Origin of the sequence: Streptomyces sp. NPDC006487, from assembly GCF_042870555.1 — a bacterium.
In the GTDB taxonomy this organism is placed as follows: Bacteria; Actinomycetota; Actinomycetes; order Streptomycetales; family Streptomycetaceae; genus Streptomyces.
In genome coordinates this window covers 2,537-60,207 of the sequence record NZ_JBIAHN010000028.1, presented here as the reverse complement: position 1 = coordinate 60,207, position 57,671 = coordinate 2,537, and the positions used below count along the sequence as shown (strand labels likewise).

Here is a 57,671-nt window from a genome sequence, read left to right as displayed (position 1 = left end):
TGCCTGCGAGGGCTCCTGGGCGGCCGCGATCGACGCCTCGAACCAGCTGGTGGACGATCTGGCCCGGCCGGTGTCCGAGGTCGGCCGGGTGCTGTCGGCGGTCGCCGAGGGTGATCTCGACCAGCGCATGGACCTGCGCACCCAGGCCGCGGAGGGTGCCGGGCACCCGCTGCGCGGGGAGTTCCTGAAGGTCGGGCGGACGGTCAACAACCTGGTCGACCAGCTCTCCGCGTTCACCGACGAGGTGACGCGGGTGGCGCTGGAGGTGGGCACCGAGGGCAAGCTCGGCGGCCAGGCGCAAGTGCGCGGAATGTCCGGATCCTGGAAGGATCTGACCGACTCCGTCAACACGATGGCGTACCGGCTCACCGCCCAGGTGCGTGACATTGCTCTCGTGACGACGGCGGTGGCCAAGGGCGATCTGTCGCGCAAGGTCACGGTGCACGTGGCCGGCGAGATGCTGCAGCTGAAGAACACCGTGAACACGATGGTGGACCAGCTCTCCTCGTTCTCCTCCGAGGTGACCCGCGTGGCCCGCGAGGTGGGTACGGAGGGTGAGCTCGGCGGCCAGGCGAAGGTGCCCGGGGTCGCGGGCGTGTGGAAGGACCTGACCGACTCCGTCAACACGATGGCGGGCAACCTGACGGCACAGGTGCGCGGTATCGCGCAGGTGACCACGGCCGTGGCCAACGGCGACCTGTCGCAGAAGGTCCGGGTCAGCGCGCGCGGCGAGGTCGCGCAGCTGGCCGAAACGATCAACCAGATGACCGAGACGCTACGGACCTTCGCGGACGAGGTCACGCGCGTGGCCAGCGAGGTCGGGGCCAAGGGCCTGCTCGGCGGTCAGGCGCAGGTGCCGGGCGCGGCCGGGACGTGGAAGGACCTCACCGACTCGGTGAACACGGTCTTCCGCAACCTCACCACGCAGGTGCGCGACATCGCCCAGGTGACGACGGCGGTGGCCAACGGCGACCTGTCGCAGAAGGTCACCGTGAACGTGGCCGGCGAGATGCTGGAGCTGAAGAACACCGTCAACACGATGGTGGACCAGCTCCAGTCCTTCGGTGCCGAAGTGACGCGGGTGGCCCGTGAGGTCGGCGTCGAAGGCGAACTGGGCGGGCAGGCGCAGGTGCCGGGCGCGGCCGGGACGTGGAAGGACCTCACCGACTCGGTGAACACCGCCTTCCGCAACCTCACCGGACAGGTCCGCAACATCGCCCAGGTGACGACGGCGGTGGCCAACGGCGACCTGTCGCAGAAGGTCACGGTCGACGTCTCCGGCGAGATGCTCCAGCTGAAGAACACCGTGAACACGATGGTGGACCAGCTGTCCTCCTTCGCCGACCAGGTCACGCGGATGGCGCGGGACGTGGGCACCGAGGGCCGGCTCGGCGGCCAGGCACGGGTCGAGGGGGTGTCCGGCACCTGGAAGGAGCTCACCGACTCCGTCAACTTCATGGCCGGGAACCTGACCTCCCAGGTGCGCCAGATCGCCCAGGTGACCACGGCCGTGGCCCGCGGCGACCTCTCCCAGAAGATCGATGTGGACGCGCGCGGCGAGATCCTGGAACTCAAGAACACCATCAACACCATGGTCGACCAGCTCTCGGCCTTCGCCGAGCAGGTGACCCGGGTGGCCCGGGACGTGGGTACGGAGGGCCGGCTCGGCGGTCAGGCGCAGGTGCCCGGCGTGGCCGGCGTCTGGCGCGATCTGACGGACTCGGTGAACGGCATGGCCGGGAACCTGACCTCGCAGGTGCGCAACATCGCGCAGGTCGCCACCGCGGTGGCGCGCGGTGACCTGTCGCAGAAGATCGAGGTCGATGCCCGGGGCGAGATCCTGGAGCTGAAGAACACCCTCAACACGATGGTGGACCAGCTCTCGAACTTCGCCGAGCAGGTGACGCGGGTGGCCCGCGAGGTGGGTACCGAGGGGATCCTGGGCGGCCAGGCCGAGGTGAAGGGCGTCTCCGGCACCTGGAAGGACCTCACCCAGTCCGTCAACTTCATGGCGAACAACCTGACCTCGCAGGTCCGCAACATCGCCGAGGTGACCACGGCGGTGGCCATGGGCGACCTCTCCAAGAAGATCACGGTCGACGCGAAGGGCGAGATCCTCGAGCTGGTCACCACCGTGAACACGATGGTGGACCAGCTGTCGTCCTTCGCCGAGCAGGTGACGCGGGTGGCCCGCGAGGTGGGTACCGAGGGCATCCTCGGCGGGCAGGCCCGGGTGCGCGGGGTCACCGGCATCTGGAAGGACCTCAGCGACAACGTCAACACCATGGCCGGCAATCTGACCGCCCAGGTGCGCGGAATCGCGCAGGTCTCGACCGCGGTGGCCAACGGCGACCTGACCAAGACGGTCACCGTCGAGGCGCGCGGCGAGGTCGCGCAGCTCGCCGACACCGTCAACACCATGGTCAAGACCCTGTCCTCATTCGCCGACGAGGTCACGCGCGTGGCCCGCGAGGTGGGTACGGAGGGCCGTCTGGGCGGCCAGGCGCACGTGCCCGGGGTCTCCGGGACGTGGAAGGACCTCACCGACTCGGTGAACTTCATGGCCTCCAACCTCACCGGCCAGGTGCGGCAGATCGCCATGGTCACGACCGCCATCGCCAAGGGCGACATGACCAAGAAGATCGACATCGACGCGCGCGGTGAGATCCTGGAGCTCAAGACCACGATCAACACGATGGTCGACCAGCTCTCCTCCTTCGCCGACCAGGTGACCCGCGTCGCCCGCGAGGTGGGCACCGAGGGCATCCTCGGCGGCCAGGCCCGGGTCCGGGACGTGGACGGCACCTGGCGGGATCTGACCGAGTCCGTGAACGAGATGGCCGGGAACCTCACCCGGCAGGTGCGCGCCATCGCGGCCGTGGCCACCGCGGTGACGCGGGGCGATCTCAACCTGAAGATCGACGTGGACGCCGCCGGCGAGATCCAGGTCCTCCAGGACAACATCAACACGATGATCGCCAACCTGCGCGACACCACCTTGGCCAACAAGGAGCAGGACTGGCTCAAGGGCAACCTCGCCCGCATCTCCGCCCTGATGCAGGGCCGCCGCGAGCTGGACGACGTGGCCTCGCTGATCATGAGCGAGCTGACCCCGGTGGTCTCCGCGCAGCACGGGGCGTTCTTCCTGGCGCTGCCGACCGGGGGCACCACCGAGATCGGGACCGACGGGGGCGCGGACGGCTCGTACGAGCTGCGGATGCGCGGGAGTTACGCGTACGCCGGCGGGCAGATGCCCATCGCCTTCCGGCCGGGGGAGGGACTGATCGGGATGGTCGCCGAGGAGAAGCGGATGGTGCTCATCGAGAACACCCCGCCCGGCTACCTGAAGATCTCCTCCGGGCTCGGCGAGGCCCCGCCGGCGCACGTGATCGTGCTGCCGGTGCTCTTCGAGGGGAAGGTGCTCGGCGTCATCGAGCTGGCCTCCTTCCAGCCCTTCACGCAGATCCAGAAGGACTTCCTCAGCCAGATCGCCGAGATGATCGGTACGAGCGTCAACACCATCTCCGTCAACTCCAAGACGGAGATGCTGCTCAAGCAGTCGCAGGAGATGACCGAGCAGCTGCGCGAGCGTTCCGACGAGCTGGAGAACCGGCAGAAGGCCCTCCAGGCCGCCAACGCCGAGCTGGAGGAGAAGGCCGAGCTGCTGGCCCAGCAGAACCGGGACATCGAGGTGAAGAACACCGAGATCGAGGAGGCCCGGCAGGTCCTGGAGGAGCGTGCCGAGCAGCTCGCGGTCTCGATGCGCTACAAGAGCGAGTTCCTGGCGAACATGTCGCACGAGCTGCGGACCCCGCTCAACTCCCTGCTGATCCTCGCCAAGCTGCTCGCCGACAACGCGGACGGGAACCTCTCGCCGAAGCAGGTGGAGTTCGCCGAGACCATCCACGGCGCCGGCTCCGACCTGCTCCAGCTGATCAACGACATCCTCGACCTGTCGAAGGTCGAGGCCGGGAAGATGGACGTTTCCCCGACCCGGATCGCGCTGGTCCAGCTCGTCGACTACGTGGAGGCCACCTTCCGGCCGCTGACCGCCGAGAAGGGACTCGACTTCTCGGTACGGGTCTCCCCGGAGCTCCCGGCGACCCTGCACACCGACGAGCAGCGGCTGCTCCAGGTGCTGCGCAACCTGCTGTCGAACGCGGTGAAGTTCACCGACACCGGGGCGGTGGAGCTGGTGATCCGGCCCGCCGGGGCCGATGTGCCGATCGCGATCCGCGAACAGCTCCTGGAGGCCGGTTCGCTGCGGGAGGCCGACGCCGACCTGATCGCCTTCTCGGTGACCGACACCGGGATCGGGATCGCCGCGAGCAAGATGCTGGTGATCTTCGAGGCGTTCAAGCAGGCCGACGGGACCACCAGCCGCAAGTACGGCGGCACCGGCCTCGGACTGTCCATCAGCCGGGAGATCGCCCGGCTGCTGGGCGGGGAGATCCACGCGGCGAGCGAGCCCGGCCGCGGGTCGACCTTCACGCTGTACCTGCCGCTGCACCCGAGCGAGCTGCCCCCGCAGGGGTACGCGCCGCCGACGCCCGGCGGGGCGCGCGGGGAGCTGTACCGCCGCCCGTCCGCCGAGGAGGTGCGGCCCGAGCTGCCGGCGGCGCCGGTCGCGCAGGGCCCCGTACCCCCCGTCGGGCCGATGGCGCTGCCGCGGGCCGGGGAACCGGTCGGGCAGGGGTCGTCGGCGCTGTTCCGGCGGCGCCGCAAGGCGATGGCCGAGCCGCCGCTGCGGGCGGAAGTGCCCGGCCAGGGCGACGCGGACGCGTGGGCCGTCGAGGATCCGCTGCCCCAGGCGCCGCGGAGCTACGACTTCCACGGCGAGCGGGTGCTGATCGTGGACGACGACGTGCGCAACGTCTTCGCGCTGACCAGTGTGCTGGAACAGCACGGGCTGGCGGTGCTGTACGCGGAGAACGGCCGGGAGGGCATCGAGGTCCTGGAGCAGCACGACGACGTGGCGCTCGTGCTGATGGACATCATGATGCCGGAGATGGACGGGTACGCGACGACCTCGGCGATCCGGCGGATGCCCCAGTTCGAGGGGCTGCCGATCATCGCGCTGACGGCGAAGGCCATGAAGGGGGACCGGGAGAAGGCGATCGAGTCCGGTGCGTCGGACTACGTGACCAAGCCCGTCGAGCCCGACTACCTACTGTCGGTCATGGAAGGGCACATGCGCGGGGCCGGGGCGTGACCGGGCGGGCGGAGGACGACTCCCGTGGGAACCTTCTGCCCTTCCACCACGTTTCCGCTTCGTGCGCTGTGACATCTTGGTGACAGGGTGTGGCGATCTCGGGACTGGGGCTACGATGACCGGCACAAGGACGGACGGCGCAAGGATGCCGTCCTCTGGGGCGGGGCCCGGCGCACAGGCCGGAGCCAGGAGCCGGGGAGGCCCCATGCCGGGGCGAGGAGGACAGGGCATGGTGCAGAAGGCCAAGATCCTCCTGGTCGACGACCGGCCGGAGAATCTGCTGGCGCTGGAGGCCATCCTCTCCGCGCTCGATCAGACACTGGTCCGGGCGTCGTCGGGGGAGGAAGCGCTCAAGGCGCTGCTGACGGACGACTTCGCGGTCATCCTGCTCGACGTGCAGATGCCGGGCATGGACGGGTTCGAGACGGCCGCGCACATCAAGCGGCGGGAGCGGACCCGGGACATCCCGATCATCTTCCTCACGGCGATCAACCACGGTCCGCACCACACCTTCCGCGGGTACGCGGCGGGCGCGGTGGACTACATCTCCAAGCCCTTCGACCCGTGGGTGCTGCGGGCCAAGGTCTCGGTGTTCGTCGAGCTGTATACGAAGAACTGCCAACTGCGCGAGCAGGCGGCGCTGCTGAGGCTCCAGCTGGAGGGCGGCAGCTCCAACGGTGCGGTGGACGGCTCGAAGGAGACGGCCGGCCTGCTGGCCGAGCTCTCCGCGCGGCTCGCCGCCGTGGAGGAGCAGGCGGAGGCGCTGACCAAGCAGCTCGGCGAAGAGGCGGCCGACCCCTCGGTGGTGGCCACCGCGGCGCATCTGGAGCGCAAGCTCACCGGGCTGCGGCGGGCGCTCGACGCGCTGGAGCCGGGAACCGGCGGCGGGGCTCCCGTCCTGCCCGCCCAGGGCTGAGCTCCGCGCGGGCCCTCGTGGCCCGGCTTGGCCGGTCGTGCGGCCCCGCCTGGCGGTCCGTCAGGTCTGGCGGGGCGTCATGGGAGGCCGCCGGTACGGGCCGAGGGCGCGGGCGTCTCCCGTCCGGGACCCGGAACGACACGAACGGGTGAAGGGGTGGGCACGCGTGTCCACCGGCGCGCGCACCGGTAACCTCGGGCGCATGGCCTCAAGTACGTCCGGTAAGGGTTCCCAGAGCACGGCGGGCACCGCGAAGGGCCGCACCGGCCGTACGACGGCGCCGGCGAAGAAGGCTGCCCCAGCCCGCAAACCGCCTTCCAAGAAGGCGGCGCCCGCCGCCAAGCGCGCCCCCGTCAGGAAGGTCGCGGCCAAGCCCGCGCCGTCCCCCACGGGGGGAGTGCTGCGGCTGCTGCGCGCCTTCTGGCTCGGCATCGCGCACGCGGTCGGCGCGATCTTCCGCGGCATCGGGCAGGGCGCGAAGAACCTCGACCCGGCCCACCGCAAGGACGGCCTCGCCCTGCTGCTCCTCGCGCTCGCGCTGATCGTCGCCGCCGGAACCTGGTCGAACCTGAGCGGGCCCGTCGGGGACCTGGTGACGATGCTGGTCACCGGCGCCTTCGGGCGGCTCGACCTGCTCGTGCCGGTCCTGCTCGGTGTCATGGCGGTACGTTTCATCCGCCATCCCGAACAGGCCGACGCCAACGGCCGCATCGGCATCGGGCTCTCCGCGCTGGTCATCGGAGTCCTGGGTCTCGTGCACATCGCCTGCGGAGCCCCCGGGCGCGACGAGGGCACCACCGCCATGCAGAACGCCGGCGGGCTGATCGGGTGGGGCGCCTCGAAGCCGCTGATCTTCACGATGGGCGCGCCGCTGGCCGTGCCGATGCTGGTGCTGCTGACCGTCTTCGGGCTGCTGGTGGTGACCGCCACCCCCGTCAACGCGATCCCGCAGCGGCTGCGCAGCGCGGGGATCCGCCTCGGGGTCATCGCCCCGAACGAACACGACGCCGAGTACGCCGACTACGCCGGGCACGGGGACTCCGCGAGCGCGGCCTCGGCCGCCGCGGACCGGCACGATGCAGAGCAGTGGCGGGCCCGCTCCGGCGCTGCCGGGCCCGGGGACCCGGTGGAGGCCGCCGAGGAGGAGGCGCTCGCCCGGCGGCGGCGCCCCCGGCGGTCCGCGGGCCGGTCCATGGACCGCGGGATGGACGCCGTCGACGTGGCCGCGGCGGCAGCGGCCGCGCTGGACGGGGTGGTGTACGGCGGGATGCCGCCGTCCCCGCTGGTCGCCGACCTCACGCAGGGCATCTCGGTGGAGCGCGAAGGTCGCGAAGGTCGCGAAGGTTCAGAGATCACCGCACCGGTCCCGGCGGCGCGGGAGGAGGGGCCCGCCCGCGAGGAGCAGTCGGCCCGCGAGGAGAAGCCCGTTCACGAGGAGAAGCCGGCCGCCGCGGCCCCGCCGCACGACACCACCGCGGCGGCCTCCGGGACGCTGTCCGTTCCCGACCTGACCAAGGCCCCGCCCGAGACCCAGGCCCTGCCGCCCCGCGCCGAGCAGCTCCAGCTGCGCGGGGACATCACGTACTCCCTGCCCTCGCTGGACCTGTTGGAGAAGGGCGGACCGGGCAAGACCCGCAGCGCCGCGAACGACGCGGTCGTGGCCTCGCTGACGAACGTGTTCATGGAGTTCAAGGTCGACGCGAAGGTCACCGGTTTCACCCGGGGGCCGACGGTGACCCGCTACGAGGTGGAGCTGGGTCCGGCCGTGAAGGTCGAGCGGATCACGGCGCTGGCGAAGAACATCGCCTACGCCGTGGCCTCGCCCGACGTGCGCATCATCAGCCCGATCCCGGGCAAGTCGGCGGTCGGCATCGAGATCCCGAACACCGATCGCGAGATGGTCAATCTGGGGGACGTGCTCCGGCTGGCGGACGCCGCCGAGGACGACCACCCGATGCTGGTGGCGCTCGGCAAGGACGTCGAGGGCGGCTACGTCATGGCCAACCTGGCGAAGATGCCGCACGTACTGGTCGCCGGAGCCACCGGTTCCGGAAAGTCCTCCTGCATCAACTGCCTGATCACCTCGGTGATGGTGCGGGCCACCCCGGAGGACGTCCGGATGGTGCTCGTGGACCCCAAGCGGGTGGAGCTGACGGCGTACGAGGGCATCCCGCACCTGATCACGCCGATCATCACCAACCCCAAGCGGGCCGCCGAGGCCCTCCAGTGGGTCGTGCGCGAGATGGACCTGCGCTACGACGACCTGGCGGCCTTCGGGTACCGGCACATCGACGACTTCAACAAGGCGATCCGCGACGGCAAGATCAAGCTGCCGCCGGGCAGCGAGCGGGAGCTCAGCCCGTACCCGTACCTCCTGGTGATCGTCGACGAGCTCGCCGACCTGATGATGGTGGCCCCGCGCGACGTGGAGGACTCGATCGTCCGCATCACCCAGCTGGCCCGTGCGGCCGGCATCCACCTGGTGCTCGCGACGCAGCGGCCCTCGGTGGACGTGGTGACCGGTCTGATCAAGGCGAACGTGCCCTCCCGCCTGGCCTTCGCGACCTCCTCGCTCGCCGACAGCCGCGTCATCCTCGACCAGCCGGGTGCGGAGAAGCTCATCGGCAAGGGCGACGGGCTGTTCCTGCCGATGGGCGCGAACAAGCCCGTGCGGCTCCAGGGCGCCTTCGTCACCGAGGACGAGATCGCCGGGATCGTGCAGCACTGCAAGGACCAGATGGCGCCGGTCTTCCGCAACGACGTCACCGTCGGGCAGAAGCAGAAGAAGGAGATCGACGAGGAGATCGGCGACGACCTGGACCTGCTGTGCCAGGCGGCCGAGCTGGTCGTCTCGACGCAGTTCGGGTCCACCTCGATGCTCCAGCGCAAGCTGCGGGTCGGCTTCGCGAAGGCCGGGCGGCTGATGGACCTGATGGAGTCGCGGGGGATCGTCGGTCCGAGCGAGGGGTCCAAGGCGCGCGACGTGCTGCTGAAGGCCGACGAGCTGGACGGCGTGCTCGCGGTGATCCGGGGGGAGACTCCCGAGTAACGCGCAAAGGATCGGGGGCAACCGTTTCCCCGGGTCGCGTGTCTAGTTGAGGGAGGTGGCGGCCTGTTCCGGGTCGCCGCACCGGGCGGGAGCTCTTTGGCCATTCGTATGGCGTAGGGATGCCCCCCTCCGGTTGCCTCACCCTTTCGTCACCCCCCTAGACTGGACTTCCAGCAGGTGGCTACACGCTCGAAAGGCGCCCTCGTGTCCATCGGCAACGCCAACTCCCCCGAAGATGAGCGGCCTTCGACCGACGACCGGTCCGAGGACCGCCTCGTCGAACGTTCCGTCGAAGAGCCGTCCATCGGGACGGCCCTCAAGAAGGCCCGGATCGCCGCCGGGCTGACTGTCGACGAGGTCAGTTCCACCACCCGCGTGCGCATTCCGATCGTGCACGCGATCGAATCCGACGATTTCACGCGCTGCGGCGGCGATGTCTATGCCCGCGGCCACATCCGTACGCTCGCCCGTGCCGTACGACTCGATCCGGAACCCCTGATCGACAGCTACGACGCGGCCCACGGCGGCCGGCCGGCACCCACCCCCGCCGCGCCGATGTTCGAAGCCGAGCGGATCCGCCCCGAACGGCAGCGGCCCAACTGGACCGCCGCCATGGTTGCCGCCATCGTCGCCGTGATCGGCTTCGTCGGCTTCACGGCCTTCGGCGGCGCCGACGAGAAGGCCAAGCGGCCGGTGGCGGAGGGTTCCGCCGCGCCGAAGCCCGCACCCACCCCCAACGCCTCCAAGCCCTCGGTCCAGGCGCCGCCGGCGCCCACGGCCCCCAAGCCGGAGCCGTCCGACAGCGCCATCGCCGCCGCACCCAAGGACCTCGTCACGGTCGTCCTGACGGCCAACGACGGCGAGAGCTGGATCTCGGCCAAGGACCACAGTGGCCGGCTCCTCTTCGACGGCACCCTCGAACAGGGTCAGTCGAAGACGTTCACGGACAAGGAGTCCATCGACCTGGTGCTCGGCGATGCCGGGGTCGTGAAGCTCTTCGTGAACGGCAAGGAGATCAAGGACGCGTTCCAGCCCGGACAGGTGGAACGTCTCACATACACCAAGGACGACCCCCGTGAGGGCCAGGCCCAGGCGGGCTGACCAGCAGGGAATAAAACGTTCCGGATCCCCGGGGTGCCGCGCCGCACCCCGGGGATCTTGTCGTCGGGGACGGGAGGCGGGGGCCGGTGCCGGGACGAAGTAGTCTTGAGTCCATGCCCGAACGCCGTACCGTCGCCCTTGTCACTCTTGGCTGCGCCCGTAACGAGGTGGACTCGGAGGAGCTCGCAGGCCGCTTGGCGGCGGATGGCTGGGAGCTCGTCGAGGACGCCGCCGATGCGGACGTAGCCGTCGTCAACACCTGCGGCTTCGTCGAAGCCGCCAAAAAGGACTCCGTAGACGCCCTGCTGGAGGCCAATGATCTCAAGGATCACGGCCGCACGCAGGCCGTCGTAGCCGTCGGCTGTATGGCCGAGCGCTACGGCAAGGAACTTGCCGAAGCGCTCCCCGAGGCCGACGGCGTACTCGGCTTCGACGACTACGCCGACATCTCCGACCGCCTCCAGACCATCCTCAACGGCGGCGTCCACGCCTCCCACACCCCGCGCGACCGGCGCAAGCTGCTGCCGATCAGTCCGGCCGAGCGCCAGGACACCGACGTGGCCCTGCCGGGCCACGCGCAGTCGACGCCCGTCGAGGAGCCGGCAGCCGCCCCCGCGGACCTCCCGGAGGGCGTCGCCCCCGCCTCCGGTCCGCGCGCGCCGCTGCGCCGCCGACTGGACAAGAGCCCCGTCGCCTCGGTCAAGCTCGCCTCCGGCTGCGACCGGCGCTGCTCCTTCTGCGCCATCCCGTCCTTCCGCGGCTCCTTCATCTCCCGCCGCCCCAGCGACGTGCTGGGCGAGACGCGCTGGCTCGCGGAGCAGGGCGTCAAGGAGATCATGCTGGTCTCCGAGAACAACACCTCGTACGGCAAGGACCTGGGCGACATCCGCCTGCTGGAGACCCTGCTGCCCGAGCTGGCCGGGGTGGACGGCATCGAGCGCGTCCGCGTCAGCTACCTCCAGCCCGCCGAGATGCGGCCCGGCCTGATCGACGTACTCACCTCGACCCCCAAGGTCGTCCCGTACTTCGACCTCTCCTTCCAGCACTCGGCCCCCGACGTGCTGCGCGCCATGCGCCGCTTCGGTGACACCGACCGGTTCCTGGAACTGCTCGACACCATCCGCACCAAGGCCCCGACGGCCGGCGTCCGGTCCAACTTCATCGTCGGCTTCCCCGGCGAGAAGGAGTCGGACTTCGCCGAGCTGGAGCGTTTCCTCACCAGTGCGCGCCTCGACGCCATCGGCGTCTTCGGCTACTCCGACGAGGACGGCACCGAGGCCGTCACGTACGAGAACAAGCTGGACGCCGACACCATCGCCGAGCGCCTCGCCCACATGCAGCGCCTCGCCGAGGAGCTCACCTCGCAGCGCGCGGAGGAGCGGATCGGAGAGACGCTGGAGGTGCTCGTCGAAACGGTCGTCCCGATCGACGAGGCGGAGGACGGCGAGGGAGCCTACGGGCGCGCCGCACACCAGGCCCCCGAGACCGACGGCCAGGTCGTCTTCACGGACGGCGCGGGCCTGGTCCCGGGGCGTATCGTCACGGCGAAGGTGGTCGGCACCCTGGGTGTGGACCTGGTGGCGGAGCCCCTGGGCTTGGATCTTGAGGAGGCGGCCGGATGACCGGAGCCCCGGCATCTGCGGCGGGCGGGACCGGCCGCCGGCCCGCGCCCGGCGCGAAGCTGGGCGCCGCGGCGGTCAATCAGGCCAGCCTGTGGAACATCGCCAACATCCTGACGATGATCCGGCTGGTCCTGGTGCCGGGATTCGTGATGCTGCTGCTCGCCGACGGGGGCTATGACCCCGTCTGGCGGGCTCTGGCGTGGGCGGCGTTCGCCGTCGCCATGATCACCGACATCTTCGACGGGCACCTGGCCCGTACGTACAACCTGGTCACGGACTTCGGGAAGATCGCCGACCCCATCGCCGACAAGGCGATCATGGGGTCGGCATTGGTGTGTCTGTCGTGGCTCGGCGACCTTCCCTGGTGGGTCACCGGGGTGATCCTCGGCCGGGAACTCGGGATCACGCTCATGCGTTTCTGGGTCATCAGATACGGAGTGATTCCGGCGAGCCGGGGCGGGAAGCTCAAGACCCTGACCCAGGGCGTGGCGGTGGGCATGTACGTGCTCGCGCTGACCGGGCCGCTGGCGACGCTGCGGTTCTGGGTGATGGCGGCCGCCGTCGTCCTGACCGTCGTCACCGGTTTGGACTACGTCAGGCAGGCCGTCGTGCTCCGGCGCAAGGGCCTCGCCGCGGAGCGTGCCGCGCGGTGAACCTGCCGGGGGACGACGCGGTGGTGCAAGAGACGGGTGGATCTTCGGTGGCTGCCGAAGCGCTGCGGAATGCCGCAGGGGCTGCCGGGGACAGCGGGGCGGTCGCGGCCGATGTGCTGAGGCTCCTCGCGGAGAGTGACGGTACGGTCGCTGTGGCGGAGTCGCTGACCGGCGGGATGGTGGCCGCGGAGCTGACGGCCGTCCCGGGTGCCTCCAAGTCCTTCCGCGGGTCCGTCACGGCGTACGCGACGGAGCTCAAGCACCGGGTGCTGGGCGTGGACGCCGGGCTGCTCGAGGCCGAAGGCGCGGTGAACCCGCAGGTCGCCGAGGAGATGGCGGCCGGAGTGCGGCGCGTGCTCGGCGCTTCCTGGGGCATCGCGACCACAGGAGTGGCCGGCCCCGACCCGCAGAACGGGCAGCCCGTGGGCACCGTTTTCATCGCCGTGGCGGGTCCCGGGGTCAGGAAAACGGCCCGGCTGCGGTTGAAAGGCTCCCGCGCGGAAATCCGTAGGGAGAGTGCACGGACAGTGCTCGAGCTGCTCGCGAGCGAACTCCGCGAGAATCTGCGGGGGCAGGATACGGAACAGGACGGGGGGATTTGATGTTTGCAGCCCTGAGTGAACACGACATCGCTCCCCGCACGGCCGCCGCGCGAGGCGGTACGGTGGGGCGTGAAGGTTACGGCTACACGGTCAGAGGAGGGAGCCACCGATGATTCTGCTCCGTCGCCTGCTGGGTGACGTGCTGCGTCGGCAGCGCCAGCGCCAGGGCCGTACTCTGCGCGAAGTCTCCTCGTCCGCCCGAGTTTCGCTCGGCTATCTCTCCGAGGTGGAGCGGGGGCAGAAGGAGGCATCTTCCGAGCTGCTCTCCGCGATCTGCGACGCGCTTGACGTACGGATGTCAGAGCTGATGCGGGAAGTCAGCGACGAGCTTTCGCTCGCCGAGCTGGCCCAGTCCGCCGCGGCGAGCGAACCGGTGTCCGCACCGGTCCGTCCGATGCTCAATTCGGTATCCGTGGCCTCGGTCACGGGTGGCCCGGAACGGGTGACCATCAAGGCGCCCGTGGAAGCGGTGAATGTCGTAGCCGCGTGATGCGTGCGTGAGCGTCTGCCTGTGCGCGTGAGTGTGTGGCGTGCGTGCTGAGCGTATGAGTGTGGCCGGAGCCCCGGCCGGTGCCCCTTGGGTACCGGCCGGGGCTCCTTGCCGTTCCGGGGGCGGGGGTGGCGGTGCGGTTGTCGGTCCGGTGCGGCGTGCACGCGGAGCGGGCGGGGTGCGGGTACCGGCCGGGTGCGGGAGGATGGGCCCGTTCGGGTCTCCGGCCCCTGGAGGTGGCCGTGCGGCGGTTGCTGGGTATACCCGTGGGCCTTCTGGCCCTCGCGCTGTCGGTGGGCGTCCTGTGGTGGTGGGCCGTGCTGCGGCTCGTGCTGGCGCCGGAGGAGGCCGGGCCGGTGGAGGGCGCCGTCGCGGTCGGGGGCTGGGGGCTGGGGCTGCTGCCCGTGCACTGCGTGCCGGGTCCTGTGGGTCGCCGCCGCCGTGGGGCGGCGGGTGAGCGGGGTAACGGGGGCGGGGTCGGGGGTGGCGGCGGAGGCGTCGCGGGCACCGGTGGCGTCCCGGGGAGCGGTGCGGAGCGTGCTGCCGCCGCCCGGCCGGTGGCGGTCGGGGAGCCGGGGGCGGTGACGCCGGGGGCGTAGGGGAGCCGGGTGCCGGGTGATCGGTGCCGGTGATCGTGGCGGGGTGGGTGGTTACCAGGGCATGGCGACTCCACCGTTCGGGCGAAGGATCTGGCCCGTCATGAACGACGAAGCGTCCGAGGCCAGGTAGAGCACTGCCTGGGCTATGTCCTCGGGCTCGCCCACGCGGCGCAGCGGGGACATCCGCGTCATCATCGCCTCGGTCTGCTCCTGGACCTCGGGGCTGTGCCGACCGGTCATCGGGGTGCGGATCCAGCCGGGCGCGACGGCGTTGACGCGGATGCCGTGCGGGCCCGCCTCGGTGGCGAGGGTCTTGGTCAGCTGGACGACGGCGGCCTTGGCGGCGCTGTAGCAGAGCAGGCCGGGCTGGGCGGCGTCCACGGCGCCGGAGGCCATCGTGATGATCGAGCCGGGCCGGCCGGCCGCGATCATGGCTCGGGCCGCCTCCTGGCAGGTGCGCAGCACTCCCTTGAAGTTGATGTCCAGGACCCGGTCGAGGTCCTCGTCGGACGTCTCCAGGACGCTGCTGCTGTGCATGATCCCGGCGATCGCGGCGGTGATGTCGAGCGGACCGGCCTGGGCGATCGCCGCCTTGATCGCGGCGCGGTCGGTCACGTCGAGGGGGTGGGCGGTGGCCCGGCCGCCGCCCTTGGTGATCAGTTCGACCGTCTCCTGGAGGCCTTGGGCGTCGCGGTCCGCGCAGTGCACGGCGGCTCCGGCTTCGGCGAGGAGTGCGGCGGTGGCCCGGCCGATGCCGCTGGCGGCGCCGGTGATCAGGGCGGTCCGGCCGGTGAGTTCGTACGCGCTGGGTGTGGGCATGCGGGGACGGTACGACCGGATCTGACGAGGCGTCAACTAAGGCGTCGGGCCGGATTGACACCGGGGGCACCAGTAGGTGGGGCGGTCGTCCTGGGGGGCCTGGCGGACGGGGGTGCCACAGCGCAGGCAGGGGCGGTGGGCGCGGCCGTAGACGAACAGGTCCTGGCCGGGGCGGCGGCTGCCGGTCGTGTTGCGGCGGCGGGCCTTGTTCGCGTCGAGGAGCCGGTGCGCGGCCGCGGCGAGGCGGGGCAGGGTGCCGGCGGGCAGATCGCCCACCGGGGTCCAGGGGGTGACCTGGGCGAGGAAGCAGAGCTCGGCCTTGTAGATGTTGCCGATGCCGGCCAGGTTGCGCTGGTCGAGGAGGGCCTCGCCGAGGGGGCGGGCGGGGGTGGCGAGGAGGTTCGCGGCGGCGGTGGCCTCGTCCCAGTCGGGGCCGAGGAGATCGGGGCCGAGGTGGCCGACGGCGCGGTGCTCGTCCGCGGTGCGGAGCAGTTCCACGACGGGGAGGCGGTAGCCGACGGCGGTGTGGGTGGTGGTGCCGAGGATGACGCGGATCTCGTGGGCGGGGCCGGGTGGGCGGGGTCGGGCGGGGGCGGCTGTGGGGGGTCCGGTCGGGGCGCCGGTGGGAGCACCGGTCGTGGCGGGGAGGATGCGCCAGGCGCCGTCCATGCGGAGGTGGGTGTGGAGGGTGAGGAGGGGGTGCGGGGCGGTGCCCGGTCCGGTGCCGGACCCGGTGTTGGTGCCGGACCCGGTGTCGGGCGCCGTCGGGGGACCGAAGCGCATGAGGAGGTGCTTGCCCCGGGTGACCACCTCGAGGGTGGTGAAGCCGGTGAGGTCCGCGGTGGCGAAGCGGGGGACGCGGAGGTCGGAGCGGATGAGTTCCTTGCCCGCGAGGGCTTCGCGCAGCCGGGCCGCGGTGCGGTAGACGGTGTCTCCTTCGGGCATGCGCTCATTCTCCTGCGGGTCGGGATCGTGGGGGGTGAGGCCGGGGAGCCGCCGCGCGGTGCCGGCTCCCCGCCCCGCGCTTCCATCGTTCAGCGGGGCTGAGCCCCGGAAACCCGGTTCCGGGCCGCGCCTCGGTCCGGTGGCCTCGTTCACCTTCACGCGGCAGTGTTTTGCCCATCGGGCCGGGCGTCCGTTCTGACCGGTCGCGGCAGCGATGAGTTTGCCCGGCGCGGAGAGTCTCATCACTGTTGTCGCCATCACAGGAGGAATACATGGCTCAGTTGCTGAGGGTGCAGAACTTCGGCGTTTCGAGTGACGGCATCGGTGCCGGTGAGGACCAGACCCTGGAGAGGCCGTTCGGTCATGTGGAGCCCGAGAGGCTGTTCGCCTGGGCCGGTGCCACGGCGAGCTGGCCCATGCGCACCGACCCCGGGGGCAGCCGGGGCCTCGACGACTACTTCACGCGGGACTACGCGCGCAACATCGGGGCCGAGATCATGGGCCGCAACAAGTTCGGGCCCCAGCGCGGGCCCTGGCAGGACTACGAGTGGCAGGGCTGGTGGGGTGATGAGCCCCCGTTCCGCACCCCGGTGTTCGTCATGACCCACCACGAACGTCCTTCGCTCACGCTCTCCGACACCACCTTCCACTTCGTCGGCGGCGACCCCGCCACGGTCCTCGCCCAGGCCCGGGAGGCTGCGCGGGGCAAGGACGTCCGGCTCGGCGGCGGGGCCACCACCATCAGGCAGTTCCTCGACGCCGACCTCGTCGACACCCTGCACGTGGTGGTCTCCCCGGTGAAGCTCGGGTCCGGGGTACGGCTCTGGGAGTCCCCCGACGAGCTGCTCGACCGGTTCCACCTGGAGGTCGTGCCCAGCCCGAGCGGGGTGACGCACCACCTGTTCTGGCGGAAGTGACCGGTCTCCGGGCAGCGACCGGCTTCCAGGCGGCCCCGGTCTCCATGCAGCCCCGGGTCTCCAGGCAGCCCCGTACGCCCGCTCCCGGGTCCGGTCTCCGGGTCTGGGGCGGGTCCGGTCAGTGGCGCAGGCGGAGGCCTTGGGGGGTGGCGTGGAAGCCGGCGGCTTCCACGGGCGGGGCGTAGGGCGAGGTGAGGGCGGGGGCGGCGTTGATGCGCTCCAGCGTGAGGGTGGGGAGGGTGCCCTTGCGGGAGGCCGTGGTGAGGGCCGTCAGGGCGGCTGTGAGGTGTGGGGCGTCCGGGGCGGGCCAGGCCAGGAGGGTTTTGCCGCCGCGCTCCAGGTAAAGGGTGAGCTCGCCGTCGACCAGGACCACCAGGGAGCCGGCCTTGCGGCCCGGTTTGTGGGTGGCGCCGGACGGGGGCTCCGGCCAGGGCAGGGCAGCGCCGTAGGCGTTCGCCGGGTCGGCGGCTGCCAGGACCACGGCGGCCAGCGGGGGCGGGGTCCGCTCGGCGGCGCGGAGGCGGTCGACCGCGCCGTCCATGGCGAACTGGGCCGCGCCCAGACCCTCGACCACGTAGCCCCTGCGGGCCTGGCCGCTGTCCTCGAAGGCGGACAGGACCCGGTAGACCGCGCTGAAACCGCCCTCCACGCCTTCCGCGGCCACCGCGCCCCGGGTCACCACCCCGTGGCGGTCGAGCAGGGTGCGGGCCAGGGCGTGCGCGCGGTGGGTCGGGTCCGCGGCGTGGACCGGGAGCAGGGACCAGCGGCCCGACACCGTGGGCGGGCCCGTACGGGAGGCAGGGGTGGTGAGGGTGCCGTAGCGGCCGCGGGGGATCGTACGGCGGGCGCGGTGGGCGGTGGCGCCCGCCGTGCGGCCCGAGCCGAGGAGGGAGCGCAGGGGGGCCAGGGTGTCGTTCGTCAGGCGGCCCGACCACGCCAGGTCCCAGACGGCGGAGGAGAGGTCCGCGTCGGAGGCGTCCGGGTGCAGCGCGCGGACCCGGTCGGTGAGCTGGCGGAAGAACAGGCCGTAGCCGCCGGAGAGGGCGGAGAGGACCGCTTCGTGGAGCGGGGAGAGCTCCAGGGGATGGGGCTGGGGGAGGAGGAGGGGGGCCGCCTCCGCGAGGTAGAGGGAGATCCAGCCGTCCTTGCCCGGCAGGGCCCCCGCGCCGGCCCAGACCACTTCGCCGGTGGTGGTGAGCTCGTCCAGGAGGGTCGGGGAATAGTCCGCCACGCGGGAGGGGAGGATCAGGCGCTCGAGGGCGGAGGCGGGCACCGCCGCGCCCTGGAGCTGCTCGATCGCGCGGGCCAGGCCGTCGACGCCGCGCAGGGCTCCGCCCAGGTGCTGCCACTGGGGGAGGAAGGTGGCGAGGGAGGCGGGAGGGACCGGCTCCAGTTCCTGGCGCAGGGCTGCCAGTGAGCGGCGGCGCAGCCGTCGCAGCACCGTCGCGTCGCACCATTCCTGGCCGATGCCCGCCGGGTGGAACTCGCCCTGGACCACCCGCCCGGCCGCCGCGAGCCGGTGCAGCGCGCCGTCCGTCACGGCCGTGCCGAGCCCGAAGCGGGCGGCGGCGGTGACCGTGGTGAAGGGGCCGTGGGTGCGGGCGTACCGGGCCAGGAGGTCGCCGAGCGGGTCCTTCACCGGCTCGGTGAACGCCTCCGGGACGCCCACCGGGAGCGCCGTGCCCAGCGCGTCGCGCAGCCGGCCCGCGTCCTCGATGGCCGCCCAGTGGTCCGCGCCGCCGATCCGGACCCGGATCGCCCGGCGGGAGGCAGCGAGGGACTGCGCCCACTCCGGTTCCGCGCCGCGGGCGGCCAGGTCCGCCGGGGTGAGCGGGCCCAGCAGGCGCAGCAGGTCGGCCACCGACTCGGCGTCCTTGGCCCGGCGGTCCTCCGTCAGCCACTGGAGCTCCCGCTCCAGCTCCGTCAGCACCTCCGGGTCGAGCAGCTCGCGGAGCTCCGCCTGGCCGAGCAGCTCGGCCAGCAGCCGGGAGTCCAGCGACAGCGCGGCCGCCCTGCGCTCGGCGAGCGGCGAGTCGCCCTCGTAGAGGAACTGGGCGACGTACCCGAAGAGGAGGGAGCGGGCGAAGGGGGAGGGCTCGGGCGTCGTGACCTCGACGAGGCGGACCCGGCGCGCCTCGATGTCCCCCATCAGCTCGGTCAGGCCGGGCACGTCGAAGACGTCCTGCAGGCATTCCCGTACGGCCTCCAGCACGATCGGGAACGAACCGAACTCGGATGCCACCTGGAGCAGTTGCGAGGCGCGCTGGCGCTGCTGCCACAGAGGGGTGCGCTTGCCGGGATTGCGGCGCGGCAGCAGCAGGGCGCGCGCCGCGCACTCACGGAACCGGGAGGCGAACAGCGCGGAGCCGCCCACCTGGTCGGTGACGATCTGCTGGACGTCCCCGTGGTCGAAGGCCACGTCCGCGGCGCCCAGCGGGGGCTTGTCGTCGTCGAAGTCGAAGGAACCGGCGGAGGCCGAAGAGCTGGAGGACGGCCCCCGCGCCGGGTCGTGGTCCAGTAGGTCCAGGTCCATGTTCAGCAGGTCCGCGTCCGGGAGGCGGAGCACGATGCCGTCGTCGGCGTGCATGACCTGCGCGTCCATCCCGTACCGCTCGGAGAGGCGGGCACCGAGCGCCAGCGCCCAGGGGGCGTGCACCTGGGCGCCGAACGGGGAGTGGACGACGACCCGCCAGTCGCCGAGCTCGTCGCGGAACCGCTCGACGACGATGGTCCGGTCGTCCGGTACGTGGCCGCAGGCCTCGCGCTGTTCGGAGAGGTAGGACAGGACGTTCTCGGCGGCCCAGGCGTCCAGGCCCGCCGCCAGCAGCCGCAGCCGGGCGTCCTCGGCGGTGAGGCCGCCGAGCTCGCGCAGGAACGCGCCGACCGCGCGGCCCAGTTCCAGCGGGCGGCCCAGCTGGTCGCCCTTCCAGAACGGGAGACGGCCCGGGACCCCGGGGGCGGGGGTGACCAGGACGCGGTCGCGGGTGATGTCCACGATCCGCCAGGAGGTGGTGCCGAGGGTGAAGACGTCGCCGACGCGGGATTCGTAGACCATCTCCTCGTCGAGCTCCCCGACCCGGCCGCCACCCTTCTTCGGGTCGGCCCCGGCCAGGAAGACGCCGAAGAGGCCGCGGTCCGGGATGGTCCCGCCGGAGGTGACCGCGAGCCGCTGGGCGCCGGGCCGGCCGGTGATCGTCCCGGCGACGCGGTCCCACACCACCCGGGGGCGGAGCTCGGCGAAGGCGTCCGAGGGGTAGCGGCCGGCCAGCATGTCCAGCACCGCCGTGAACGCAGAGTCGGGCAGCGCGGCGAAGGGGGCCGCCCGTCGAACCAGGGCGAGCAGGTCGTCCATCTGCCAGGTGTCCATCGCGGTCATCGCGACGAGCTGCTGGGCGAGGACGTCCAGCGGGTTGGAGGGGATCCGCAGGGATTCGATCGAGCCGGTGCGCATCCGCTCGGTGACCACGGCGGCCTGGACGAGGTCGCCCCGGTACTTGGGGAAGACGACGCCGGTGGAGACCGCGCCCACCTGGTGCCCGGCCCGGCCCACCCGTTGCAGCCCGGAGGCCACCGACGGCGGGGACTCCACCTGGATGACGAGGTCCACCGCGCCCATGTCGATGCCGAGCTCCAGGCTGGAGGTGGCGACCACGGCGGGCAGCCGGCCCGCCTTCAAGTCCTCCTCCACCAGCGCCCGCTGCTCCTTGGAGACCGAACCGTGGTGGGCGCGTGCCAGCAGCGGGGGAGCGCCCTGGGCGGCGCCCGACTGGGCCATGATCTCGGCCGGGGGCGGGCCCTCGGGCAGCGGGCCGCCGGTGGCCCGCTCGTACGCGATCTCGTTGAGCCGGTTGCACAGGCGCTCGGCGAGGCGGCGGGAGTTGGCGAAGACGATGGTGGACCGGTGGGACTGGACCAGATCGGCGATCCGTTCCTCCACGTGCGGCCAGATGGAGGGTTTGTCCCCGCCCTCCTTGCCCTCGGTGGCGGGGGAGCCGCCCAACTCGCCCATGTCCTCGACCGGGACGACCACCGACAGGTCGAACTCCTTGGTGGAGGGCGGCTGGACGATCTCCACCTTGCCGCGCGGGGCGAGGTAACGGGCCACCTCCTCCACCGGGCGAACCGTCGCGGACAGGCCGATCCGGCGCGCGGGGCGGGGCAGCAGCTCGTCCAACCGCTCCAGGGACAGCGCGAGATGGGCGCCGCGCTTGGTCCCGGCGACCGCGTGCACCTCGTCCAGGATCACCGTCTCGATCCCGGCCAGGGCCTCGCGGGCGGCCGAGGTCAGCATCAGGAACAGCGACTCGGGCGTGGTGATCAGGATGTCCGGCGGCCGGGTCACCAGCGCGCGCCGCTCGGCCGGCGGGGTGTCGCCGGAGCGGATCCCGACCCGGATCTCCGGCTCGGGCAGGCCCAGCCGCACCGATTCCTGCCGGATACCGGTCAGCGGGCTGCGGAGATTGCGCTCCACGTCCACCGCCAGGGCCTTCAGCGGCGAGATGTACAGCACCCGGCAGCGCTTCTTCGGCTCGGCGGGGGGCGGGGTCGAGGCGAGCTGGTCGAGGGCGGCGAGGAAGGCGGCCAGGGTCTTGCCGGAGCCGGTGGGGGCCACCACCAGCACGTCCGAGCCCGCCCCGATGGCCCGCCAGGCGCCCTCCTGGGCGGGGGTGGGCGAGACGAAGGCCCCCGTGAACCAGGAACGGGTCGCGGGGGAGAACGAGTCGAGCGCGGTACCGGACATGCCCCCATCGTGCACCCGCCCACTGACAACCGGCCGGACCTGTGGAAACACCCCGGCCGGTCCGGGCGCAGAATGGGAGGATGGGGACCGGGACCGGAGCGGACGAGGGCAGCCGGGAGTGGGCGCGGCACTGGCGGTACGCGGAACTGCCCGGGCTGGACCTGCTGCGTGCCCACTACGTACGCCACACCTTCCCGCGCCACGCCCACGACGGGTACGTCATCGCGGCCGTCACCGGCGGCGTCGAGGAGATCGGCCTGCCGGGAGACACCCTGCGCGCCGGGCCCGGCAGCGTGGTCCTGATCAACCCCGAGGTCCCGCACACCGCCCGCGCCGGAGTCCCCGAGGGCTGGGCCTACGCCACCCTCTACCCGTCCCGGGCGCTGATCGCCGAGGTCGCCACCGAGATCGGGACCCTGCGCGGGACCCCCGGCTTCACCGCCGACATGGTCGCCGACCCGCAGGCCTCGCGGGCCATCACCGAGGTCCACCGGGCCGCCGAGGCCGGCAACGCACTGGCCGCCGACACCCTGCTGCGCGGGGTGGTGGCGCGGATGCTGACCCGGCACGCCGGGCCGCTGCCGGCCCGTACGGCGGGCCGCGCGGGCGCCGCCGACGCGGAGCGGGCCCGGGCCGTACTGGAGGAGCGGATGGGGGAGCCCCCGTCGCTGGAGCAGCTCGCGGCGGAGCTGGGGACCAGCCCCTTCGCCCTGCTGCGGGCCTTCCGGGACCGCTACGGCATGCCCCCGCACACCTGGCTGACCGACGCCCGGGTCCGGCGTGCCCGCCGGCTCCTCGACGCGGGGGTCCCGCCGGCGGAGGCGGCCGTCACCGTCGGCTTCACCGACCAGCCGCACCTGAACCGGCACTTCACCCGCATCGTGGGGGTGCCGCCGGGGGCGTACCGGCGGGGGCGGGGCGGCTCGGTGGGCGGCGCGGTGGATTCCGGGCCCGCTGCCCGCCGGGACGGCCCGGGCTAAACCAGCCCCGCGCGGGTCTCCTCGATCAGGGTGCGGGCCTCGGTCACCGTTGCCGTCAGCGACTCGGGGGTGGTGCCCTGGGCGCCCAGCAGGGCCCGTACGCGCTTGCCGAAGGCGGGTGGCGCGGAGGGCAGGAGCTCGGCCGCGGACAGGGCGCCCTTCTCGTTCAGGCACCAGCGGCGGTCGGCCGCGTACAGGGACTGGACGAGGACGCCGAAGGCCCTGGACAGACAGAGGGAGACGTAGAGGGCGTCCGCGCGGGCCGCGCCCTTCGCGGCGCCGGCGGCGAGGAACTCCGCCTCCCACGCTCCGGCGATCAGGGACTTCCGCAGGGGCTCCGGGTAGGGCGAGACCGTGGTGCGCAGGGCGGTGAGTTCGCCCGCCGGGTCCGCCAGGACCCGGCCCAGGGCCACCTCGCCGGGGTAGCAGGGGGACCAGAAGCCGAGGGGGTGGCCCGGCTGCACGCCCACCTCGTAGCGGCCCTCGCGGCAGTCCTGCCACACCCGCTCCACCCGGTCCAGGTCGCGCAGGATCCAGTCCACCGCCACGCCGTCGACGCGCAGCCAGGCTCCGCCGTTGACCCAGGGCCCCCAGCCGCCCGGGCCGGCCACCTCCACGTCCGGTCCGGCCAGTGCGCCCAGCGCGGCGAGGTCGAGGGTGCCGCGGTAGTAGACGCCGAGGTCCCAGTCCGATTCGGGGTGGTGGTCGCCGCGTGCCCGGCTGCCGCCGAGCATGACTCCGCGGACGCCGGGCACCTCGGCCAGCCGGTCCGCCATTTCCTTGATCATTTCGTGCATGGTGCAAGAACGTACAAGACCGGGACGCCGGGGCCCGCGTAATTTCGGGGCGTGGGAGAACATCGGATGGCCATACAAGACGAACCCGACCAAGTGCCCGGCCGGGAGGTGCCCGGCCGGGAGGTGCCCGGCCGGGAGGTGCCCGGCCGGGAGGTTTCCGGCGGGGCGCTCGTGGTGGACAAGCCGCGCGCCGCCGTGGTCCGGGACGCGCTCGGCGTCGGCGTGGCGGTCGGGCTGTCCGGGTTCGCCTTCGGGGTGACCGCCGCCGGGGCCGGGATCAGCACCCTCCAGGCCTGCGTGCTGAGCCTGCTGGTGTTCACCGGGGCCTCGCAGTTCGCGCTGGTCGGGGCACTGGCCGCCGGCGGGAATCCGTTCACGGCCGCGGCCGGGGCCTTCTTCCTCGGGACCCGCAACGCCTTCTACGGGCTGCGGCTGTCCCAACTGCTCGCGCTGCCCAAGAGCGTGCGCCCGTTCGCCGCGCACTGGGTGATCGACGAGACCACCGCCGTGGCCCTGGCCCAGCCCGACCGCAGGTCCGCGCGGCTCGGGTTCACCGTGACGGGGCTGAGCCTCTACGTCCTGTGGAACCTCACCACCCTGCTCGGCGCGCTCGGCGCCGAGGCCATCGGGGACACCAGGGCGTGGGGGCTGGACGCCGCCGGGCCCGCCGTGTTCCTCGCGCTGCTCGCGCCGATGCTGAAGACCGGCACCGAGCGGGCCGTCGCCGCGCTCGCCCTGGTCCTCGGGCTGGGCCTGCTGCCCGTACTGCCCGCCGGGGTGCCCGTGCTGATCGCGGCGCTGGCCGCGCCGATCGTGCTGTGGATGAAGGGACGCCGCTCGTGAACGTCTGGATCGCCATCGGGCTCACCGTCGTCGGCTGCTACGCCGTCAAGCTCGCCGGACTGCTCGTCCCCGCCGGAGCCCTCGAGCGGCCCGCGGTGCGCAAGCTCGCCGCGCTCCTGCCGGTCGCGCTGCTCGCCGCGCTCACCGCGCAGCAGACCTTCGCCACCGGGCAGGAGCTCGTGCTCGACGCCCGCGCCGCCGGGCTCGCGGCCGCCGCGGTCGCGCTGCTGCTGCGGGCCCCGTTCCTCGTCGTGGTCGCGGCGGCCGTCGCCGTCACCGCGGGGCTGCGGGCCCTGGGAGGCTAGGGGACGCCTGAGCCGCGCCGGGGAGCCGGCCGTACGCGCGCAGGGTCAGCAGCGCCTCCAGCGTGGCGATCGGGCGCCGCTCCAGCGAGCTGCCCGGCGCCCACGCCCCGCGGTGCACCGGCCAGCCGCCGTCCGGCTGCTGGAGTCCGGCCAGGAAGCGCAGCGAGCCGTACAGCTCGGCGTCCGTGAACCAGCCGCGGGCGAGGGACTCCGGGCGGCGGGCGACGTCGTACGGGTACAGGTGATCGCCCGGCGCATGGCCGGGGAGCGGCGGGGGCGCGTCTTGCCGCGCGGGGTCCAGTACGACGAGCCCTTGCTCGCGGACGAGGCGCCCCAGCCGGTCGGCGGCCGCCGCGGCCCGGGCCCGGTCGGGGACCCCGTCGAGGAAGGCCACCGCGCTCTGGATCTCGTACGGGTGCCAGTGGCGCAGGTTCTCCACCCGGTCCCAGCAGAAGTCCGTCGCCCGGAACAGCCACGCGTGCCACACCCGGTTGCGGTGCAGGATCCCGACGACGGGGCCGGTGGCCAGCAGGTCGCCCGGCGGATCGTCGTGCAGCGGGTGGTAGGGGGCCGCCGGGTAGCCGCCGGAGGCCGGAGCCGTCGGCGGGAGCGCGCCTTCGGGGGTGGAGACCCGGATCAGATGGGCGCAGAGCCGCTCGATGCGCTGTCCTGCGCACCGGCCCAGGCCGTCCAGGACGCGCAGGGCGTGGGCGGTGTGCAGCGGGTGGCTCAGCGGACCGCGCAGATCCGGGTCGAGGGCGTGGCCGTAGCCGCCGTCGCCGCCGAGGTAGGCGCCGAGGGCGGCATCGACCGGATCGGCGTCCCCGCCGAGGAAGTGGAACGCGAACCGGCGCTGCTCCAGCACGCGGGCCGTGAGCCAGATGAACTGCTCGGCGCGGGCCAGCGCACTCGTCGCCGTCGGCGCCGCCGGGGCGCAAGCTTCGTCTCCAGGCATGCCAGGAACCGTAGGGGCCCGGGCGGCGCCGCGGTGGCCCGAACGGGGAGGGTGCACTCTCCGGGGCGGGATACTGGAGGCATGCGGTTGACGATTTTCTGGGAGCGGATGGCCGAGCACTTCGGTGCAGGCTACGCGGACTCCTTCGCGCGGGACCACGTCATGTCGGAGCTCGGGGGACGCACGGTCCACGAGGCGCTGGACGCGGGCTGGGAGGCCAAGGACGTGTGGCGCGCGGTGTGTTCGGCGGTGGACGTGCCCGCCTCGCTGCGCTAGGGCGCCCGCCGCACCGGCCTGAGGACCGCCCGCCGAGCCCTGCCCGGTCGAGGCCGGGGTGACCGCTTCGTGGTTCGCGGCGCCGGTGGGACAGACTGGTCGGCGTGGCAGCCAGCGATGAGACGACCGACCGGCCCGAAGACCCCCAGGGCACGCCGCCGCCCCGCCCGGCGGCCCCCTCGGCCGCAGGCCCCGTGACGGGAGCTCCCGGGGTGCCGGGCCCGGTCGGGGAACCGGCTCCGCCGGATGCCCGGATGCCGCGCTGGCTGCCGCGCGCCGTGGTCCTCGTACTGGCCCTGGTGGCCTGTTTCCAGCTCGGGAGTTGGGCCTTCCACCAGCTCATCGGGCTGCTCGTCAACATCCTGATCGCGTTCTTCCTCGCGCTCGCGATCGAGCCGGCCGTGGCCCGGATGGCGGCCCGCGGGGTGCGCCGCGGGCTCGCCACCTTCCTGGTGTTCCTCGGGGTGTTCGTCGCGGCCGCCGGATTCCTCGTCCTGCTCGGCTCGGTGCTCGCCGGGCAGATCGTCGACCTGGTGGAGGGCTTCCCCGGCTACCTCGACTCGCTGATCGGATCGATCAACGACACCTTCCACACGGACCTGTCCCGATTGGAGATCCAGGACAGCCTGCTGCACTCGGACTGGCTGCAGAAGTACGTGCAGAACAGCGCGACCGGCGTGCTCGACGTGTCCGCCACCGTGCTCGGCGGACTGTTCAAGCTGCTGACGATCGGTCTGTTCTCCTTCTACTTCGCCGCCGACGGGCCGCGACTGCGCCGCGCCCTGTGCTCCGTACTGCCGCCCGCGAAGCAGGCGGAGGTGCTTCGGGCGTGGGAGATCGCCGTCACCAAGACGGGCGGATACCTCTACTCGCGCGGGCTGATGGCGCTGATCTCCGGGATCGCGCACTACATCCTCTTCGCGGTGCTGGGCGTGCCGTACGCGCCCGCGCTCGCGGTGTGGGTGGGGCTGGTGTCGCAGTTCATCCCCACCATCGGCACCTACCTCGCGGGCGCGCTGCCGATGCTGATCGCCTTCACGGTCAACCCCTGGTACGCGCTGTACGTCCTCGGATTCGTGGTGGTGTACCAGCAGTTCGAGAACTACGTGCTCCAGCCGAAGCTGACCTCGAAGACGGTGGACATCCACCCGGCGGTGGCCTTCGGATCGGTCATCGCGGGCACCGCCCTGCTGGGCGCGGTCGGGGCGCTCATCGCGATCCCGGCCGTCGCCACGATGCAGGCCTTCCTCGGCGCGTACGTGAAGCGGTACGCGCTGACCGGAGACGCGGACGCCTCTACTGCCCGGACTCGCCCGAGGCGCCGAGTACGGATGCCAGGGCGTCGGTGACCCAGTTCTCCACGCCGCCCTTGTCCACGCCGAGGGCGCTGAGCGCACCCGTACCGTTCTCCAGCTCCAGGAGCGCGAGCAGGATGTGCTCGGTGCCCACGTAGCTGTGGCCGAGGCGCAGGGCCTCGCGGAAGGTGAGCTCCAGGGCCTTCTTCGACGAGGCGTCGAAGGGGACCAGCTCGGGGACCTCCTCCACGGCCGGGGGCAGGGTGGCGGTCACGGCGGCGCGTACGTCGGCGGCCGCGATTCCCTGGGCGGCGATTCCCCGGGCGGCGAGGCCGTCGGGCTCGGAGAGGAGGCCGAGGACGAGGTGCCCGGTGCGGATCTCGGTGTTGCCGGCGGCGCGGGCCTCGTTCTGCGCGGTGACCACCACGTTGCGGGCGCGGGGGGTGAAGCGGCCGAAGCCCTGGCTCGGGTCGATTCCGGCGTCGCCCTCCTTGTCGGCCTTGGGCACGAAGCGCTTCTGGGCGGCCTGGCGGGTGACGCCCATGCTGCGGCCGATGTCGGTCCAGGAGGCGCCGGAGCGGCGGGCCTGGTCGACGAAGTGGCCGATGAGGTGGTCGGCGACGTCCCCGAGGGCCTCGGCGGCGACGACTGCGCCGCTGAGCTGCTCCAGGGTGTCGGTGTGGACCTTCTTGATGGCCTCGATGAGGTCGTCGAGGCGTACCGGATTGGTCATGCGAACGGGTTCCACCGAAGGGTTCGTCATGAGGGCAACCCTAGGTTGACAGTCGAGCGGGTGTCAACCCTGGGTTGTCACTCGTGGGATGCCGCTCGTGGGTCGTCACTCGCCGGGTTCCCGCAGTGTGAACCTCGCGCGCTCGTGCCAGGCCGTTCCGTCGAAGGCCACGAGGTCGACGGCGCGGACGCGGGCGGTGAGGGGGAGCCTGCCGCGCAGGTCCGCCTCGGCTGCGTCCAGGTCCGCCTCCCGGGCGCGCTGGGCCACCGTGAGGTGCGGGACCGGGTCCGGGTAGCGGCCGCCGTAGGGCCGGACCTGTGGCCAGCGTCCGGTGACCGCGAGGGTCAGCCGGCGGAGCGGGGCGTCCGGCTCCGGGGCGAGGTAGAGCATCCCCGGGAACCGGCCGGTCCGCTCGAAGCGCAGGTCGAAGGCACGGTGGGGACGCAGGGCCGCGGCGATCCCGGCGTGGACGGAGGCGTCGATGAGGCTCTCCCGGAGGAACGGGTAGAGCACGCTCACGTGCGCCGGCACTCCGGCTCCTGCCCGGGCGGCGGGATCGATCCGATCCCGCCACTCCCGGACGGCGGGCTCCGCTTCGGGTATCCGGACGATGAGTGCGGTGCGGCCGGCGGGGAACATGCTGGAGGTGGCGTCCGGGGCGTCCAGGGTGTCCGTGTTGTCTGCGGTGTTCGTGGCGTCCATGGCGTCCTTGGCGTCCGTCATGAGAGTGGATCATGCCATTCGCCGGTGGGGCGGACGGGTCCGGCGTGGCGCGCTTGACAGGGAAATCGAACACGCATTCTTATGGGTTATCCACAGCCGAACCGGGCGTGGGACCGCGTTGTCAGTGGCAGGCGTTAGCGTCAATGGCGTGAAGCGATCGACTCAAGCAAATCGGGTGGAACCCATGGCAGGCAACGACCGCGAGAAGGCTCTCGAAGCCGCCCTCGCACAGATTGAACGGCAGTTCGGCAAGGGTGCCGTGATGCGTCTCGGCGACAAGCCGAACGACCCCATCGAGGTCATCCCCACCGGATCGACCGCGCTCGACATCGCGCTCGGCGTCGGTGGACTGCCGCGCGGCCGTGTGATCGAGGTCTACGGGCCGGAGTCCTCGGGTAAGACGACCCTGACCCTGCATGCCGTGGCCAACGCACAGAAGGCCGGCGGCACCGTGGCCTTCGTGGACGCCGAGCACGCGCTCGACCCCGAGTACGCCAAGGCCCTCGGCGTCGACACGGACAACCTCATCCTGTCCCAGCCGGACACCGGTGAGCAGGCGCTCGAGATCGTGGACATGCTGGTCCGCTCCGGTGCGCTGGACCTCATCGTCATCGACTCCGTCGCGGCCCTCGTGCCCCGCGCGGAGATCGAGGGCGAGATGGGCGACTCGCACGTGGGTCTCCAGGCGCGTCTGATGAGCCAGGCCCTCCGGAAGATCACCGGTGCGCTCAGCCAGTCCAAGACCACCGCGATCTTCATCAACCAGCTCCGCGAGAAGATCGGTGTGATGTTCGGCTCGCCGGAGACCACCACCGGTGGCCGCGCGCTGAAGTTCTACGCCTCGGTGCGCCTCGACATCCGGCGCATCGAGACCCTCAAGGACGGCACGGACGCGGTCGGCAACCGCACCCGCGTCAAGGTCGTCAAGAACAAGGTCGCGCCGCCCTTCAAGCAGGCCGAGTTCGACATCCTCTACGGCCACGGCATCAGCCGCGAGGGCGGCCTGATCGACATGGGCGTGGAGCACGGCTTCGTCCGCAAGGCCGGTGCCTGGTACACGTACGAGGGCGACCAGCTCGGCCAGGGCAAGGAGAACGCGCGGAAGTTCCTCTGCGACAACCCCGCCCTCTCCGACGAGATCGAGCGGAAGATCAAGGAGAAGCTGGGCGTCGGCATCCGCAAGGACGCCGCTGCCCCCGCCACGGCCGAGGCCGGCGCGGACGCGTCCGCCGAGACCGCCGCGGTGCCCGCACCCGCGACGAAGGCCAAGACCGCGGTCAAGGCCGCCGTCGCCAAGAGCTGACCCGTGTGGGAGCACGAAAGGGGCGGCACCGACGGCGCGGACGGCGGTGAGGACCGCCGCGAGGGCAGTCGCCGGGGCCGCCGCGAGAGCGGCGGCCGGGGAGGCCGCCGTGCGGAGGGCCGGGAGGGCCGGGAGGACCGCCAGGAGCTGCCGCCCCAGAGTCCCGAGGAGCAGGCGCGGGCGATCTGTCTGCGCCTGCTCACCGGGATGCCGCGCACCAGGCGCCAGCTCGCGGACGCCCTGGCCAAGCGGGACATCCCCGAGGAGGTGTCCGAGCAGGTCCTCTCCCGGTTCGAGGAGGTGGGCCTGATCGACGACGCCGCGTTCGCCGGGGCCTGGGTCGAGTCCCGGCACCGGGGGCGGGGGCTGGCCCGCCGGGCGCTCGCACAGGAGCTCCGTACCAAGGGGGTGGCACCCACCCTCGTACAGGAGGCCCTGGAACAGCTCGACTCCGACCAGGAGGAGGAGACCGCCCGGGAGCTCGTGGAGCGCAAGCTCCGCGCGACCCGGGGCCTCGAGCGGGACAAGCGGATCCGGCGCCTCGCCGGAATGCTCGCCCGCAAGGGGTACCCCGAGGGCATGGCCCTGCGGGTGGTCCGCCGCGCACTGGAGGCGGAAGGCGAAGACGCCGACGATCTGACGGGGTGACCCGCGGCTCCCTGGAGCCGAGGGGCGCGTCACGCGGGTGCGGAGCGGGGTGGGGCTAGCCCCAGGCCGAGGACGCCGGGGCACTCCAATGTCCCGGGGCGGCCCCGGCGGCAGAGTTTTCCCATGATGCTGCGCTACGCACTCCAGACCGTCAGAGACCGCAAGGCCGGTTTCCTCGGCGCCTTCCTCGCCCTGTTGTGCGCGGCGGCCCTCGTCACCGCCTGCGGAACCCTTCTGGAGACGGGACTCCGCGGGACGATCGCCACCGAGCGCTACGAGGGCGCCCCGGTGGTCGTCTCCGCAGACCAGAACGTCCACACGACGACGGTCAAGGTGAAGAAGAAGGGCGACAAGCCGAAGGTCAAGACGAAGCACAAGGCCAAGCCCGTCGCCGAACGGGCCTGGCTGCCGGCCGCCACCGCGGACACCGTCCGCGCGGTGCCCGGAGTCGAGCGGGCCGTCCCCGAGCTCACCTTCCAGGCCGTGCCGCTCATCAAGGGCGGACCGGGCGGCGAAGGCGCGAAGCCCTCGTACGGGCACGCCTGGAGCTCGGCCCCGCTCACCCCCTTCACGCTCGCCGAAGGCCGCGCGCCCCAGGGCGGTGACGAGGTCGTCGTCGACCGCGGACTCGCCGCCCGCGCGGCCCTGAAGCCCGGCTCCGCACTCACCGTGCAGTCCACCGGCGCGCCCAAGACCTACACGGTCAGCGGGATCGCCGCCGCGGCCGGCGGGAGCCTCGCGCACCAGAGCGCGCTCTTCTTCGGCGACGCCGAGGCGCAGCGGCTCGCCTCCCGCGAAGGCCGGGTCAGTGCCATCGGGGTACTGCCCCGGGCCGGTGTGGACGCCGGCGAGCTCGCCGCGCGGATCCGGCAAGCGCTCCGGGGCACCACGGCGCAGGTGGCCACCGGCGACGAGCGGGGCCCCGTGGAATTCCTCGACGCGGCCGGCGCCCGGATCAAGCTGGTCTCCATGGGCGGCGCGATGGGCGGTACCTCGCTCCTCGTGGCGGTCCTCGTGGTCGTCGGCACCTTCTCCCTGTCGATCCAGCAGCGCCACCGGGAGCTCGCCCTGCTCCGCGCCATCGCCGCCACGCCCAGGCAGCTGCGGAGCATGATCGGCCGCGAGGCGCTGCTGGTCGGACTGGCCGCCGGAGTCGCGGGAGCCCTCGCCGGGCTGCCGCTGGCCGCCTGGCTGCACGGACGGTTCGTCGACGCGGGGGTCGTCCCCGTGACCCTGGAACGCACGGCCGGGATCTTCCCGATGATCGCCGCCGTCGGCGCGAGCCTGCTCGGAGCCTGGGCCGCGGCCCGGATCACCGCACGGCGGGTGGCCCGCGTCCGTCCCGCCGAAGCGCTGGCCGAGGCCGCCGTGGAGCGGAGCCGGCCCACGTGGGCGCGGCTCGTCGCCGGGGTGCTGCTGCTGGCGGCCGGCGTGGTCCTGGTCGCCGTACTGAGCACGCTGCGCACCGAGCCGGCCTCGACTCCGGTCACCTTCCTCGCCGTCGTGGTGCTCGCCGGAGCGGTCTCCCTGCTGGGCCCGCTGATCGTCAAGGCCGCGGCCGCGCTGCTCGCCGGGCCGCTCCGGCTGGCCGGCCCGGGCGGCCGCCTGGCCACCGCGAACCTGCGCGGCAACGCGACCCGGATGGCCTCCGCCGTCACCCCGCTCACCCTGCTGATCGGGATGGCCTGCACCGTGCTCTTCGTCAGCCCGACGCTCGGCGACGCCGCCCGGGCGCAGGCCCGCGCGGGAGTACGGGCCGAGTGGGTGCTCCAGGGCCGGGGGCCGGGGGTTCCCGGCGCCGCCGCCGAGCGGATCCGCCGGACCCCTGGGGTCCTCGCGGCCACCGAGATCGTGCACACGTCGATCCGGGTGGGGCTGACGAAGTACGCGGCGCAGGGCGTGACCCCGGCCGGGCTGGACCGGACCTGGAACCCGGGGGTGACGGCCGGGAGCCTGGCGGGATTCGGAGGGGAGAGCGTCGCGGTGAGCGAACCGGCCGCGGACCAGCTGGGCCTGAAGCCGGGCAGCCCGCTCTCGCTGACCCTGGGCGACGGAACGCCGGTCACCCTGACCGTGGCCGCCGTGTACGCGCGGGGGCTGGGCTTCGGGGACGTGACACTGCCGCACGGTCTGGTCGCCGCGCATGTCGACGACCCGCTGGCTTCGAGCCTGCTGGTGGCGGGGCCGGCGGTACGGGAGGTGCTCGCCTCGGCGGTACGGGAGTACCCGGGCGTGGCCGTGCTGTCGGCGGCCGAAGCGGACGGCGCGCGGGCGGAGCGGCAGGCGGCCGGGTCGGAGATCAACCTGCTGGCGATGGGGCTCGTCCTGGCCTTCACCGCGATCGCGGTGGCCAACACCCTGGCGATGTCCACGGGGGAGCGGCTGCGGGAGTTCGCGATGCTGAGGCTCGCGGGGGCGACGCGTCGGCAGGTGCGGGGGATGCTGCGGGTGGAGGCGCTGGCGGTGCTCCTGATGGGGGTGGTGCTGGGGTCCGGGATCTCGCTGGCCGTCCTCACCGCGTTCAGCGTGGGCATGACGGGCACGGCGGCCGCGGTGGTGCTGCCGCTGGTGTACGGGGTGGTCGTGGGCGGGGCGGGGCTGGTCGCGCTGTGCTCCACGGGCTTCGCCGGGCGGGTGGCGATGCGGCCCCGCCCGGTGGACCTCGCGGCGGCCAGGGGTTAGGCCGCCGGGCTGTTGTCAGTGGGCCCGTCTACCTTGACGCCATGAAGATCACCAAGGCGATGCTCGCGGAGGCCTGGCGGCGGACGGCCGCAGGGCACGAGCTGCTCGACACGGTCGGGCTGCCGCCCGTGGCGCTCTCGGCCGACGAACTGGAGGCATGGGAGGCCGAGGAGGCCGAGGGGGCGGAGGACGGCGGCCTGTGCCTGCTGCTGGACGAGGACGGCACGGTGCGCGGCCATCACGGTCCCTACCGGGAGATCTTCGCCACCCGGGACCTCGACCAGGTGCTGTACCTGATCGCCGAGGCCGCGGTCTCGGGGCGCGGTGGCAGCCCAGAGGAGGTGGCCGGCGCGCTGGAGCTGATCGATCCGGTGTGGGGCAGGCGGTTCCGCGGGGGCGGCCTCGACGACCCGGGGACGGCCGGGGCCTGCGGGCGCGACCCGCTGGAGGGGTTCGCCTGGATAGCCAAGCGCTGGAAGGCCCAGGACCCGTACACGACGCTCGCCTTCTTCCGCGCGGAGCCCGGGCGGACCGTCGACCCCGGGCGGCTGGCCCTGCTGTACGGGGCCGACCCCGCACAGATCGCCGCCGGTACGCGCCTGAAGGACCTGGAGGCCGCCGACAACGGCAGGGCCCACGGGGACCGCGCGTGGGAGAGCTGCTGTTTCGGGCGGGCGGGCGAGTGGACGTTCCTCCTCTACCACGAGACACCGCCGGGTGACTTCGCCGAGAGGGAGAAGGTGATCGCGGAGCTCGGGATCCGGGAGAGGGTGTGGCTGAGCGCGACCTCCGCGAAGGCCATCTACACCCTCGACTACCTGCGCGACGGCCGCCGCGTCGACGACGGCTGGGGCATGCTGGAGCTGCTCTGGTACGAGTACGGCCGCGCCCCCTATCTGCGGGGCGGCGAGCTGGACTTCCTCAACCGGGCCGTCCGCCGCGCCGAGCTGGACCACCCCGAACTGACCGACACCTACGAGCTGTACTTCCACGCCCTGGAGGAGTCCCTCGGCCTGCGCCTGCCGCGCCGGGACTTCGAGGAGGGCGAGGTGCGCGCCGCGTACTGGGCGGGGGAGTAACTGCACGGAGGCGAGGGAGCCTCCCCGGGGCTCCTCCCGCCGTCCGGCGTTTGAAGGGCGGGTCCGGGCGGAGCCCGGGGAACGGTGCAGGGCGGGTGCGGGACTGCGCCCAGCCGGGGACACCCGGCCGCACCCGCCCACCGAGCCACCGCCCTGGGCGGCGGGGGCCGAACCACCCGGCCGACCACCGCCGGACGGAGTCCGGCGCAGCGGGGCGAAAGCCCGCGCAGCGGTGCGAGCTCCGCGTCAGGAGGTGACGGGCAGGCCCGCGGCCTTCCAGGCCTGGAAACCGCCCGTGAGGTCCGTAGCGTTGGGGAGGGACAGGGAGTGCAGGGAGGCCGCCGCGAGGGTGGAGGCGTAGCCCTCGTTGCAGATGACGATCACGCGGATGTCGTGGTCCACCGCCTCCGGGAGGCGGTGGGAGCCCTCGGGGTCGAGGCGCCATTCCAGTTCGTTGCGTTCGATCAGCAGGGCGCCGGGGATCAGTCCGTCCCGCTCGCGCAGGGCCTGGTACCGGATGTCGACCAGCAGGGCCCCGGTCAGGGACTCCGCGTGCGCCTGGGCCGGGTCCACGCGGGTGTACGTGGTCCGCAGCCGGTCGACGAGGGCGTCGATGCCGCTCACTGCCAGTCCGCCGGACGCTCGACCTGCTCGAGCGTGAGCACCGGGCCGGTGCGGCTGTAGCGGCGGATCAGAGGAAGCGGCGGGTGGTACGCGTGGACGGAGATCGCGTGCTCGGTGGCGGACTCGTTGAGCACCTCGTGCACGTGGTGCTCGCCGAAGGCCCGCCCGGTGCCGGCGCCCAGCCGGCGGGTGCGGTCGACGTCGGGAGCCAGGGAGAGGGACTGCCAGCCCTCCGAGGGGAGGCGGACCGCCAGGGAGTTCTCCGTGAGGCGACCGCGCGCGGTGGTGAACGCGCCCCGCGACTCGGCGTGGTCGTGCCAGCCGGTGCCGGTGCCGGGCGGCCAGCCGATCAGCCAGGCCTCGCTGCCGCCCGGGCCGTCGAGCCGGATCCACGTCCGCCCCTCGGGATCGAGGGGGAGGGAGGCGATCAGCTCGGGGTCGGAGGCGATGCGCTGGGTGAAGGCGAGGAGATCCGCCGGCGAGATGGCCGGGGCGGAAGCCGCAGCCGTGGGCGGGGCGGGGGCGTGTGTGGGTGCAGACATGGAGGATGACCGTCCTGGGGGTTCGCGAGGGTGCGCGGCACATCCGCATGGGGGCGCGCGGGGGAAGGGCGAATCAGCAGGAAGGGCGACATACGCAGCCCGCGTAGCGGAGCAGGTCCATATGGACCCTCCGCCACAGGCGTACGTCGTTGCCGGTCATGTCCGCGAGTGAAGCACGAGTCGACCGGAGGGTCAATCGATCATCGCTCAGCGGACGCTCGAGGGACGCTCAATCGATGACGGGTGCGGCGGCGGGCAAACCCCTCGGCGCCGGGGCCGGGGCGGCGGCCGGTGCGCCGTGCCGGACCGCGTCCGCGGCCTCGTACAGCTCGGCCGGGTGGACCCCGGCGAACGTGGCCGCGAGATGTCCGTCAGGTCGTACGAGGAGCACGGTGTGCGCGGCCGCCCCCGGGTAGCCGTCGGCCACGAGCAGCTCCGCCCGGACCGGCAGGGCGGCGACCGCCGCCGCCAGGCGGGGCATCAGGCCGGCGCTCACCCAGTGCCGCCGGTCCCAGACCCCGGTGCCCGGGGCGACGAGGACGACGAGGAGGCGGCCCTGCCCCAGCTGGTCGCGCAGCGGCACCGTCGACCCGTCGGGCGCGGTCACCGGGACGTTCTCCACGGGCCCGCCCGGCTCGGTGGCGGTGGGCACGTCGTGGACGGCCACGGGCGGGGCGTACACCGGCTCCGCACCGAGCGGACCGCGCCCCAAGTGGCCGTCGGTCAGCAGTAGTTCGGCTGAGCGCGAGGCGCCCGGGAGGTAGGTGCGCAGCCCGCCTCCGGTGCGCAGCAAGGGCATGGCCTGGTCGGCGGCGCGCAGTCGGGCGGCCACCGCCCTGCGGCGCTCGTCCTCGTAACTGTCGAGGAGTTCCTCGGAGGCCCCCTGGTGCCAGGCGAGGGAGAGCTTCCAGGCGAGGTTCTCGGCGTCCCGGAGCCCCTCCTCGACACCCTGGGTGCCGAGCGCGCCGAGCAGGTGCGCCGCGTCCCCGGCGAGGAAGCAGCGGCCGTCGCGCCAGCGCCGGGCGAGCCGGTGGTGCAGGGTGTGGACCCCGGTGTCGAGGAGCTCGTACGGGGGCGTCGTGCCCCCGCACCACAGGGCGAGGCTGTCGCGGATGAGGGTGACCAGTGCGTCGGGGGTGACGAGGTCCCCGCGCGCCGGGAGCAGCCAGTCCAGCCGGTACACGCCGTCGGCCAGCGGCCGGGCGGTGATCTCTTCGGGCGGGCTTCGGTGCAGCAACGCTTCGCCCGGCCAGGGCAGTTCGGTGCGCAGCGCGGCCACGGCGTGCCGTTCGACGGCGGTGCGGCCGGGGAAGCGGATGCCGAGCAGCTTGCGCACGGTGGAGCGGGCTCCGTCGCAGCCGACCAGGTGGCTCCCGCGCCACCACGTGGTCTCGGCGCCCCGGGTGTGGGCGGTGACCCCGCGGCCGTCCTGCTCCAGGGCGTCGAGTTTGCTCTCGGTGACCAGCTGGACCAGCGGGTGCGCGGCGGCGGCGTCGCGCAGTCCGCGGGTCAGGGCGTGCTGGGGCAGGTGGATCGGGGCCGGGCCGTCCTCGAAGGTGATCCGCTGGGACTCGCGGCCGCGCCGCATGGTGCGCCAGGCGGTGAAGTACGCGCCCTCGTCGCGCAGGGTCGTACAGCCCAGCCGGTGCACCATCGCGGCGGTGTCGGCGTGCAGGGCGACGGTGCGGGCGGGGCGGAGCTCGTCCTTTCCGGATCCCTCGTCGAGCACGACGCAGGGCACGCCCTGGCCGGCCAGGGCGAGGGACAGGGACAGTCCGACGGGCCCCGCGCCGACGACGATCACCGGGTCCATGATGTGGCTCCCGGTGTCCGGTATGTGATCACAGAACGTATGCAACCCACTGGAGGTGCCTGCGTCAAGTGACGCCGGTCCGGACAAGGCCGTGTGGTGCGACGGATGAGTTCCGCCGCACCACACGTGTCCCGTCAGTGTACTGACCGGCTGTCAGACCGGTTGCCGGACGCGGGTCCGAGCAGATGTCCGATGCTCTGCCGGGGGGCCGGTCAGGCGGCGCCGCCGCCCGCGTTGTCGCCCGCGTCGAACTGGCTGACCGGGACCATCGCGCCGGTGGTCCGCTTCGACTTCCGCAGCCGGCCCTCCAGCCAGGAGGCGAAGGTGGTGAGGGCGAAGTTCACCGCGATGTAGATCGCCGCGATCACGATCAGGGTCGGGATGGTGTTGCTGTAGTTCGCCGAGATCTGCCGGTACGTGGTCAGCAGTTCGGCGAGGCCCAGTACCGCACCGCCGATGGCGGTGTCCTTGAGGATCACCACGAGCTGGCTGACCAGCGCGGGCAGCATCGCGGTCACGGCCTGCGGGATCAGGACGTAGGTCATGACCTGGCCCTTGCGCATGCCGATCGCCTTCGCGGCGTCGGTCTGGCCCTTCGGCAGCGACTCGACGCCGGCCCGGACGATCTCGCCGATGACCGCCGAGTTGTACAGGACCAGCCCGGTGATCACCGCGTACAGGGGCCGTACCGCGGAGTCGACGCCCGTGTACTGCACGTAGAAGGCGGAGCCGAAGAGCATCAGCATCAGCACCGGGATGGCCCGGAAGAACTCGACCCAGGTGCCCACGATGCTGCGTACCCACGCGTGGTCGGAGAGCCGGCCCATGCCGAGGAGGGCGCCCAGGGGCAGGGCGATCACCATGGAGATGGCGCCGGCCCGCAGGGTCTCGCCGAGTCCGGGGAGCAGGAACGTCGTCCATACCTGGCCGTCGGTGAAGAAGGGGCTCCACTTGTCGGCGTCGAGCTGGTTCTTGTCCGCCAGGGCGGACAGCACCCACCACAGGACGGCGGCGGCCACGACGAGGAAGATCCCGCTGTAGATCCAGTTGCGCGCCTTGGCCTTGGGGCCCGGGGCGTCGTACAGCACGGAGGTCATCGCTTCACCGCCACTCGCTTGGCAACCCAGCCCAGGAGCAGGCCGGTGGGCAGGGTCAGTAGGACGAAGCCGAGGGCGAAGACGCCGAAGACGGCGAAGAGGTCCTGCGGCTCGTTCTCGACCATCTCCTTCATCAGCAGCGCGGCCTCGGCCACGCCGATCGCCGCGGCCACCGTGGTGTTCTTGGTGAGGGCGATCAGTACGTTGGCGAGCGGCGCGATGACCGCCCGGAACGCCTGGGGGAGCACGATCAGGGTGAGCGTCTGGACGAAGCTCATGCCCAGGGCGCGGGAGGCCTCGGCCTGGCCGACCGGAACCGTGTTGATGCCCGAGCGGATCGCCTCGCAGACGAAGGTGCCGGTGTAGGCGATGAACCCGAGGACCGCGAGCCGGAAGCCGATCTCCTTGAAGGTGCCGCCGCCGAGGGTGACGCCGAGAGTCTGGTTGAGGCCCAGCGAACACCCGATGATCAGCACGGTCAGCGGGGTGTTGCGCACGAGGTTGACGTACGCGGTGGCGAAGCCCCGCATCAGCGGGACCGGGCTGACCCGCATCCCGGCCAGTACGGTGCCCCAGATCAGGGACCCGACGGCCGAGTAGAGGGTGAGCTGAACCGTCACCCAGAAGGCTCCGAGCACGTCGTACTGCCCGGAATCAAGAAAATCGAACACGATGGCCTGCGCTCTCCCCAGGATGGCCAGGTGGGCCGGTGGGGCACGGCGCCGCCCGCGGCAGGCGGGCGGCGACGCTCCTCACCGATGGATCGGCCGGCGGACCGGCCGCCGGGTCAGCTGCCTTCGGTGACCGCGGGGGCCGGCTCGGCCTTGTAGCCGGACGGGCCGAAGTTCTTCTCGATGGCCGCTGCCCAGGCACCGTCCGCCTCCATCTTCTTGATGGCGGCGTTGACCTTGGTCTGGAGCTCCTTGTCGCCCTTCTTCAGGCCGATGCCGTAGTTCTCGTTGCTCAGGCTCAGCCCGACCAGCTTGAACTTGCCCTTGTTCTTGTCCTGCGAGGCGTAGCCGGCCAGGATCGAGTTGTCCGTGGTCAGGGCGTCGAGGGTCTTGTTCTCCAGGCCGGTCAGGCACTCGGAGTAGCCGCCCACCTGCTGCAGGTCGGCCTCGGGGGCCAGCTTGGTCTTGACGTTCTGCGCCGAGGTGGAGCCGGTGACCGAGCAGAGCTTCTTCTTGTTGAGGTCCTCGGCCTTGGTGATCGAGGTGTCGTCGGCGCGGACCAGCAGGTCCTGGTGCGCGAGGAAGTACGGGCCGGCGAAGTCGACCCGCTCCTTGCGCTTGTCGTTGATCGAGTAGCTCGCTACGACCAGCTTCACGTCACCGTTGGAGATGAGGTTCTCGCGCTCGGCGCTGACGGCCTGCTTGAACTCGATCTGGCTCGGCTCGTAGCCGAGCTCCTTGGCCACGTACGTCGCCACGTCCACGTCGAAGCCCGTGAACTTGCCGTCGGGGGTCTTGAGGCCCACACCCGGCTGGTCGAACTTGATGCCGATGACGATCTTGTCCTTCTTGGCCCCGCCCGACGCACCGGCGTCGCTGCCGGGCTTGGTGTCGTCGCCGCTGCCGCAGGCGGTCGCGGTCAGGGCGAGAGCAACGGCGATGGCGGCGGCCGCGCCGACCTTGGAGAGCTTCATGGTGGACTTCCCTCGAAGTGAGACGTGAGACAGCAGTGGAGTGAGACGTACGACGTGCGTGCTGGACGACGATCCGTCACCGGATCACTACCAGATGCGAAGGTCAGTGGTGCAGGATCTTCGAGAGGAAGTCCTTGGCGCGGTCGCTCCGCGGGTTGCTGAAGAACTGCTCGGGCGTGGCCTCTTCGACGATCTTTCCGTCGGCCATGAAGACGACCCGGTTGGCGGCGGAGCGGGCGAAGCCCATCTCGTGGGTGACGACGACCATGGTCATCCCCTCCCGGGCGAGCTGCTGCATGACCTCCAGCACCTCGTTGATCATCTCCGGGTCGAGGGCCGAGGTCGGCTCGTCGAAGAGCATCACCTTCGGGTCCATCGCCAGGGCGCGGGCGATCGCCACGCGCTGCTGCTGGCCGCCGGAGAGCTGCGCCGGGTACTTGTCGGCCTGCGAGCCGACACCCACCCGGTCGAGGAGGGACTTGGCCTTCTCCAGCGCCGCCGCCTGGTCCGCCTTGCGGACCTTGAGCTGGCCCAGCATTACGTTCTGCAGCACCGTCTTGTGCGCGAACAGGTTGAACGACTGGAAGACCATGCCCACATCGGCGCGCAGCTTGGCCAGTGCCTTGCCCTCCGAGGGCAGTTGCTTGCCGTCGAGGGTGATGCTGCCCGAATCGATCGTCTCCAGGCGGTTGATGGTCCGGCACAGCGTGGACTTGCCCGACCCCGAAGGGCCGATCACCACGACGACCTCACCGCGGGCAATGCTCAGATCGATGTCCTGAAGCACGTGCAGCGCGCCGAAGTGCTTGTTGACGTTGCTCAGCACGACCAGGTCGTCCGCGGCACCGGCCGCGTCCCGCACGTCCTTGGTCACTGATACTCCGCTCATCGGCTTGGGGCTCCGTCCTCCTCGGTTGGGAGGACAGTAGTGACGTGGCGCGCACAGCGTCATCACATCTGAGGGAGAATTGAGCATAACGATCCGGCCTCGCGCCGATACGCTCCGTACCCGCGGGCGTCCGGCACCGGCCGCGGCGTACCGGGTGGATAACGGAACCCCCGTCGGCCCGGAACCGTCTTGACGTGGGAGTCCGTATCGGCGTGGATGCTTGATGGCCCATGATGTCCGCCAGGCGAACGCGAAGAGATCGCCGGGAGAGCGCGAAGAGATCAAGAGATGGAGAGGGGGACGAGATGAGACTGCTGCTCGTCGAGGACGACGACCACGTCGCCGCCGCCCTGTCCGCGATCCTCGCCCGGCACGGCTTCAAGGTCACGCACGCCCGCAGCGGCGAGGAGGCCCTGCAGGCCCTGCTGTCGGCGGGCGCACCGCCCCTGGCCTCTCCCTACGGGGTGATCCTGCTCGACCTCGGCCTGCCCGACCAGGACGGCTACGAGGTGTGCGGCAAGATCCGCAAGCGCACCAGTACGCCCGTCATCATGGTCACCGCGCGGGCCGACGTGCGCTCCCGCATCCACGGACTCAACATGGGGGCCGACGACTACGTCACCAAGCCCTACGACACCGGCGAACTCCTCGCCCGCATCCACGCGGTGGCCCGCCGTACCGGCGCCTCCGAGGAGAGCGCCGCCGCCGGCCCCGCGGGCACGCCCGGCGCGGTCCGGCTCGGGACCGTCGGCATCGAGCTGGCCACCCGCCGGGTCAGCGTGGACGGCACCGACGTACCGCTCACCCGCAAGGAGTTCGACCTGCTGGCCCTGCTCGCGCAGCGACCCGGGGTCGTCTTCCGCCGCGAGCAGATCATCAGCGAGGTCTGGCGCACCAGTTGGGAAGGCACCGGCCGGACCCTCGAGGTGCACGTGGCCTCGCTGCGGTCCAAGCTGCGCATGCCGGCGCTCATCGAGACCGTCCGCGGCGTCGGGTACCGGCTCGTCGTACCGCCCGCCCCGGCGGCCCCCGCCGCGCCCGCCGCCTCCGCCCCGCCCGCCGTCTAGCGGCCACCCGTCGTGCGCGCCCGTCTGCTCCCGCTGCTCGTCGTCCTGATGGCGGGCGTCCTGCTCGCCCTCGGCCTCCCGCTCGCGGTGGCGCTCGCGGCCGGGCAGCAGCAGCGGGTGGTCGTCGACCGCATCGACGACAGCGCCCGCTTCGCCGCGCTCGCCCAGTTCGTCATCGACGCCGAGGGCTCGAAGTCCAGCGGAGCCGACGAGCGCCGCCAGACCCTCCAGCACGAACTGGCCCGCTACCAGGAGCTGTACGGCATCCGCGTCGGCGTCTTCCGCCGGAACGACGACGCCATCGCCCGCTCTCCCGGCTGGTGGGTGGTTCCGGACCAGGGGGAGGGCCGCCGGGCCTTCGAGGAGGCGCTCGCCGGGCGGCGCAGCCACGACCCCGGGCAGGTGTGGCCCTGGCAGACCCACGGCAGGATCCTCGTGGCCTCCCCGGTCGTCCTCGACGGGGACGTGGTCGCCGTGGTCGCCACCGAGTCGCCCACCGACCAGATGCGCGGCCGGATCCTGCGGGGCTGGCTGCTGATCGCGGCCGGGCTCGGCGCGGCCATGCTCGTGGCCTTCGGTGCCGCGCTACGGCTGACCAGCTGGGTGCTCAAACCCGTGCAGACCCTGGACGCGGCCGCCCACGGCATCGCCACCGGGCAGATGAACTCCCGCGTCGCGGCGGGCGGCGGCCCCCCGGAACTCAGACGCCTGGCCCGCTCGTTCAACGAGATGGCCGACAACGTCGAAGAGGTGCTGGAACAGCAGCGCGCCTTCGTCGCCGACGCCTCCCACCAGCTGCGCAACCCGCTCGCCGCGCTCCTCCTGCGCATCGAGCTTCTCGCTCTCGAACTGCCCGAGGGCAACGAGGAGATCGCCTCCGTGCGGACCGAGGGAAAGCGCCTGACCCAGGTCCTGGACGACCTGCTCGACCTGGCCCTGGCCGAGCACGCCAGCGCCGAGATCAGCCTGATCGACATCGCGGGGCTGGCCGTCGAGCGGGTGACAGCCTGGCGCCCGTACGCGGAGGAGAAGGGCGTGCGGCTCACCGGGACGGGGCGGACCGCCGCCACCGGCTGGGCCGACCCGATCGCCCTCTCCAGCGCGCTCGACGCCGTCATCGACAACGCCCTCAAGTTCACTCCGGAGGGTGAGGCCGTCGAGGTGGCGCTCTCCGTGGACGGCGACCGCGTGCTGATCGTGGTCGCCGACCGGGGCCCCGGGCTCACCGAGGAGGAGCTGCTGCGGATCGGTGACCGGTTCTGGCGCAGCGGACGCCACCAGAACATCAAGGGCTCCGGGCTCGGCCTCTCCATCTCCCGCATCCTGCTCGCCGCGGGCGGCGGGTCCCTCTCCTACGAGCAGAACCCGCCGCACGGGCTGCGCGTGACGGTGGCCGTCCCGCGCACCGATCCCGCCGCCAACCCCGAGTGAACCGCAGGGCCACCGGCTCGAACGGGACGAGCCGTACGTCGCCGCCGCACCGGAGGCGTCCCTCCAGCCCTGCGCGGTCGTCACGGATCAGAGGGATCCGGTCCAGGTGAGGGTGGTTCGGGCGGGGGCGGAGACGGCGTAGAGCTCGTCCACGGCCCGGACCTCGAAGACGGCCGCCTGCTCCCGCCCTGCGCGTTCGACGGCCGGGAGGTGGAGGGCGGTTCCGCAGGTGCCGCCGAGGAAGCGGCGGGTGCCGTCCGGCAGGACGCGGGACACCTCGTAGTGGCGGACGGGCCCGGCTGCCCGTTTCCAGGCCAGCCGGACGGCCGCCTTGCCGGACTGCTGGGAGGAGGCGGACACCGCCGGGGTGCCCGGAGCCGCCGGGCGGGGCCGCGCGGCGGCCTCGCGTACCGTCAGCGCGCCGAGTCGCCAGCGCACCGGCTCCTTCCCGCGTCGGGTGATCCGTACGGCCAGACCGTGGGCGGTCTCGCCCGCCAGGTCCGACAGCCGGACCCCGGCCGTGCTCCAGCCCCGACCGGTCCCGAGGGTCTGTGCCTTCAGCCAGGTGTACGGGACCTCCAGCCCCGGGCCGGACGGCTCGCGCGTGGCCACGCCGAGCTCCACCGTCACCGGGCCCGACTCGGTGCGGTGCACCAGCTCGGCGACGCAGGAGCGGGTCAGCGGCAGCCGGGTGGCGTGCAGTCCCACGGTCGCCGGGGCGGTGAGCCCGCCGGCGACGAGCAGGCTGGAGCCGCCGCGCCAGGCGCGGGAGAAGTCGAGGGTGACCTCGGGGCGGGTTCCGGCCGTGTGCACGGCCCAGCGGCGGCCCGGGAGCCGGTCCTGGAGGCCGAGGTGGTTCCAGCCGGTGTCGGAGACGGGCTCGCCGTCCTCGTACCAGCGCTCGCCGTGCCCGGTGTTGAAGGAGCACGCGAAGGGCAGCGCGGTCACGGTGGACCGGTCGGCGACGACGGTGGCGGGGGCGCGCCAGGTGTCCTCGGGGGAGGGATGGGCGGGGTCCAGGGACGCGCCCGTCCAGAACCGGTCGTCGGCGCGGTGGAAGGCGCCGGGGGAACGGTCCGCGAGGTGGTTGCGGGTCCACTCGGGCCGGTAGAAACCGTAGGAGACGATGTGGTCGCTGCCGCGCGGGACGATCGCCTCCCAGTCCACCTTCGAGTTCCAGCCGTTGGACTCCATGTCCACGGCCGCCCACAGCTCGTGGCGGCCGCGGCCGAGCCGGTCGGCGAGGGCGCCGGAGGCGGCGAGCTTCGCCGGGGTCCAGCGGAAGTCCACGAACATCGTGTCCGCGACCTTGCCGCGGCGGTCCTCGTAGAACTCCTGGTTGAGCTCGTTGAGCGCGCCCTGCCAGCCGACCTTGCCGGTGGAGTTCATCGCGTCGTACCAGGTGATGCCGAGGCCGTGCGGTTCGCCGGCGGCGCGCAGGGCGCGCAGGAACTGCCGCATCCGGGCTGCTAGTTCGCTGTCGCCGCCCTCGGTCTCGGCGTTCACGAACCAGCCGTCGAACCCGTACGCCCGCGCCACCTCCACCAGCTTCTCGGCGACCGGGAACCGGCCGAGGGAGTCCCGCTGGACCAGGTCGCGGGTCCACTGGAGGTCGCCGCCGTAGGGCACGGGCGGCAGGAACACGTTGCCCATCACCCGCACGCCGTTGCGGTGCGCGGCATCGGTGACGGGCGCGTTCGGGGCGAGCACGATGCCCTCGCCGGAGGAGCCGCCCCAGAAGACGAGCTCGTCGATGTACGCCCAGTGGGTGAGGGCGTAGTAGTCGGCGGTCGGAGAACCCTGGGCCGGATTGCCGGCCGTGTTCCCGAAGGAGACGAGCGAGGCGATGCGGGCCTGGCCGGCGCGCGCCGTGGTGTTCGGCGGCACCGGGGTGAAGCGGGGCGCCAGCGGCACGGTCGCGGTGTTGTAGGCCAGATCGGGGTCGGACTCCGGGGTCCACCGCATGAGGGAGCGCCAGGTGATCCCGGGGCCCGGGGTCCCGGAGGGCAGCGAGTCCGGGAACCAGTACGAGGCGTACGGGGCGAGTCCCTCCGGGAGCTCGGCCGGTGCGGGGCCGGTGCCCGGGGCTGATGTCGCTGCCGCTGCCGCTGCCGCAGCCGGTGCCGTGGGGGCTGCCGCCGCCGGGCCGGCTGCCGTGCAGAGCAGGGTGGCTGCCCCGGCCCCCGTTCCGGCGAGCAGCATTCCGCGCCGGGTCGGGGGCATGGAGACGGGGCGGGGTCCGGACTGGTGGGGGGCGGGCTGGTGGGCGGTGCGAGGGTCGACGCCGTTGTCGATCTCGGACATGAGGGGTTCTCCTCCGTAGCGGCCGGTGCGGGCCGGGTCGGGGCCCGCGGGGCGGTGGGTCCGGTCAGGTCCCGCCGGGGGCGTCTGACACGTGCAGTACCTCGGTGATGCCGCGGGCGGCCAGGTGCTCCGCGTCCCCGGCCAGCTCCGCCAGGACCACGGCGGGCCGGACCCCCTGGGCGGTGAGCGCCGCCCAGGCCTCGAAGAACGCCCCGCCGGGGGCGCACACCGAGCGGTTCGGCGCGGACTCGGCGCCGCCGACGTCCACGGCGAGCGCGGTCGAGCGGACCGCCGGGCGGTGCTCGCGGCCCCGCCACTCCTCGGTGATCCCGGCGATCACCCGGCCGGCGGGCTTGGTCCGGCGGTCGTTGGTGAGCAGGCCGAGCCCGTACTCCAGCTCGGGGAAGTCCGCGAGCTCCCGGGACACGTCGTGCGAGCACCACCAGGTCACGCCCCACAGGCCGGGGCAGTCCAGGGCGTTCGCCACGGTCGCCTCGGTGAAGGAGGCCGCGTGCTCGGGCCGGATCAGCGGCGCGGGCGCGCCCACCTCCTGGAGCCAGACCGGCCGGTGCGGATCGCTGGCCCAGGCCTTGGAGAGTTCGATCAGGTACGCGGCGTGGTGCTCGGTCGCCGTACCGGTCCGGCCGTGCCGCTGGGCGGTGCCGTTGAACACCCAGGAGTGCACGGCGGTCGCGGCGCCGAGCCGGGCCGCCTGGGCCGCGGTGAAGGGGTGGCCGTCCTGGTACCAGGCGGCGTCGTACTCGGCGTGCAGGTGCATGCGGCCCGGCGCGCCCGCCTCGCAGGCGGCGAGCATCCGCTCCAGCCAGCGCCCGGCCTGCTCCCGGGTGATCCGGTCGGGGGAAGGGTGCGGATCGTCGGAGAACTGGTTGATCTCGTTGCCGACCGTCATGCCCAGGAAGTTCGGCCGGTCGGCGAGGGCGGCGGCCAGCGTGCGCAGGTACTCCTCCTGCCCGGCGACGACCTGGGGATCGCTGAAGATGTTGCGCCGGTGCCAGGTGCCGGTCCACGCGGGCAGGAAGTCGAAGCTCGACAGGTGCCCCTGGAGCCCGTCCACGTTGACGTCGAGCCCGCGGTCGGCGGCCGCGTCGGCGAGGGCGACGAGCTGCTCGACGGCGCGCGGCCGGATCAGCGTCCGGTTCGGCTGGAACACCGGCCACAGCGGGAAGACCCGTACGTGGTCCAGGCCGAGGCCGGCGATCGAGTCGAGGTCGGCCTTGACCTCGTCGAGGTCGAAGTCGAGCCAGTGGTGGAACCAGCCGCGCGTCGGCGTGTAGTTGGCACCGAAACGCAGGGCGCGGGCGGGCGTGGAGACAGGTGCGGAGGCGGGAGCCGGGGCGGGTGCGGAGGCGGCGTTGCCGTCGTGCATGAAGGGTCCTGGAGTTCAGGGGGAATTCGCGGGATGCCCACAACCTGCCGCCTGTCCGGGGGATAAGTCAACAGGGTCCTTATCTCCGAACATCTCCCAACGTCCCGACTTGGCGGGATGAAAGTCCTGACCTCCACGGCTCGGATACTTATGCGCTTCAGTCCGGTTGACAGGCGGGTTCCGGTCGCCCGAAGCTGAGCGCACTAATGCGGTTTAGTTGTTGATGAGCGGTGTTGTCACACAAGGAAGTGTGCGGAAATGGACAGCGGAATTACCGTCACGTCGGTCACCACCCCGGCCCTCTTCGGCGGCCCGCCGGAAACCCCCTCGCAGATCGTCCGGGTCCGCATCCGCAGGGCCCGCCCGGCCGGCCCGTTGCACGTGGCGGTGCACGGGGACGGCATCACCACCCCGCACCCCCGCATCGTGCGGGCCGACACCGCCGAGGCCTACGCCGGCACCGATGCCCGTGCCGATCTGGCCGGGTCCGGCCCCCGGCCCGCCCCGGAGTCCACCGTCGAGGTCGCCGTGCGCACCCCGGGCTCCGCCCCCGGGACCGTCCTGCCCGCCACCGTCCGCGTCGCCACCCCCGACGGGCGGCCGCTCGCCGAGCACCCCTTCGACCTGGTCGTCGCCGAGCCCGGCTGGACCGTCCGCCTGGTCCCGCACTTCCACTACGACCCGATGTGGTGGAACACCCAGGCCGCCTACACCGCCCTGTGGGACGCTCCGCCGAAGCCCGGCGAGGCCGAGCGCGGCTGGGAGTACACCGGAGTCCCTGCATTCACCCTGATCCCGCTCCACCTCCAGCAGGCGCGCGAGGACCCGGCGTACCGCTTCGTGCTCTCCGAGGTCGACTACCTCAAGCCCTACTGGGACACCCACCCCGCCGAGCGCGCCGAACTGCGCGCACTGATCGCCGAAGGCCGCGTGGAGATCGTCGGCGGCACCTACAACGAGCCCTCCACCAACCTCACCTCCGCCGAGACCACCATCCGCTCCGCCGTCCACGGCCTCGCCCTGCACCGCGGCACCCTCGGAGCCGACCCGCGCACGGCCTGGCAGCTCGACGTCTTCGGCCACGACCCCTCCTTCCCCGCCCTGATGGCCGGCGCCGGACTCGACTCCGCCGTCCTCGCCCGAGGCCCCCACCACCAGTGGGGCCCGATGATGGACACCTGGGGCGACGAGCTGCGCGCCCCGGCCGCCATGCAGCTGCCCGCCGAGTACGAGTGGATCGCCCCCGGCGGGGAGGGCCTGCTCCTGCACTACCTGCCCGCGCACTACTCCGCCGGCTGGTTCTCCCACCGGGCACCGGACGCCGGGGCCGCCGCCGAACAGCTGCTGGACCTGTACGAGCTGCTGCGCACCGCCGCCGCGACGAAGAACGTCCTGATCCCGATGGGCACCGACTTCTCCTGGCCGCACCGCTGGGGCCTGGACGTACAGCACGCCTGGAACCGCCGCTACTGCTGGCCCCGAATGGAACACACCGGCCCGCGCGCCCACTTCGACGCCGTCCGCGGCGAACTCGCGGAGCGCGGCGAGCAACCCCTCCCGGTCACCAGGGAGATGGGCCCGGTCTACACCGGCAAGGACGTCACCTACGCCGATGTGAAACAGGCGCACCGGGCCGCCGAGAACCTCCTTGAACAGGCCGAGACCTTCACCGCCCTCGCCTGCGCCGAAGGCCTGACCGCCTACCCCGTGCAGACCCTGTCCAAGGCCTGGCGCCACCTGCTGCACGCGGCCCACCACGACGCCGTCACCGGGACCTTCTCCGACCAGGTGTACCTCGACCTGCTCCCCACCTGGCGCGAGGCCGGTGAACTGGCCGCCGGCGTACGGGAGGAGGCGCTGGCCGCGCTCACCGCCGCGGCAGACACCCGCGGCCCCGGACCGGTCGCCGTGACCGTGCACAACCCGGTCTCGTGGACCCGTACCGACCTGGTCCGCACCCGCGTCGAGCTGGCGGCGCTCGGCCTCGCCGGGGACCGTGACTCCCGCCTGATCACCGTCCTCGACGAGGCGGGCCGCGGAGCGCCCGTGCACGTCGAGGCCGTCGCCGGCGGGACCGCCGAACTGGCCTTCCTCGCCCGGGACGTGCCCTCGCTCGGCCACCGCACCTGGTGGCTGGCCACCTGCGAAACGCCGCTCTCCGGCGGCTGGGAGCCGGCGCCGGGGCACACGGTCCAGAACGAGTTCCTGCGCGCCGAGGCAGATCCCGCGCGCGGCGGCGGCCTGGCCCGGCTGCTGGACCGGCGCACCGGGCAGGAGATCCTCACCCCCGGCGAGGTGGACGAGCTCGTCGTGCAGGAGGAGCTCGTCGTGCAGGAGGAGTACGACAAGCACCCCTACTTCGAAGAGGGCCCCTGGCACCTGCTGCCCAAGGGCCCGGGCACCGGTTCCGGCGCCGGGCCCGCCGAGTCCTGCCGCGCGGAGCGCGGGCCGCTCGGATCGCGCGTCGTGGCCACCGGGCGGACCGGACCCGTGCGCTGGACCCGGACCACCACCCTGTGGGACGGCCTGGACCGGGCGGAACTCACCACGACGGTGCACGCCTTCGAAGGCTCCGACCAGTTGCTGCGGCTGCGGATCCCGGCGGACGTGCCCGGAGCGCTGCCCGTCGCCGAGACCGCGGCGTCTGCGGTCGGGCGCGGGTTCGCCTTTCCCGAGGCGGACACCGGAGCCGACCACACCCGGGCCCCCTGGACCCTGGACAGCCCCTGTCTGAACTGGTTCGCGCTGTCGGCGCCGATGACCGGGCCGGGCGGCCGGGCCCTGGGCGCGGCGGAGATCGTCCTCCCGGACGCGGACACCCCCGCGGGACTGCGCGAGCTGGTCACCGCCCTCGGCCGGCACGGGGTCACCTCGACCCCGACCCGGGCGGCCGGGCCGCGCTGGGGCGACCTGGCGGTGGACAGCAGCCTGCCCGACTTCCGCATCGCACTCGGCGGCCCCGAGGACAACCCCTTCACCGCGGCGCTGCTGGAGTCGGCCGGTCCCGTCCACGAGAAGGCCCTGCGAGACGCCCTACGAGAACACGGGCAGGTCTGGGTGGCGGCCCGAGCGGGGCTCCGCACGCTGTGGAGCCCCGGCTGCGATCTGACGGGCCTGCGGGACCTGCCGGTCCTGGTCCACGCCGGGCCCCCGGCGCGACTCGCCCGGGCCGTCGCCGCGTCGGGCCGGATCGACGCCGCGGCTCCGGCGGGCGGAGCCCCGGCTCCGGCGGGCGAAGAGGGCGGGCAGGGGACGGCGTACCCGCACGAGACCGCGTACCCACACGCGGAGCCGTACGCCGGCCGCACCGTCGGGATCCTGGTGCGCGGCACGCCCGGCTTCGCCGTCGACACCGCCGGGCGGCTGCACAGCACTCTGATGCGGTCCTGCACCGGCCGCCCGAGCGGGGAGTGGATGGACCCGCCGAGGCGCACCGCACCGGACGGCAGTTCCTTCCAGCTCCAGCACTGGACCCACGTCTTCGAGCACGCGCTGGTCGCGGGTTCCGGGGACTGGCGGGCGGTGGACCTGGTGCGCCGCGGGCGGGAGTTCAACAAGCCGCTCACCGCCGTCACGGCCGCCCCCGCCGAGGGGCCCCGGCCGCCCGCGCGCTCGCTGCTCGGCGTGGAGCCGGCCGACCGGGTGCTGATCGAGACGGTGAAACGGGCCGAGGGCTCCGGCGACCGGCGCGAACTCGCCGTCCGGCTGCGCGAGACGCACGGCCGCCCGGTGATGGCCGAGACCCTGTGGCCGACGGATCCGGCCGCCGAGGCCGATCTGCTGGACCGCCCCACCGGCTTCTTCGAGGGGCAGGTCCAGGGCGCCGCGACGACCACGCTCCTGCTGCTCACGGAATCCGGCATGCCGCCGCGCCGGGACGAACGGGAACCGCACCAGCCGGTGTTCAGCCGGTACTGGCTGCACAACACCGGGACCGCCCCGCTCGGCGACGCCCCGTACACCGTGACGTGTGACGGGATCCCCGCCGGGGCGACGGTCACCCTCGCCGCCCACGGGCAGACGGACGGCGGCCCGGTCGGGCTGGAGGTCCGGGCCCCGGAGGGCTGGACCACCTCCTGGACCCGGCAGCGGCCCGATCTCCCGCCCGGCGGCCACGTCTCCTACCCGCTCACCGTGGAGCCGGCCGCCGGCGCGGAACCCGGCGAACACCTGGTCCGGATCCTCGCCACCACCCCGGCGGGCACCTTCGAGGACGTGCTCACCGTCACCGTGCCCGGCGGCCCGGCCGGGGCTCCGGCCGGGCTGTGGGTGGCCGCGCAGGAGCCCGCCGTGACCGTCGCCCCCGGCGGGCGGGCCCTCGTACGGGCACGGATCGGCTCCACGGGCATCCGTACCGGCCTGACCGGGCAGGCGTACGCCGTCTCGCCGTTCGGCACCTGGGAGATGACGGCCCCCGCCGCCCTGCCCGTCGAGGTCCCGGCGGACGGCGAGGCCTTGGCGGTCTTCGAGCTGCGGCCGCCGCCGTGCACCCCCGCCGGGGAGTACTGGGTCGTGGTCAAGGCGGTCTGCCAGGGCAGGATCGCGTACGGTCCGGCCATTGCCGTCCACGTCAGCGAGGGATGAGACAGGCCATGGCCCGCAGACCCACCATCAAGGACATCGCCCGCCAGGCCGGGGTGTCGGAGAGCGCCGTCTCCTTCGCGCTCAACAACCGGCCCGGGGTCTCCCAGGACACCCGCGCCCGCATCCGGCGGGTCGCCGAGGAGCTCGGCTGGCAGCCCAACAGCGCCGCACGCGCCCTCTCCGGCGAACAGTCCGGAGCAGTCGGCCTGGTCCTCGCCCGGCCCGCGCATACCCTCGGCGTCGAGTCCTTCTTCCTCCAGCTGGTATCCGGGATCCAGGAGGTCCTGGCCGCCGGCCGGATCGCCTTGCTCTTCCAGGTGGTCGAGGACCTCGACGCCGAATGCGCCGTCTACCGCCGCTGGTGGGCCGAGCGGCGCGTGGACGGGGTCGTCGTCGTGGACCCGAGGACCGACGACCCGCGCCCGGCCCTGCTTGAGCAGCTCGCCCTGCCGGCCGTGACGGTGGGGGAGACGGGACCGGTCTGCGCCTCTCCCGACTCCGCCTCTCCGGACCCGGCCTCTCCGGACCCGGCTGCGTCCGCCGCCCCTTCCGCCGCCCCGTCCACCGTTCTGTCCGCCTCCCCGTCCACCGCCCTGTCCGCCGTCCGGGCCGACGACGCCGGCGCCATGGCGCAGGTGCTCGACCACCTGTACGGGCTCGGCCACCGCCGGATCGCACACGTCGCGGGACTGCCCGGACTCGCCCACACCGACCGCCGGATCGCCTCGCTGCGCGCCGAGGCCGAGCGGCTGGGCCTCGCCCCCGGACAGGTGCGCTCGGTCACCACCGACTACTCCGACGCCGAGGGGGCGGAGGCCACCCGGCGGTTCCTTGCCGAGCCGCAGCCTCCGACCGCGATCGTCTACGACAACGACGTGATGGCGGTGGCGGGTGTGGCCGTCGCCTCCGAGCTGGGCATTCCGGTTCCGGGCGGGCTCTCCGTCGTCGCCTGGGACGACTCCGCGCTCTGCCGGGTCACCCGCCCCCGGCTCACCGCCCTGGTCCGCGATACCGCCGGCTTCGGCCGGCTCGCCGCCGAAGAGCTCCTCGCCCTCCTCGCGGGGGGCCCGCCGAGGTCCCGCGAGAGCGAGCGGCCCAGGCTGGAGCCCCGCGAGAGTACGGCGCCGCCGCCGGCCGCATACTGAAACCGACCCCTTCCTGGAGCGCCATCGTGACCACTCCCACCCCCACCTCCGCATTCCCCGCCCCCCGCGCCGGTGCGCCGGCCGACTCCGGCCCCACGGTCGCGATCGACATCGGCGGTACGAAGATCGCCGGAGCGCTGGTGGACTCCGGAGGCGCCATGACGGCCACCACCCGCCGCCCCACCCCGCGCGGCGCCGACGGGGACACCGTGTTCGCCGCCGTCGCGGAGGTCGTCGCGGAGCTCGCGCAGTCCCCGCTGTGGGGCTCCGCCGTCCGGTGCGGGATCGGCAGCGCCGGCCCCGTGGACACCGCGCTCGGCACGGTCAGCCCGGTCAACATCGGCGCTTGGCGGAACTTCCCGGTACAGGCCCGGGTGGAGGCCGAGCTCGCGCGGCACGGGCTGCGGATCCCGACGGTGCTGGCCGGCGACGGGGTGGCGATGACCGCCGCCGAGCACTGGCTGGGCGCCGCCCGCGGGCACGCCAACGCGCTCTGCATGGTGGTCTCCACCGGCGTCGGCGGCGGACTCGTCCTGAACAACCAGCTGCACCCCGGCCCCACCGGGAACGCCGGTCACATCGGCCACATCAGCGTCGCCTTCGACGGGGAGCCCTGCGCCTGCGGTGGCCGCGGCTGCGTGGAGTCCCTCGCCTCCGGGACCGCCATCGCGGCCTGGGCCCTGGCCCAGGGATGGGTCCCGGCCGGGGACGCCACCGCGGCCGGGGTGGCCGCCGCCGCTGCCGCGGGCGATCCCGTCGCACTGGCCGCCTTCGACCGCGCGGGCCGGGCGCTGGCCGCGGCCATCGCGGCCACCGCCACCCTCGTCGAGACCGACATCGCCGTCATCGGAGGCGGGGTCGCCGCATCCGGCGACACCCTCTTCGGGCCGGTCCGGGCGCACCTGGCCTCGTACGCGACCCTGTCCTTCGTCAAGGACCTCCGGGTCGTCCCGGCGACGCTGGGCACCCACGCGGGCCTGATCGGGGCGGCGGCCGCGGCGACGATGCTGCTGCCGTCGTCGTGACGGCGGCCGGGGCGCGCCCTACGGCTTGACCGAGCGGTAGTAGCGGGCCGCGCCCTCGTGCAGTTGCAGGGGATCGGTGTAGATCGCCGTCCGCAGGTCCACGAGCTGGGCGGCGTGGACCTTGATCCCGATCTTGTCCCGGCTGTCGATCACCGTGCGCGTGAACTGCTCCGTCAGCTCGGTGCCCGCGTCCTCCCGGGTCACGAGCAGGTTCGGCACCGCCACGGTGGACACCGACGAGGTGTTGCGGGCGCGCTCGTAGGCGTCCTGGGGCATTACCGCCGCCCGGTAGTACCGCGCGGGGCTGCCGCTGGCCTGGAGGGCCTCCACGAGGTCACCGAGCTGCACGAGCCGGATCTCGAACCGCTCCGAGAGCTCCTTCACCGCGTTGGTGGGCAGCCCGCCCGACCAGAAGAAGGCGTCGATCCGGCCGGCCTCCAGCTCCGCCGGCACGGTGTCGATGCCAATGGCCACCGGGGTGACGTCGTGCGCCGGGTCCAGCCCGGCCGCCGTGAGCATCCGCTCCGAGATCAGCCGAACCCCCGAACCGTCCTGGCCGACCGCGACCCGCTTGCCCCGCAGGTCCCGGGTGGACTGGACGGGCGAACCGGCGGGCACCACGAGCTGGACGTAATCGTCGTAGAGGCGGGCCAGGGCGCGCAGCCGCTCCGCTCCGGGCTTCCGGTCGACCTGGTACTTGGCCACCGCGTCGGCCGTCGCCACCGTGAAGTCGGCCTCGCCCACGGCCACCCGCTGCAGGTTCTGCTGCGAGCCCTCGCTGGTCTTCAGGCTGACCCGCAACTCGGGCACGTCCTCCGCGAGCGCCTGTTCCAGCAGCTGGCCGTAGAGGTGGTAGACCCCGCTCTGGACGCCGGTGCTGAGGGTGATCCCGCCCGTGAGCTCCGGGCGGCCGAAGGGCCGCAGCCACCAGACGAGGGCGCAGAGCACGGCCAGTACGGCCACCAGGGCCCGCAGGGCACGGCGCCTGCTGATCCGGGGCGGTACGAGAGGCATGGCCGCGATCCTGCCACCGACCCGCCGTCCTGTCACGGCCCGCCCTTCCGGCCCGCCCGTCCCGCTCCGGCACACGCCCGGCCCGGGCCGCCACGCCCGACCCGTACCCTTGCTGGGTGAGTACCGAGAGCGGCGAGGCGACTGTTGTGAAAACGTACGAGGTCCGGACGTACGGCTGTCAGATGAACGTGCACGACTCCGAGCGGCTGTCCGGCCTGCTGGAGGACGCCGGGTACGTCCGCGCGCCCCAGGGCTCCGACGGCGACGCCGACGTCGTCGTGTTCAACACCTGCGCCGTCCGCGAGAACGCCGACAACAAGCTCTACGGCAACCTCGGACGGCTCGCGCCGATGAAGACCAAGCGCCCCGGCATGCAGATCGCCGTCGGCGGCTGCCTCGCCCAGAAGGACCGCGACACCATCGTGGCCCGCGCCCCCTGGGTCGACGTGGTCTTCGGCACGCACAACATCGGCAAGCTGCCCGTCCTGCTGGAGCGCGCGCGCATCCAGGAAGAAGCGCAGATCGAGATCGCCGAGTCGCTGGAGGCCTTCCCCTCCACGCTCCCCACCCGGCGCGAGTCCGCGTACGCCGCCTGGGTCTCGATCTCCGTCGGCTGCAACAACACCTGCACCTTCTGCATCGTCCCGGCGCTGCGCGGCAAGGAGGAGGACCGCCGTCCCGGCGACATCCTCGCCGAGGTCGAGGCACTCGTCGCCGAGGGCGTCTCCGAGATCACCCTGCTCGGCCAGAACGTCAACGCCTACGGCTCCGACCTGGGCGACCGCGAGGCCTTCTCCAAACTGCTGCGCGCCTGCGGCGCCATCGAGGGCCTGGAGCGGGTCCGCTTCACCTCCCCGCACCCGCGCGACTTCACCGACGACGTGATCGCGGCGATGGCCGAGACCCCCAACGTCATGCCGCAGCTGCACATGCCCATGCAGTCCGGATCGGACACGATCCTGAAGGCGATGCGCCGCTCGTACCGCCAGGAGCGCTTCCTCGGCATCATCGAGAAGGTCCGCGCGTCCATCCCGCACGCCGCGATCTCCACCGACATCATCGTGGGCTTCCCCGGTGAGACGGAGGAGGACTTCCAGCAGACCATGCACGCGGTGCGCGAGGCGCGCTTCGCGAACGCCTTCACCTTCCAGTACTCCAAGCGCCCCGGAACCCCGGCCGCCGACATGGAGGGACAGATCCCCAAGGAGGTCGTCCAGGAGCGGTACATGCGCCTGGTCGCCCTCCAGGAGGAGATCTCCTGGGACGAGAACAAGAAGCAGGTCGGCCGGACCCTGGAGGTCATGGTCGCGGAGGGCGAGGGCCGCAAGGACGGCGCCACGCACCGGCTGTCCGGGCGGGCCCCCGACAACCGCCTGGTGCACTTCACCAAGCCGGACGAAGAGGTCCGCCCGGGTGACGTGGTGACGGTCGAGATCACCTACGCGGCTCCGCACCACCTCCTCGCGGAGGGGCCGACGGGGGCGGTACGCCGGACCCGCGCGGGCGATGCGTGGGAGAAGCGCAACGCGGCTCCGGCGCAGCCGAAGGGCGTCCTCCTCGGCATCCCGACCCTGGGCGTCCCGGCCCCCCTCCCGGTGACCACGTCGGGCTGCGCCGCACCTTCCTAACGCGCGGCTCGCACCGCTGCGCCGGACTCCGTCCGGCGGTGGTGGGTCGGGGTGCTCGCCACCGCCGTCCCGGCGCGGGGCCCGGTGGGCGGCTGCGGGTGGCGGCCCCTGCGGGGCTGTAGGGGACTCCTCGCCCCGCCCGGCAGCGGCAAGCTCCGCGCCCGGCCCTCCGCAGCGGCATCGGGGCCCCGGGCCGCCCGGGTACGTACCGGTTCCACAGCGTCGCCGGGCCGCAGCCCGGGCAGGGCACCCGCGGAGCAGTACTTGCCCCGGCCGTGGGCGGTGGCGGCTACGCTGCGGATCATGCTCGTAGCCGCCGCCGTCTGCCCCGCCCCGCCGATGCTCCTGCCGGAGCTCGCCACGGGCGCCGCCGCCGAACTCGGTGACGCCCGGACCGCGTGTTCCGACGCGCTGTCCGTGCTCGCCGCCTCCCGGCCCGACCTGCTCGTCGTGGTCGGAGCCTGCGACCCGGACCACCACGGTGCCTATCCCCAGGGCGCCCGCGGCACCTTCCGAGGATTCGGCGCCGGGGCCGACGTACGGCTGGGCGAGGGCGAGGAGGGCCCGCGCCTGCTGCCCACCCCGCTCGCCGTCGGGGCCTGGCTGCTCGGCCGGGCAGGCTGGGGCGCCGCGCCCCTGGAGGGGTTCGGGGTCGCCGGGCCGCTGGACACCGAGCGGTGTCTGGAGGCCGGCCGGGGGCTCGCCGCACGCGAGGACCGGGTCGCCCTGCTCGTCATGGGTGACGGCAGCGCCTGCCGCTCCCTCAAGGCCCCCGGTTACCTCGACGAACGCGCCGCCGCCTTCGACGCCGAGGCGGCCCGCGCGCTCGGCGCCGCCGACCTGACGGCCCTCGCGGCCCTGGACCCGGGACTCGCCGCCGAGCTCCAGGCCGCCGGCCGGGCCCCCTGGCAGGTGCTCGCGGGCGCCGGGGAGGGCGCCGGCCTCGAAGGGCGGCTGCTGTACCAGGACGCCCCGTACGGGGTCGGGTACTTCGTCGCGGCCTGGTCGTAGCAGCAGCGGCGCCGACGGCCGGACCGTACGGCGCCACGGAGAAACGGAGAAGGGGGGGGGGGCCCCCCCCGGGCCCCCCCCCGCCGCCCGCGGCGGGGGGGGGGGGGCCCGGGCCGCCAAGGCCCCCGGGCCGCGGCCCCCCCGGGCGGGGAGGGGGGGGGGATAGTGCACCGGGGCCCA

The 57,671-nt window shown here is 73.0% G+C and carries 44 protein-coding genes (1 of these 44 cut by a window edge); 26 read left to right on the top strand and 18 right to left on the bottom strand.

Annotation, left to right across the window (positions count from 1 at the left end; translation table 11 throughout):
* The 9 genes from ACFYM0_RS35915 to ACFYM0_RS35875 all read left to right on the top strand — a co-directional run.
* Positions 1–5,212 carry the 3' portion of a HAMP domain-containing protein gene (locus tag ACFYM0_RS35915; RefSeq protein WP_388509315.1) on the top strand. The gene continues 299 nt to the left of window position 1, outside the view, so 5,212 of the gene's 5,511 nt are visible here — the last part of the coding sequence; its start codon lies off the left edge, out of view; the stop codon is at positions 5,210–5,212.
* 229 nt (positions 5,213–5,441) lie between these two features.
* Complete coding sequence (locus ACFYM0_RS35910; protein WP_254386099.1) at positions 5,442–6,128, top strand: two-component system response regulator; 687 nt, start codon at positions 5,442–5,444, stop codon at positions 6,126–6,128.
* A gap of 202 nt (positions 6,129–6,330) precedes the next feature.
* Positions 6,331–9,177: a DNA translocase FtsK gene (locus ACFYM0_RS35905; protein WP_388509293.1), complete on the top strand. Its 2,847-nt coding sequence runs from the start codon at positions 6,331–6,333 to the stop codon at positions 9,175–9,177.
* A 204-nt stretch (positions 9,178–9,381) separates the two neighbouring features.
* Entirely contained in the window at positions 9,382–10,278 is an 897-nt protein-coding gene (locus ACFYM0_RS35900; RefSeq protein ID WP_388509290.1) for a helix-turn-helix domain-containing protein, read from the top strand.
* A gap of 113 nt (positions 10,279–10,391) precedes the next feature.
* A complete protein-coding gene (gene rimO, locus ACFYM0_RS35895) occupies positions 10,392–11,900 on the top strand; it encodes a 30S ribosomal protein S12 methylthiotransferase RimO (protein ID WP_388509287.1) in 1,509 nt (502 codons plus the stop codon).
* A complete protein-coding gene (gene pgsA, locus ACFYM0_RS35890; RefSeq protein WP_327255230.1) occupies positions 11,897–12,553 on the top strand; it encodes a CDP-diacylglycerol--glycerol-3-phosphate 3-phosphatidyltransferase in 657 nt (218 codons plus the stop codon). The genes rimO and pgsA overlap by 4 nt, the downstream gene beginning before the upstream one ends.
* Before the next feature lie 47 nt (positions 12,554–12,600).
* The gene (locus ACFYM0_RS35885) at positions 12,601–13,155 is read left to right on the top strand and encodes a CinA family protein (RefSeq protein WP_388509283.1); all 555 of its coding nucleotides are present in this window, start codon (positions 12,601–12,603) and stop codon (positions 13,153–13,155) included.
* A gap of 109 nt (positions 13,156–13,264) precedes the next feature.
* On the top strand, positions 13,265–13,645 hold the full coding sequence (locus ACFYM0_RS35880) for a helix-turn-helix domain-containing protein (protein ID WP_112451800.1): 381 nt from the start codon (positions 13,265–13,267) through the stop codon (positions 13,643–13,645).
* 266 nt (positions 13,646–13,911) lie between these two features.
* Positions 13,912–14,244: a hypothetical protein gene (locus tag ACFYM0_RS35875; RefSeq protein WP_388509280.1), complete on the top strand. Its 333-nt coding sequence runs from the start codon at positions 13,912–13,914 to the stop codon at positions 14,242–14,244.
* Positions 14,245–14,295: 51 nt separating this feature from the next.
* On the opposite strand, the gene ACFYM0_RS35870 is transcribed toward ACFYM0_RS35875, so the two are convergent.
* On the bottom strand, positions 14,296–15,063 hold the full coding sequence (locus ACFYM0_RS35870) for an SDR family NAD(P)-dependent oxidoreductase (RefSeq protein WP_388509278.1): 768 nt from the start codon (positions 15,061–15,063) through the stop codon (positions 14,296–14,298).
* A 36-nt stretch (positions 15,064–15,099) separates the two neighbouring features.
* Entirely contained in the window at positions 15,100–16,008 is a 909-nt protein-coding gene (locus ACFYM0_RS35865; RefSeq protein ID WP_388509275.1) for a DNA-formamidopyrimidine glycosylase family protein, read from the bottom strand.
* Positions 16,009–16,280: 272 nt separating this feature from the next.
* On the opposite strand from ACFYM0_RS35865, the gene ACFYM0_RS35860 reads away from it, so the two are divergent.
* On the top strand, positions 16,281–16,925 hold the full coding sequence (locus ACFYM0_RS35860) for a dihydrofolate reductase family protein (protein ID WP_388509272.1): 645 nt from the start codon (positions 16,281–16,283) through the stop codon (positions 16,923–16,925).
* 118 nt (positions 16,926–17,043) lie between these two features.
* Here the strand turns inward: ACFYM0_RS35860 and ACFYM0_RS35855 are convergent, their stop codons facing one another.
* Positions 17,044–21,666 (bottom strand): DEAD/DEAH box helicase, encoded by a 4,623-nt coding sequence (locus tag ACFYM0_RS35855; RefSeq protein ID WP_388509269.1) that lies wholly within the window; start codon positions 21,664–21,666, stop codon positions 17,044–17,046.
* An 80-nt stretch (positions 21,667–21,746) separates the two neighbouring features.
* On the opposite strand from ACFYM0_RS35855, the gene ACFYM0_RS35850 reads away from it, so the two are divergent.
* Positions 21,747–22,646, top strand: coding sequence for an AraC family transcriptional regulator (locus ACFYM0_RS35850; protein WP_388509266.1), 900 nt, complete (start codon positions 21,747–21,749; stop codon positions 22,644–22,646).
* Here ACFYM0_RS35850 and ACFYM0_RS35845 read toward each other — a convergent pair.
* Positions 22,643–23,443, bottom strand: a complete 801-nt coding sequence (locus ACFYM0_RS35845) for a nucleotidyltransferase domain-containing protein (RefSeq protein WP_388509263.1) — start codon at positions 23,441–23,443, stop codon at positions 22,643–22,645. The genes ACFYM0_RS35850 and ACFYM0_RS35845 overlap by 4 nt on opposite strands.
* Positions 23,444–23,509: 66 nt before the next feature.
* Here ACFYM0_RS35845 and ACFYM0_RS35840 point away from each other — a divergent pair, with 66 nt between their 5' ends.
* Together ACFYM0_RS35840 and ACFYM0_RS35835 are read left to right on the top strand one after the other, a co-directional pair.
* On the top strand, positions 23,510–24,286 hold the full coding sequence (locus ACFYM0_RS35840; RefSeq protein WP_388509260.1) for an AzlC family ABC transporter permease: 777 nt from the start codon (positions 23,510–23,512) through the stop codon (positions 24,284–24,286).
* On the top strand, positions 24,283–24,591 hold the full coding sequence (locus tag ACFYM0_RS35835; protein WP_327255239.1) for an AzlD domain-containing protein: 309 nt from the start codon (positions 24,283–24,285) through the stop codon (positions 24,589–24,591). The genes ACFYM0_RS35840 and ACFYM0_RS35835 overlap by 4 nt, the downstream gene beginning before the upstream one ends.
* Here the strand turns inward: ACFYM0_RS35835 and ACFYM0_RS35830 are convergent.
* On the bottom strand, positions 24,560–25,546 hold the full coding sequence (locus ACFYM0_RS35830; protein ID WP_388509257.1) for a hypothetical protein: 987 nt from the start codon (positions 25,544–25,546) through the stop codon (positions 24,560–24,562). The two genes, ACFYM0_RS35835 and ACFYM0_RS35830, sit on opposite strands and share 32 nt — an antisense overlap.
* A gap of 81 nt (positions 25,547–25,627) precedes the next feature.
* On the opposite strand from ACFYM0_RS35830, the gene ACFYM0_RS35825 reads away from it, so the two are divergent.
* Together ACFYM0_RS35825 and ACFYM0_RS35820 are read left to right on the top strand one after the other, a co-directional pair.
* Positions 25,628–25,822 carry a DUF3046 domain-containing protein gene (locus ACFYM0_RS35825; protein WP_388509256.1) on the top strand — a complete coding sequence of 65 codons (195 nt, stop codon included), beginning with the start codon at positions 25,628–25,630 and terminating at the stop codon, positions 25,820–25,822.
* A gap of 254 nt (positions 25,823–26,076) precedes the next feature.
* Positions 26,077–27,171, top strand: coding sequence for an AI-2E family transporter (locus tag ACFYM0_RS35820; RefSeq protein WP_388509312.1), 1,095 nt, complete (start codon positions 26,077–26,079; stop codon positions 27,169–27,171).
* On the opposite strand, the gene ACFYM0_RS35815 is transcribed toward ACFYM0_RS35820, so the two are convergent.
* Positions 27,119–27,880 (bottom strand): Clp protease N-terminal domain-containing protein, encoded by a 762-nt coding sequence (locus ACFYM0_RS35815; RefSeq protein ID WP_388509253.1) that lies wholly within the window; start codon positions 27,878–27,880, stop codon positions 27,119–27,121. The two genes, ACFYM0_RS35820 and ACFYM0_RS35815, sit on opposite strands and share 53 nt — an antisense overlap.
* 75 nt (positions 27,881–27,955) lie before the next feature.
* Complete coding sequence (locus tag ACFYM0_RS35810; protein ID WP_388509251.1) at positions 27,956–28,573, bottom strand: 2'-5' RNA ligase family protein; 618 nt, start codon at positions 28,571–28,573, stop codon at positions 27,956–27,958.
* 184 nt (positions 28,574–28,757) lie between these two features.
* Between ACFYM0_RS35810 and recA the strand changes: the two genes are divergently transcribed.
* The 4 genes from recA (at position 28,758) to ACFYM0_RS35790 (ending at position 34,285) form a co-directional block, all read left to right on the top strand.
* Positions 28,758–29,876, top strand: a complete 1,119-nt coding sequence (gene recA, locus ACFYM0_RS35805) for a recombinase RecA (RefSeq protein WP_388509248.1) — start codon at positions 28,758–28,760, stop codon at positions 29,874–29,876.
* Positions 29,877–29,879: 3 nt separating this feature from the next.
* The gene (gene recX, locus ACFYM0_RS35800; RefSeq protein ID WP_388509246.1) at positions 29,880–30,524 is read left to right on the top strand and encodes a recombination regulator RecX; all 645 of its coding nucleotides are present in this window, start codon (positions 29,880–29,882) and stop codon (positions 30,522–30,524) included.
* 123 nt (positions 30,525–30,647) lie between these two features.
* A complete protein-coding gene (locus tag ACFYM0_RS35795; protein ID WP_388509243.1) occupies positions 30,648–33,206 on the top strand; it encodes an FtsX-like permease family protein in 2,559 nt (852 codons plus the stop codon).
* A gap of 41 nt (positions 33,207–33,247) precedes the next feature.
* Positions 33,248–34,285: a hypothetical protein gene (locus ACFYM0_RS35790; protein ID WP_388509240.1), complete on the top strand. Its 1,038-nt coding sequence runs from the start codon at positions 33,248–33,250 to the stop codon at positions 34,283–34,285.
* Positions 34,286–34,531: 246 nt separating this feature from the next.
* On the opposite strand, the gene ACFYM0_RS35785 is transcribed toward ACFYM0_RS35790, so the two are convergent.
* The 8 genes from ACFYM0_RS35785 to ACFYM0_RS35750 form a co-directional block, all read right to left on the bottom strand.
* Complete coding sequence (locus ACFYM0_RS35785) at positions 34,532–34,915, bottom strand: rhodanese-like domain-containing protein (RefSeq protein WP_388509309.1); 384 nt, start codon at positions 34,913–34,915, stop codon at positions 34,532–34,534.
* A complete protein-coding gene (locus ACFYM0_RS35780; protein WP_388509237.1) occupies positions 34,906–35,451 on the bottom strand; it encodes a cysteine dioxygenase in 546 nt (181 codons plus the stop codon). Before ACFYM0_RS35780 ends, ACFYM0_RS35785 begins: the two co-directional genes overlap by 10 nt.
* Before the next feature lie 73 nt (positions 35,452–35,524).
* On the bottom strand, positions 35,525–35,572 hold the full coding sequence (locus ACFYM0_RS35775; protein ID WP_311314449.1) for a hypothetical protein: 48 nt from the start codon (positions 35,570–35,572) through the stop codon (positions 35,525–35,527).
* Between the two features lie 108 nt (positions 35,573–35,680).
* On the bottom strand, positions 35,681–37,264 hold the full coding sequence (locus ACFYM0_RS35770) for an FAD-dependent monooxygenase (RefSeq protein WP_388509234.1): 1,584 nt from the start codon (positions 37,262–37,264) through the stop codon (positions 35,681–35,683).
* A 212-nt stretch (positions 37,265–37,476) separates the two neighbouring features.
* Positions 37,477–38,361 carry an amino acid ABC transporter permease gene (locus tag ACFYM0_RS35765; RefSeq protein ID WP_388509231.1) on the bottom strand — a complete coding sequence of 295 codons (885 nt, stop codon included), beginning with the start codon at positions 38,359–38,361 and terminating at the stop codon, positions 37,477–37,479.
* Positions 38,358–39,032, bottom strand: coding sequence for an amino acid ABC transporter permease (locus ACFYM0_RS35760; protein WP_388509228.1), 675 nt, complete (start codon positions 39,030–39,032; stop codon positions 38,358–38,360). The genes ACFYM0_RS35765 and ACFYM0_RS35760 overlap by 4 nt, the downstream gene beginning before the upstream one ends.
* A gap of 116 nt (positions 39,033–39,148) precedes the next feature.
* Positions 39,149–40,006 carry a glutamate ABC transporter substrate-binding protein gene (locus tag ACFYM0_RS35755; protein ID WP_388509226.1) on the bottom strand — a complete coding sequence of 286 codons (858 nt, stop codon included), beginning with the start codon at positions 40,004–40,006 and terminating at the stop codon, positions 39,149–39,151.
* Positions 40,007–40,109: 103 nt separating this feature from the next.
* The gene (locus ACFYM0_RS35750; protein ID WP_266903977.1) at positions 40,110–40,895 is read right to left on the bottom strand and encodes an amino acid ABC transporter ATP-binding protein; all 786 of its coding nucleotides are present in this window, start codon (positions 40,893–40,895) and stop codon (positions 40,110–40,112) included.
* A gap of 305 nt (positions 40,896–41,200) precedes the next feature.
* Between ACFYM0_RS35750 and ACFYM0_RS35745 the strand changes: the two genes are divergently transcribed.
* Both ACFYM0_RS35745 and ACFYM0_RS35740 read left to right on the top strand, forming a co-directional pair.
* Complete coding sequence (locus ACFYM0_RS35745; RefSeq protein WP_388509223.1) at positions 41,201–41,962, top strand: response regulator transcription factor; 762 nt, start codon at positions 41,201–41,203, stop codon at positions 41,960–41,962.
* Positions 41,963–41,974: 12 nt separating this feature from the next.
* Entirely contained in the window at positions 41,975–43,393 is a 1,419-nt protein-coding gene (locus ACFYM0_RS35740; protein ID WP_388509220.1) for an ATP-binding protein, read from the top strand.
* 87 nt (positions 43,394–43,480) lie between these two features.
* On the opposite strand, the gene ACFYM0_RS35735 is transcribed toward ACFYM0_RS35740, so the two are convergent.
* Together ACFYM0_RS35735 and ACFYM0_RS35730 are read right to left on the bottom strand one after the other, a co-directional pair.
* Positions 43,481–45,616, bottom strand: a complete 2,136-nt coding sequence (locus ACFYM0_RS35735) for an endo-beta-N-acetylglucosaminidase (protein ID WP_388509306.1) — start codon at positions 45,614–45,616, stop codon at positions 43,481–43,483.
* A 145-nt stretch (positions 45,617–45,761) separates the two neighbouring features.
* Positions 45,762–47,084 carry a glycosyl hydrolase gene (locus ACFYM0_RS35730; RefSeq protein ID WP_388509217.1) on the bottom strand — a complete coding sequence of 441 codons (1,323 nt, stop codon included), beginning with the start codon at positions 47,082–47,084 and terminating at the stop codon, positions 45,762–45,764.
* 258 nt (positions 47,085–47,342) lie between these two features.
* On the opposite strand from ACFYM0_RS35730, the gene ACFYM0_RS35725 reads away from it, so the two are divergent.
* From ACFYM0_RS35725 to ACFYM0_RS35715, 3 genes are all read left to right on the top strand, one after another.
* Positions 47,343–51,668, top strand: a complete 4,326-nt coding sequence (locus tag ACFYM0_RS35725) for an NEW3 domain-containing protein (RefSeq protein ID WP_388509214.1) — start codon at positions 47,343–47,345, stop codon at positions 51,666–51,668.
* Between the two features lie 8 nt (positions 51,669–51,676).
* Complete coding sequence (locus tag ACFYM0_RS35720; RefSeq protein WP_388509211.1) at positions 51,677–52,813, top strand: LacI family DNA-binding transcriptional regulator; 1,137 nt, start codon at positions 51,677–51,679, stop codon at positions 52,811–52,813.
* Positions 52,814–52,917: 104 nt separating this feature from the next.
* On the top strand, positions 52,918–53,838 hold the full coding sequence (locus tag ACFYM0_RS35715; RefSeq protein WP_388509303.1) for an ROK family protein: 921 nt from the start codon (positions 52,918–52,920) through the stop codon (positions 53,836–53,838).
* An 18-nt stretch (positions 53,839–53,856) separates the two neighbouring features.
* On the opposite strand, the gene ACFYM0_RS35710 is transcribed toward ACFYM0_RS35715, so the two are convergent.
* Positions 53,857–54,852: a TAXI family TRAP transporter solute-binding subunit gene (locus ACFYM0_RS35710; RefSeq protein ID WP_388509209.1), complete on the bottom strand. Its 996-nt coding sequence runs from the start codon at positions 54,850–54,852 to the stop codon at positions 53,857–53,859.
* A gap of 116 nt (positions 54,853–54,968) precedes the next feature.
* On the opposite strand from ACFYM0_RS35710, the gene miaB reads away from it, so the two are divergent.
* Together miaB and ACFYM0_RS35700 are read left to right on the top strand one after the other, a co-directional pair.
* Positions 54,969–56,480 (top strand): tRNA (N6-isopentenyl adenosine(37)-C2)-methylthiotransferase MiaB, encoded by a 1,512-nt coding sequence (gene miaB, locus ACFYM0_RS35705; protein ID WP_388509206.1) that lies wholly within the window; start codon positions 54,969–54,971, stop codon positions 56,478–56,480.
* 303 nt (positions 56,481–56,783) lie between these two features.
* A complete protein-coding gene (locus tag ACFYM0_RS35700) occupies positions 56,784–57,491 on the top strand; it encodes a hypothetical protein (RefSeq protein WP_388509204.1) in 708 nt (235 codons plus the stop codon).
* Positions 57,492–57,671: the final 180 nt, after the last annotated feature.

Bases quoted from the DNA above. Each gene is read 5' to 3' on its own strand.
- ACFYM0_RS35910 (WP_254386099.1), top strand. From the start codon at position 5,442: ATGGTGCAGAAGGCCAAGATCCTCCTGGTCGACGACCGGCCGGAGAAT.
- ACFYM0_RS35905 (WP_388509293.1), top strand. From the start codon at position 6,331: ATGGCCTCAAGTACGTCCGGTAAGGGTTCCCAGAGCACGGCGGGCACC.
- rimO (WP_388509287.1), top strand. From the start codon at position 10,392: ATGCCCGAACGCCGTACCGTCGCCCTTGTCACTCTTGGCTGCGCCCGT.
- pgsA (WP_327255230.1), top strand. From the start codon at position 11,897: ATGACCGGAGCCCCGGCATCTGCGGCGGGCGGGACCGGCCGCCGGCCC.
- ACFYM0_RS35880 (WP_112451800.1), top strand. From the start codon at position 13,265: ATGATTCTGCTCCGTCGCCTGCTGGGTGACGTGCTGCGTCGGCAGCGC.
- ACFYM0_RS35870 (WP_388509278.1), bottom strand. From the start codon at position 15,063: ATGCCCACACCCAGCGCGTACGAACTCACCGGCCGGACCGCCCTGATC.
- ACFYM0_RS35865 (WP_388509275.1), bottom strand. From the start codon at position 16,008: ATGCCCGAAGGAGACACCGTCTACCGCACCGCGGCCCGGCTGCGCGAA.
- ACFYM0_RS35860 (WP_388509272.1), top strand. From the start codon at position 16,281: ATGGCTCAGTTGCTGAGGGTGCAGAACTTCGGCGTTTCGAGTGACGGC.
- ACFYM0_RS35855 (WP_388509269.1), bottom strand. From the start codon at position 21,666: ATGTCCGGTACCGCGCTCGACTCGTTCTCCCCCGCGACCCGTTCCTGG.
- ACFYM0_RS35850 (WP_388509266.1), top strand. From the start codon at position 21,747: ATGGGGACCGGGACCGGAGCGGACGAGGGCAGCCGGGAGTGGGCGCGG.
- ACFYM0_RS35845 (WP_388509263.1), bottom strand. From the start codon at position 23,443: ATGCACGAAATGATCAAGGAAATGGCGGACCGGCTGGCCGAGGTGCCC.
- ACFYM0_RS35840 (WP_388509260.1), top strand. From the start codon at position 23,510: ATGGCCATACAAGACGAACCCGACCAAGTGCCCGGCCGGGAGGTGCCC.
- ACFYM0_RS35830 (WP_388509257.1), bottom strand. From the start codon at position 25,546: ATGCCTGGAGACGAAGCTTGCGCCCCGGCGGCGCCGACGGCGACGAGT.
- ACFYM0_RS35825 (WP_388509256.1), top strand. From the start codon at position 25,628: ATGCGGTTGACGATTTTCTGGGAGCGGATGGCCGAGCACTTCGGTGCA.
- ACFYM0_RS35820 (WP_388509312.1), top strand. From the start codon at position 26,077: ATGCCGCGCTGGCTGCCGCGCGCCGTGGTCCTCGTACTGGCCCTGGTG.
- ACFYM0_RS35815 (WP_388509253.1), bottom strand. From the start codon at position 27,880: ATGACGAACCCTTCGGTGGAACCCGTTCGCATGACCAATCCGGTACGC.
- ACFYM0_RS35810 (WP_388509251.1), bottom strand. From the start codon at position 28,573: ATGACGGACGCCAAGGACGCCATGGACGCCACGAACACCGCAGACAAC.
- recA (WP_388509248.1), top strand. From the start codon at position 28,758: ATGGCAGGCAACGACCGCGAGAAGGCTCTCGAAGCCGCCCTCGCACAG.
- ACFYM0_RS35795 (WP_388509243.1), top strand. From the start codon at position 30,648: ATGATGCTGCGCTACGCACTCCAGACCGTCAGAGACCGCAAGGCCGGT.
- ACFYM0_RS35790 (WP_388509240.1), top strand. From the start codon at position 33,248: ATGAAGATCACCAAGGCGATGCTCGCGGAGGCCTGGCGGCGGACGGCC.
- ACFYM0_RS35780 (WP_388509237.1), bottom strand. From the start codon at position 35,451: ATGTCTGCACCCACACACGCCCCCGCCCCGCCCACGGCTGCGGCTTCC.
- ACFYM0_RS35770 (WP_388509234.1), bottom strand. From the start codon at position 37,264: ATGGACCCGGTGATCGTCGTCGGCGCGGGGCCCGTCGGACTGTCCCTG.
- ACFYM0_RS35765 (WP_388509231.1), bottom strand. From the start codon at position 38,361: ATGACCTCCGTGCTGTACGACGCCCCGGGCCCCAAGGCCAAGGCGCGC.
- ACFYM0_RS35755 (WP_388509226.1), bottom strand. From the start codon at position 40,006: ATGAAGCTCTCCAAGGTCGGCGCGGCCGCCGCCATCGCCGTTGCTCTC.
- ACFYM0_RS35750 (WP_266903977.1), bottom strand. From the start codon at position 40,895: ATGAGCGGAGTATCAGTGACCAAGGACGTGCGGGACGCGGCCGGTGCC.
- ACFYM0_RS35745 (WP_388509223.1), top strand. From the start codon at position 41,201: ATGAGACTGCTGCTCGTCGAGGACGACGACCACGTCGCCGCCGCCCTG.
- ACFYM0_RS35735 (WP_388509306.1), bottom strand. From the start codon at position 45,616: ATGCCCCCGACCCGGCGCGGAATGCTGCTCGCCGGAACGGGGGCCGGG.
- ACFYM0_RS35730 (WP_388509217.1), bottom strand. From the start codon at position 47,084: ATGCACGACGGCAACGCCGCCTCCGCACCCGCCCCGGCTCCCGCCTCC.
- ACFYM0_RS35725 (WP_388509214.1), top strand. From the start codon at position 47,343: ATGGACAGCGGAATTACCGTCACGTCGGTCACCACCCCGGCCCTCTTC.
- ACFYM0_RS35720 (WP_388509211.1), top strand. From the start codon at position 51,677: ATGGCCCGCAGACCCACCATCAAGGACATCGCCCGCCAGGCCGGGGTG.
- ACFYM0_RS35710 (WP_388509209.1), bottom strand. From the start codon at position 54,852: ATGCCTCTCGTACCGCCCCGGATCAGCAGGCGCCGTGCCCTGCGGGCC.
- ACFYM0_RS35700 (WP_388509204.1), top strand. From the start codon at position 56,784: ATGCTCGTAGCCGCCGCCGTCTGCCCCGCCCCGCCGATGCTCCTGCCG.